The 55,669-nt window shown below is 65.0% G+C and carries 60 protein-coding genes and 1 pseudogene (2 of these 61 running past the window's edge); 18 read left to right on the plus strand and 43 right to left on the minus strand.

From position 1 onward, the window contains the following. Positions 1–606, plus strand: partial view of a hypothetical protein gene (locus NFH66_RS14330; protein ID WP_349610875.1) — the 3' portion only. The gene continues 201 nt to the left of window position 1, outside the view; 606 of the gene's 807 nt are visible here — the last part of the coding sequence; its start codon lies off the left edge, out of view; the stop codon is at positions 604–606. Positions 607–653: 47 nt separating this feature from the next. Here the strand turns inward: NFH66_RS14330 and NFH66_RS14335 are convergent, their stop codons facing one another. The 3 genes from NFH66_RS14335 to NFH66_RS14345 all read right to left on the minus strand — a co-directional run bounded on the left by NFH66_RS14335 (position 654) and on the right by NFH66_RS14345 (position 3,201). Beyond that, positions 654–1,997, minus strand: a complete 1,344-nt coding sequence (locus tag NFH66_RS14335) for a site-specific integrase (protein WP_349610876.1) — start codon at positions 1,995–1,997, stop codon at positions 654–656. A 376-nt stretch (positions 1,998–2,373) separates the two neighbouring features. Beyond that, entirely contained in the window at positions 2,374–2,826 is a 453-nt protein-coding gene (locus NFH66_RS14340; RefSeq protein WP_349610877.1) for a universal stress protein, read from the minus strand. 132 nt (positions 2,827–2,958) lie between these two features. Further along, a complete protein-coding gene (locus tag NFH66_RS14345; protein WP_349610878.1) occupies positions 2,959–3,201 on the minus strand; it encodes a hypothetical protein in 243 nt (80 codons plus the stop codon). A 174-nt stretch (positions 3,202–3,375) separates the two neighbouring features. Here NFH66_RS14345 and NFH66_RS14350 point away from each other — a divergent pair, with 174 nt between their 5' ends. Continuing rightward, complete coding sequence (locus tag NFH66_RS14350) at positions 3,376–4,188, plus strand: TlpA family protein disulfide reductase (protein WP_349610879.1); 813 nt, start codon at positions 3,376–3,378, stop codon at positions 4,186–4,188. Between the two features lie 30 nt (positions 4,189–4,218). On the opposite strand, the gene NFH66_RS14355 is transcribed toward NFH66_RS14350, so the two are convergent. Continuing rightward, on the minus strand, positions 4,219–5,673 hold the full coding sequence (locus NFH66_RS14355) for a sigma-54 interaction domain-containing protein (RefSeq protein WP_349610880.1): 1,455 nt from the start codon (positions 5,671–5,673) through the stop codon (positions 4,219–4,221). A gap of 231 nt (positions 5,674–5,904) precedes the next feature. Between NFH66_RS14355 and speB the strand changes: the two genes are divergently transcribed. The 4 genes and pseudogenes from speB (at position 5,905) to rapA (ending at position 11,607) form a co-directional block, all read left to right on the plus strand. After that, the gene (gene speB, locus NFH66_RS14360) at positions 5,905–6,855 is read left to right on the plus strand and encodes an agmatinase (RefSeq protein WP_349610881.1); all 951 of its coding nucleotides are present in this window, start codon (positions 5,905–5,907) and stop codon (positions 6,853–6,855) included. A gap of 94 nt (positions 6,856–6,949) precedes the next feature. Next, a pseudogene (locus tag NFH66_RS14365) lies at positions 6,950–8,090 on the plus strand (YjiH family protein); the annotation flags it as partial. 55 nt (positions 8,091–8,145) lie between these two features. Beyond that, positions 8,146–8,472, plus strand: coding sequence for an aldehyde dehydrogenase family protein (locus tag NFH66_RS14370; RefSeq protein WP_349610882.1), 327 nt, complete (start codon positions 8,146–8,148; stop codon positions 8,470–8,472). Between the two features lie 186 nt (positions 8,473–8,658). Next, the gene (gene rapA, locus NFH66_RS14375; RefSeq protein ID WP_349610883.1) at positions 8,659–11,607 is read left to right on the plus strand and encodes an RNA polymerase-associated protein RapA; all 2,949 of its coding nucleotides are present in this window, start codon (positions 8,659–8,661) and stop codon (positions 11,605–11,607) included. Here rapA and NFH66_RS14380 read toward each other — a convergent pair. Next, positions 11,604–12,509, minus strand: coding sequence for a TIGR01777 family oxidoreductase (locus NFH66_RS14380; protein WP_349610884.1), 906 nt, complete (start codon positions 12,507–12,509; stop codon positions 11,604–11,606). The genes rapA and NFH66_RS14380 overlap by 4 nt on opposite strands. A gap of 170 nt (positions 12,510–12,679) precedes the next feature. Between NFH66_RS14380 and NFH66_RS14385 the strand changes: the two genes are divergently transcribed. The 10 genes from NFH66_RS14385 (at position 12,680) to fabB (ending at position 22,127) form a co-directional block, all read left to right on the plus strand. Further along, on the plus strand, positions 12,680–13,600 hold the full coding sequence (locus NFH66_RS14385) for a MerR family transcriptional regulator (protein ID WP_349610885.1): 921 nt from the start codon (positions 12,680–12,682) through the stop codon (positions 13,598–13,600). A gap of 23 nt (positions 13,601–13,623) precedes the next feature. Next, positions 13,624–15,048, plus strand: a complete 1,425-nt coding sequence (gene phrB, locus NFH66_RS14390) for a deoxyribodipyrimidine photo-lyase (protein ID WP_349610886.1) — start codon at positions 13,624–13,626, stop codon at positions 15,046–15,048. Positions 15,049–15,070: 22 nt separating this feature from the next. Continuing rightward, positions 15,071–15,511, plus strand: a complete 441-nt coding sequence (locus NFH66_RS14395; RefSeq protein ID WP_349610887.1) for a nuclear transport factor 2 family protein — start codon at positions 15,071–15,073, stop codon at positions 15,509–15,511. Between the two features lie 42 nt (positions 15,512–15,553). After that, complete coding sequence (locus NFH66_RS14400) at positions 15,554–16,339, plus strand: SDR family NAD(P)-dependent oxidoreductase (RefSeq protein ID WP_349610888.1); 786 nt, start codon at positions 15,554–15,556, stop codon at positions 16,337–16,339. 62 nt (positions 16,340–16,401) lie between these two features. After that, entirely contained in the window at positions 16,402–17,724 is a 1,323-nt protein-coding gene (locus tag NFH66_RS14405; protein WP_502878680.1) for an NAD(P)/FAD-dependent oxidoreductase, read from the plus strand. Next, positions 17,721–18,485 (plus strand): DUF1365 domain-containing protein, encoded by a 765-nt coding sequence (locus tag NFH66_RS14410; protein ID WP_349610889.1) that lies wholly within the window; start codon positions 17,721–17,723, stop codon positions 18,483–18,485. The genes NFH66_RS14405 and NFH66_RS14410 overlap by 4 nt, the downstream gene beginning before the upstream one ends. An 11-nt stretch (positions 18,486–18,496) precedes the next feature. Further along, positions 18,497–19,768, plus strand: a complete 1,272-nt coding sequence (locus NFH66_RS14415; RefSeq protein WP_349610890.1) for a class I SAM-dependent methyltransferase — start codon at positions 18,497–18,499, stop codon at positions 19,766–19,768. After that, positions 19,761–20,285: a DUF2878 domain-containing protein gene (locus NFH66_RS14420; protein WP_349610891.1), complete on the plus strand. Its 525-nt coding sequence runs from the start codon at positions 19,761–19,763 to the stop codon at positions 20,283–20,285. The genes NFH66_RS14415 and NFH66_RS14420 overlap by 8 nt, the downstream gene beginning before the upstream one ends. A gap of 95 nt (positions 20,286–20,380) precedes the next feature. Next, positions 20,381–20,896: a 3-hydroxyacyl-[acyl-carrier-protein] dehydratase FabA gene (gene fabA, locus NFH66_RS14425; protein ID WP_349610892.1), complete on the plus strand. Its 516-nt coding sequence runs from the start codon at positions 20,381–20,383 to the stop codon at positions 20,894–20,896. A gap of 13 nt (positions 20,897–20,909) precedes the next feature. Next, positions 20,910–22,127: a beta-ketoacyl-ACP synthase I gene (gene fabB, locus NFH66_RS14430; protein ID WP_349610893.1), complete on the plus strand. Its 1,218-nt coding sequence runs from the start codon at positions 20,910–20,912 to the stop codon at positions 22,125–22,127. A gap of 113 nt (positions 22,128–22,240) precedes the next feature. Here fabB and NFH66_RS14435 read toward each other — a convergent pair whose 3' ends face one another. The 4 genes from NFH66_RS14435 to NFH66_RS14450 form a co-directional block, all read right to left on the minus strand. Continuing rightward, positions 22,241–22,990 carry a lysophospholipid acyltransferase family protein gene (locus NFH66_RS14435; protein WP_349610894.1) on the minus strand — a complete coding sequence of 250 codons (750 nt, stop codon included), beginning with the start codon at positions 22,988–22,990 and terminating at the stop codon, positions 22,241–22,243. Then, the gene (locus tag NFH66_RS14440) at positions 22,987–23,874 is read right to left on the minus strand and encodes a sugar nucleotide-binding protein (RefSeq protein ID WP_349610895.1); all 888 of its coding nucleotides are present in this window, start codon (positions 23,872–23,874) and stop codon (positions 22,987–22,989) included. The genes NFH66_RS14435 and NFH66_RS14440 overlap by 4 nt, the downstream gene beginning before the upstream one ends. 40 nt (positions 23,875–23,914) lie before the next feature. Continuing rightward, complete coding sequence (locus tag NFH66_RS14445; RefSeq protein WP_349610896.1) at positions 23,915–24,565, minus strand: single-stranded DNA-binding protein; 651 nt, start codon at positions 24,563–24,565, stop codon at positions 23,915–23,917. A gap of 112 nt (positions 24,566–24,677) precedes the next feature. Beyond that, complete coding sequence (locus NFH66_RS14450) at positions 24,678–26,066, minus strand: MFS transporter (RefSeq protein WP_349610897.1); 1,389 nt, start codon at positions 26,064–26,066, stop codon at positions 24,678–24,680. Positions 26,067–26,241: 175 nt separating this feature from the next. Here NFH66_RS14450 and uvrA point away from each other — a divergent pair, with 175 nt between their 5' ends. Together uvrA and NFH66_RS14460 are read left to right on the plus strand one after the other, a co-directional pair. Then, positions 26,242–29,103: an excinuclease ABC subunit UvrA gene (uvrA, locus tag NFH66_RS14455; RefSeq protein WP_349610898.1), complete on the plus strand. Its 2,862-nt coding sequence runs from the start codon at positions 26,242–26,244 to the stop codon at positions 29,101–29,103. Between the two features lie 288 nt (positions 29,104–29,391). Further along, positions 29,392–30,594 carry an ISL3 family transposase gene (locus NFH66_RS14460; RefSeq protein ID WP_349607353.1) on the plus strand — a complete coding sequence of 401 codons (1,203 nt, stop codon included), beginning with the start codon at positions 29,392–29,394 and terminating at the stop codon, positions 30,592–30,594. Positions 30,595–30,673: 79 nt separating this feature from the next. Here NFH66_RS14460 and rplQ read toward each other — a convergent pair whose 3' ends face one another. The 34 genes from rplQ to rpoB form a co-directional block, all read right to left on the minus strand. Continuing rightward, positions 30,674–31,063: a 50S ribosomal protein L17 gene (gene rplQ, locus NFH66_RS14465; RefSeq protein WP_349610899.1), complete on the minus strand. Its 390-nt coding sequence runs from the start codon at positions 31,061–31,063 to the stop codon at positions 30,674–30,676. 39 nt (positions 31,064–31,102) lie between these two features. Then, positions 31,103–32,101: a DNA-directed RNA polymerase subunit alpha gene (locus tag NFH66_RS14470; RefSeq protein ID WP_349610900.1), complete on the minus strand. Its 999-nt coding sequence runs from the start codon at positions 32,099–32,101 to the stop codon at positions 31,103–31,105. Between the two features lie 86 nt (positions 32,102–32,187). Then, entirely contained in the window at positions 32,188–32,808 is a 621-nt protein-coding gene (rpsD, locus tag NFH66_RS14475; RefSeq protein ID WP_161430191.1) for a 30S ribosomal protein S4, read from the minus strand. A 12-nt stretch (positions 32,809–32,820) separates the two neighbouring features. Next, entirely contained in the window at positions 32,821–33,207 is a 387-nt protein-coding gene (gene rpsK / locus NFH66_RS14480; protein WP_132044117.1) for a 30S ribosomal protein S11, read from the minus strand. 39 nt (positions 33,208–33,246) lie between these two features. Next, complete coding sequence (rpsM, locus tag NFH66_RS14485) at positions 33,247–33,603, minus strand: 30S ribosomal protein S13 (protein ID WP_132044115.1); 357 nt, start codon at positions 33,601–33,603, stop codon at positions 33,247–33,249. A 124-nt stretch (positions 33,604–33,727) separates the two neighbouring features. Next, positions 33,728–33,841 (minus strand): 50S ribosomal protein L36, encoded by a 114-nt coding sequence (gene rpmJ / locus NFH66_RS14490; protein ID WP_031384759.1) that lies wholly within the window; start codon positions 33,839–33,841, stop codon positions 33,728–33,730. A 72-nt stretch (positions 33,842–33,913) separates the two neighbouring features. After that, a complete protein-coding gene (secY, locus tag NFH66_RS14495) occupies positions 33,914–35,245 on the minus strand; it encodes a preprotein translocase subunit SecY (RefSeq protein ID WP_349610901.1) in 1,332 nt (443 codons plus the stop codon). Continuing rightward, complete coding sequence (gene rplO, locus NFH66_RS14500) at positions 35,246–35,680, minus strand: 50S ribosomal protein L15 (RefSeq protein WP_161430189.1); 435 nt, start codon at positions 35,678–35,680, stop codon at positions 35,246–35,248. A gap of 3 nt (positions 35,681–35,683) precedes the next feature. Continuing rightward, a complete protein-coding gene (gene rpmD / locus NFH66_RS14505; RefSeq protein WP_349610902.1) occupies positions 35,684–35,866 on the minus strand; it encodes a 50S ribosomal protein L30 in 183 nt (60 codons plus the stop codon). Positions 35,867–35,871: 5 nt separating this feature from the next. Beyond that, a complete protein-coding gene (rpsE, locus tag NFH66_RS14510) occupies positions 35,872–36,372 on the minus strand; it encodes a 30S ribosomal protein S5 (RefSeq protein WP_349610903.1) in 501 nt (166 codons plus the stop codon). Positions 36,373–36,383: 11 nt separating this feature from the next. Continuing rightward, positions 36,384–36,734 carry a 50S ribosomal protein L18 gene (gene rplR / locus NFH66_RS14515; RefSeq protein WP_023007536.1) on the minus strand — a complete coding sequence of 117 codons (351 nt, stop codon included), beginning with the start codon at positions 36,732–36,734 and terminating at the stop codon, positions 36,384–36,386. A gap of 9 nt (positions 36,735–36,743) precedes the next feature. Beyond that, entirely contained in the window at positions 36,744–37,274 is a 531-nt protein-coding gene (rplF, locus tag NFH66_RS14520) for a 50S ribosomal protein L6 (protein ID WP_349610904.1), read from the minus strand. Positions 37,275–37,283: 9 nt separating this feature from the next. Next, positions 37,284–37,676: a 30S ribosomal protein S8 gene (gene rpsH / locus NFH66_RS14525; RefSeq protein ID WP_349610905.1), complete on the minus strand. Its 393-nt coding sequence runs from the start codon at positions 37,674–37,676 to the stop codon at positions 37,284–37,286. Between the two features lie 29 nt (positions 37,677–37,705). After that, positions 37,706–38,011: a 30S ribosomal protein S14 gene (gene rpsN / locus NFH66_RS14530; RefSeq protein ID WP_349610906.1), complete on the minus strand. Its 306-nt coding sequence runs from the start codon at positions 38,009–38,011 to the stop codon at positions 37,706–37,708. A gap of 11 nt (positions 38,012–38,022) precedes the next feature. Next, positions 38,023–38,562, minus strand: a complete 540-nt coding sequence (rplE, locus tag NFH66_RS14535) for a 50S ribosomal protein L5 (RefSeq protein ID WP_349610907.1) — start codon at positions 38,560–38,562, stop codon at positions 38,023–38,025. Between the two features lie 18 nt (positions 38,563–38,580). Beyond that, positions 38,581–38,895, minus strand: a complete 315-nt coding sequence (rplX, locus tag NFH66_RS14540; RefSeq protein ID WP_349610908.1) for a 50S ribosomal protein L24 — start codon at positions 38,893–38,895, stop codon at positions 38,581–38,583. Between the two features lie 14 nt (positions 38,896–38,909). Then, positions 38,910–39,281 (minus strand): 50S ribosomal protein L14, encoded by a 372-nt coding sequence (rplN, locus tag NFH66_RS14545; RefSeq protein ID WP_349610909.1) that lies wholly within the window; start codon positions 39,279–39,281, stop codon positions 38,910–38,912. A 39-nt stretch (positions 39,282–39,320) separates the two neighbouring features. After that, positions 39,321–39,581 (minus strand): 30S ribosomal protein S17, encoded by a 261-nt coding sequence (gene rpsQ / locus NFH66_RS14550; RefSeq protein ID WP_023007543.1) that lies wholly within the window; start codon positions 39,579–39,581, stop codon positions 39,321–39,323. A 1-nt stretch (position 39,582) separates the two neighbouring features. Beyond that, positions 39,583–39,774, minus strand: coding sequence for a 50S ribosomal protein L29 (gene rpmC / locus NFH66_RS14555; protein WP_110070674.1), 192 nt, complete (start codon positions 39,772–39,774; stop codon positions 39,583–39,585). Beyond that, positions 39,774–40,187 carry a 50S ribosomal protein L16 gene (gene rplP, locus NFH66_RS14560; RefSeq protein WP_023007545.1) on the minus strand — a complete coding sequence of 138 codons (414 nt, stop codon included), beginning with the start codon at positions 40,185–40,187 and terminating at the stop codon, positions 39,774–39,776. Before rplP ends, rpmC begins: the two co-directional genes overlap by 1 nt. A gap of 15 nt (positions 40,188–40,202) precedes the next feature. Beyond that, positions 40,203–40,901 carry a 30S ribosomal protein S3 gene (gene rpsC, locus NFH66_RS14565; RefSeq protein ID WP_349610910.1) on the minus strand — a complete coding sequence of 233 codons (699 nt, stop codon included), beginning with the start codon at positions 40,899–40,901 and terminating at the stop codon, positions 40,203–40,205. An 11-nt stretch (positions 40,902–40,912) separates the two neighbouring features. Then, complete coding sequence (gene rplV, locus NFH66_RS14570) at positions 40,913–41,245, minus strand: 50S ribosomal protein L22 (protein ID WP_010626471.1); 333 nt, start codon at positions 41,243–41,245, stop codon at positions 40,913–40,915. Positions 41,246–41,263: 18 nt separating this feature from the next. Then, positions 41,264–41,539, minus strand: a complete 276-nt coding sequence (gene rpsS, locus NFH66_RS14575) for a 30S ribosomal protein S19 (protein WP_084286553.1) — start codon at positions 41,537–41,539, stop codon at positions 41,264–41,266. A gap of 22 nt (positions 41,540–41,561) precedes the next feature. Continuing rightward, positions 41,562–42,389, minus strand: coding sequence for a 50S ribosomal protein L2 (gene rplB, locus NFH66_RS14580; RefSeq protein ID WP_349610911.1), 828 nt, complete (start codon positions 42,387–42,389; stop codon positions 41,562–41,564). 17 nt (positions 42,390–42,406) lie between these two features. After that, positions 42,407–42,703: a 50S ribosomal protein L23 gene (rplW, locus tag NFH66_RS14585; protein WP_183332934.1), complete on the minus strand. Its 297-nt coding sequence runs from the start codon at positions 42,701–42,703 to the stop codon at positions 42,407–42,409. Beyond that, a complete protein-coding gene (gene rplD, locus NFH66_RS14590) occupies positions 42,700–43,305 on the minus strand; it encodes a 50S ribosomal protein L4 (protein ID WP_349610912.1) in 606 nt (201 codons plus the stop codon). Before rplD ends, rplW begins: the two co-directional genes overlap by 4 nt. Positions 43,306–43,319: 14 nt before the next feature. Beyond that, positions 43,320–43,958 carry a 50S ribosomal protein L3 gene (gene rplC, locus NFH66_RS14595; protein WP_349610913.1) on the minus strand — a complete coding sequence of 213 codons (639 nt, stop codon included), beginning with the start codon at positions 43,956–43,958 and terminating at the stop codon, positions 43,320–43,322. Positions 43,959–44,108: 150 nt separating this feature from the next. Next, on the minus strand, positions 44,109–44,420 hold the full coding sequence (rpsJ, locus tag NFH66_RS14600) for a 30S ribosomal protein S10 (RefSeq protein ID WP_010626466.1): 312 nt from the start codon (positions 44,418–44,420) through the stop codon (positions 44,109–44,111). Between the two features lie 163 nt (positions 44,421–44,583). After that, positions 44,584–45,777 (minus strand): elongation factor Tu, encoded by a 1,194-nt coding sequence (gene tuf / locus NFH66_RS14605; protein WP_349610914.1) that lies wholly within the window; start codon positions 45,775–45,777, stop codon positions 44,584–44,586. Positions 45,778–45,807: 30 nt separating this feature from the next. Further along, entirely contained in the window at positions 45,808–47,928 is a 2,121-nt protein-coding gene (fusA, locus tag NFH66_RS14610; protein ID WP_349610915.1) for an elongation factor G, read from the minus strand. A gap of 75 nt (positions 47,929–48,003) precedes the next feature. Further along, on the minus strand, positions 48,004–48,474 hold the full coding sequence (rpsG, locus tag NFH66_RS14615; RefSeq protein ID WP_161430174.1) for a 30S ribosomal protein S7: 471 nt from the start codon (positions 48,472–48,474) through the stop codon (positions 48,004–48,006). A gap of 131 nt (positions 48,475–48,605) precedes the next feature. Continuing rightward, positions 48,606–48,980, minus strand: a complete 375-nt coding sequence (gene rpsL, locus NFH66_RS14620; RefSeq protein ID WP_349610916.1) for a 30S ribosomal protein S12 — start codon at positions 48,978–48,980, stop codon at positions 48,606–48,608. Positions 48,981–49,161: 181 nt separating this feature from the next. Further along, a complete protein-coding gene (rpoC, locus tag NFH66_RS14625; RefSeq protein WP_349610917.1) occupies positions 49,162–53,379 on the minus strand; it encodes a DNA-directed RNA polymerase subunit beta' in 4,218 nt (1,405 codons plus the stop codon). An 85-nt stretch (positions 53,380–53,464) separates the two neighbouring features. Continuing rightward, on the minus strand, positions 53,465–55,669 hold the 3' portion of the coding sequence (gene rpoB, locus NFH66_RS14630) for a DNA-directed RNA polymerase subunit beta (protein WP_349610918.1). It continues 1,875 nt past the right edge of the window; 2,205 of the gene's 4,080 nt are visible here — the last part of the coding sequence; the start codon falls outside the window, past its right edge; it ends in the stop codon at positions 53,465–53,467.

Raw genomic sequence — 55,669 nt, forward strand, 5'->3', positions numbered from 1 at the left:
CCTGCCGACGTTTCAAAAAAAGAAATTAGCGACCTCATATCGCTCAACCAAGACGACGACTATTTAGCCACTCCTCTCACACGAGAAACAGCTAGCAGATTCGGAGTTGAGTTAACGCAATACACAGGTGAAAAAAATGCCATTGGACAAATATGGCATCACCTCTCTCGTGAAGGAAATGAAAAAAAGCTTCTTACCTGGCTAGCTTACAACGCCTACCTCGACCTCACTGGACCACAAAAAAGCCAAAGCCGTCACCTTGACGACCCTGTTTTTAGCGAAATTGCAAGCGAACTTGAAAAAGACACCTCAGTTATCTCATCAGCACAGCGGCAAAACGTAGAACATCGAAGAACAAAAGCCTACAAGGCTGCAGTTCAACTAATTAGGGAACGGACAGAAGCAGAATCTGCTCCTGAAAATTCACCTAGCCGAGAAAAGCCAAAATACAGTAAGCAGCCTCCACATAGAGAGCCACGATCACCCAGACCTACAAACAAAGCACATGGCCATCGCCAAGGGTGCCTGTCTGTAATTTTCGGTATGGCGATCATTCCAGCGGCAATAGCTACCGCCTATCAGTGGCTTCCAAAAATTTTACTGTAACCCTTATAATGGCGGCCCTGGTAGGCCGCCACGTCACTCACACAGGATTAATGCTCACCATCAGGGGCCATACCACTCAACGCCCGCAGCGCCTCCTGAAGATGCTCTTGTCGCAAGTGTGAGTAATGTTTAACAGTCGTGTCGATACTCGAATGCCCCATTAACGCCTTGACGGTCGCCAGATCAACTCCGGCCATCACCAGCTGCGAAGCAAAATTATGGCGGAGAGTATATAAATCAAGGCTCTGAGGGAGCCTTGCCAGTTTCTTTACCTTCAACCAAGGTTTTCGCATCGCCCCTCTCGACAACATGCGCTCCCCACGCTTGAATCGAGGAGAAGAAAAAACATACCCGATGGATGGGCAGCACTGCTCTTCCCACCAAGTTTTCAGGACTCTAGTCAGAGGCTCCGACAGCGGAAAATTTTGATGTCTCTGCCTGTGGTGCGCCGTCTTGTCGAGAACCTTTTCAAGTCGAGTGAAATCTTCATCAAGATGTTCCCACCGCAAGCTAAGGAGATCGCCTGGCCGAAAGCCTCCATGGTAAATACAGAGTATGAAAGGGACAACATGGTCGACATACTTTCTAGGCTCCAGGTCGGGAAGATATTGCTTGGCAGACCTACTCAAAGAGTGCCGACGTTGGCGCTTTCGCTCCTCGGTATATAGTTGAAGCCCACGAAAGAGAGCATCAACTTCACGCGGCTCAAGCACCCTACGACGAGACGCAATAGATGAGGAGGCAACTTCCTCAGCTTTCTTACGCCTCAGCCGAGCACCTTGCAGAGGGTTTCTCTCTAGCACCTCCAACTCTACAGCACAGTTCAGCAAGGCCCTCATCACGTTCCACGAACGCTGGATTGAAGCATGGGAAAGCCCCCTCTTCTCGCATGCGACCTGCCAGGCCAATAAGTCAGTTTTGGCCAGCTCACACAGAGGGCGATCCTTCCAGTCCCCAAAATCCCGATTTAACCGCTCCAGGTCTCCTCCACCGGTCTTGTTCCGAAGGAGCTGGTCGCGGTAGTAGCGCTCCGAAAACTCATGAAGGGTAAGTTGCGCCTCTGCTTTCTTGGTTTGGAGAAGGGCTTCCTGCTTCCGGCGCTCGCGTTCGATATGCGGCTCAGCCCCCTGCGCTATGTCGACCAACCAACCCGTCACAATCTCTCTGGCAGCATCCGCAGAGACACCCGGCCACCTCCCGACCTTAACGATGGGTCGCTTGCGCTCTACCTTCGAGCGATACCGATAGAAGAAGGAGATCACAGCCTGGTCCTTACTGAGCATGCAGCTGAACCCCATGATCAAAGTGTCTCTGATTTCAGACACCCCCTGCTTGCGCGCCTCTCGGATGGCAGCTTCGGTGATACGCCGCGAAACGACTATCTTCGTCATTGCTAACCCCCCTAGCAGTCGGAGGGCTGGGCGACACGATGCCTCGCATCGTGGCTGGACCAGCCGTCCTCTATTGGTCCAAGCACGCCTCAGAGACGCGCAAAGACCCTGGACATATGGAATGTCCAAGAGCCTATGCTAAGGATTGTTAGGCTTTCAATTTTTTCAGACTTAGCAGAAAATCGCGAATTTTAGGCCCTATTTCGACACATATCGCAATCCACATAGTCTTGTTCGCGCTGCTTCGGGAGGCAGAGGTCGTAGGTTCGAATCCTGCTACTCCGACCAAGAACTCTAGGCCTTGCGGATCACCGCAAGGCCTTTTTCGTTGTTTGACTGTGCTCTCTGCGATCTCGGTACGAGACGCGCTCGGCGCTCAGGTCACCGTGATCACGCTGCAGCCGGCGGTGTGGCTGACCTTGTGGGAGACACTGCCGAACACCATGCCGCGCACGTTGCTCAAGCCGCGGCTGCCCATCACGATGACATCGGCATTGACCTTCTCGGCCTGCTCCGTGATCAGGGCGGCCGGGCGGCCCTGGCGCACGCTCTCCTCCACCTCCAGGCCGCTCAGGTCGACCGCGTCACGCGCTTGCTCGATCACCTTGCGGGCCTCCTCCTTGATGCTCGCGGCGAGCTTCTCGCGCTCCACCTCGGAGAAGGGCTCGACGGCGCCACCGGCGAACAGCCCGATATTGTCTGGCGGAAGCTCCGCCACGGTCATCAAGTGCAGCTTCGTCGCCCCGCCACGCGCCAGGGAGGCGGCGACATTCAGCGCCTTGATGGCGTGCTCGGAACCGTCGAGGGGAACCAGGATATTAGAGTACATGGCATCGCTCCTGCAGCAGCCGAGAGGGAAGGGGCACAGCACCGCCCACTCATCTCAGCATAGCCCTTCGGCAGGGCTTCGCCTTGCTCCACATCACCCTTTCCCCGGGTCACCGCCGACCTGCCGGCAGCGTCAGTCGTCTTCCCCTTCCTCGGCCGCCTGCCGCCGCGAGTGCGCCTTGTGGGCCCGATTGCGCCGATAGAGTCGCACCAGGGCGATCGCAAGCGCCGCTATCACCATCGCCGCCAGGGTCCAGCCCTGCCAGGGGCGGGCGGCGTCACCCATGACCGTCTCCAGGGTGATGATCAGGATAAAGCCCAGCGCCTGGCTGGCGATGGCCAGGGCACGCAGGGTGTTGAAGGCGGACTTGGCCATGCTGACTCCCAGTGGCGGATGCTTCGGGTAGGATCGGATGCCGCGGATGACAGCCCCGCCAACCGCCAGTAGGCTTGGCAGGATCCGGGATCGGCGGCATCACATTGTAACCGCTAGCCTTTCGTTCGCCGACCCCGCCCTCATGGAGCCACGCCCCTAAGGAGTCACCACCCCATGGATGCCATCGCCCTGGGTCCCGTCCTGCTCTCGCTGCCGCGCCTCTACGCCTTCGTGGCGGCCCTGCTGCTGCTGGGCGCCAGCGCCTGGCTGCTGGGCCTGCCCCGGCGCACCCACTCTCGCTGGTTCAATGGCCTGTTGCTGGCCTGGCTGATCGGCGCGCGAATCGGTCATGTGGCGCTCCACCTCGACGCCTATGCCGCCGCCCCGCTGGATGCCCTCAAGCTATGGCAACCCGGCTACCACGGGCTCTGGGGCCTGATGGCCGGGCTCATCTGGACCGGCTGGTCGCTACGCGATCACCTGGGGCGGCTGGTCGGCGCCATGGCCCTGCTGGTGGTGGTCTCGTCACTCTGGCTGGCCACCGTCACCCTCGCGCCCTTCGGTGGCGGCATGGCCTTGAAGACCCTGCCCGACCTGACCCTGGAAAACCTCGAGGGCGAGACCGTCGACCTGCGCGAGCTCAAGGGCGAGCGAGTCGTGCTCAACCTGTGGGCCACCTGGTGCCCCCCCTGCCTGCGCGAGATGCCGCTGCTGGCCGAGGCCAGTGCCCGGGACGACGTTACCGTGGTGGTGGCCAACCAGGGCGAGTCGCTGCTACAGGTGGTGCGCTATCTCGACGACCAGGGGCTCGACTTTCGCTATCCGTTGCTCGACCCGCACCAGGAGCTGATGGTGCTCAGCGAGTCCCCCGGCCTGCCCACCACCCTGCTGTTCAACGCCCAGGGTCACGCCGTGGAGCAGCATGTGGGCGAGCTGACCCGCGCACAGCTGGATCGCTGGCTGGGGCGAGAGTCATCCGGGCCTTAGCCCGCTCACCGGGATATGCGGGCTTAACGCTCAGCCCGACACCTCGCCCCTGGCAATCCTCAGGCCATGCTTGTGGAGCTTGCGCACCACGCTCGGCTGGCTGATACCCAGGCGCCTGGCGATGGCATAGGTCGAGCCCAGCTCGCCGCACAGCCCCGCCAGGATGGCGCGCTCGGTGCGCGCCAGGGCCGAGGCCAGCGACTCATCCTCCCCCAGCACCGGGGCAGGCTCGGCCGCCACCGGCTCGGAGCTCGATTCGGCCAGCTCTGCAGCACTCGACTCCGTCACCGGGTGCGGGATCCCACTCAGCTCCTGATGCCGAATGACATCACCCGCTGCCGATAGCCAGGCTCGCTCCAGGACATTTTCCAGCTCGCGCACATTGCCCGGCCACTCCCAGCCCATCAATGATTGCCACACGTTGCGCGCCAGCATCTTATCGCGCCCGTAGCGCCGATTGAGACGCCCGAGCTGACGCTCGACCAGCCCGGGGATATCCTCGCGACGCTCACGCAGGGGGGGCAGGGTGACCGGGATCACGTTCAGTCGGTAGTAAAGATCGAGCCGAAACAGCCCCTCCTCCACCCGCGCCGAGAGGTCCTGGTTGGTGGCCACCACCAGGCGAAAGTCCACGCGCCGCGGCGCGCTGTCGCCGAGGCGCGTGATGGTGCCGTCCTGAATGGACTTGAGCAGCTTGGTCTGCACCGCCAGGGGCAGCTCGCCGATCTCATCGAGGAACAGGGTGCCGCCCTCGGCCTGCTCGATCAGCCCCACACGCCCACCGGGGGCTGCACCGGAGAAGGCCCCGGGGCGGTAGCCGAACATCTCCGACTCGAACAGGCTCTCGGGAATGGCAGCGCAGTTGACGTCGATGAAGGGGCCTTCGCAACGCGAGCTCCAGCAGTGAAGCTGGCGGGCGAAGGCGGTCTTGCCCACCCCGGACTCCCCCAGCATCAGCACGGAGGCATCGGTAGGGGCGACCCGGCGCAGCAGCAAGGCCACCTCACGCATCAGCGGACTCTTCACCTCGAGGCCGTCCAGCTCCGCTTCCAGCGTCTCGGCATCGACCTCCAGCGCGTGCCCTCGCCTGAGGTGCTCGCTGAAGCGGCGCTGCAGCAACGCATACTCCTGCTGCAGCAGCTGCAGGTCGGTCATGTCCATGGAGCGGCTCACCACCGCCACCAGCCGCTCGCCCTCGAACACCGGGTGGGCCTGGGCGATGACCCGACGCCCGGTGCCGGTACGCTGCTCCAGCTGCACTGGCTTGCCCGTACGCATGACCTCCAGGCTCACCGAAGGCGTCAGCACACCGTCGGCCTCCAGCTGCTGGACGCTGGTCGCACAGAGGGCTTCACAGGACATCCCATAGACCGCCGCCGCCCCGGGACTGACGTCTCGTATGCGGCCATCGGGCGCAACGATAAAGAAGTGATCATAGGCGGTGTCGATGATGGTCTTGAGGATCAGGGCATCATGCTCGGGCATCGGCGATTCATTCCTGGATCGTGATCCATTATTGTATCACGCCACTCTCGCCTATCGATCCAGAATTGAATCACCCGCCCCGCCCCCACGCCCCGACATCGCATCATCCCACCCTATTTTCAATCTTTGGTCTAACGAAATCGGCATTGGCACGCATCCTGCTTTTCCAGGGGTATCGCACCGACCTCACGTCGGCCGGGCATATCAACCAGCTTTAAACAGGAGCCCTCCATGAGCGACTTCAACCAGCCCCTCGGCGGCAACGAGATGCCGCGTTTCGGCGGCCCCGCCACCATGATGCGCCTGCCGACCCAGGAGAGTGCTGCCGGCCTCGATGCCGCCTTTATCGGCATCCCGATGGATATCGGCACCTCCAACCGGCCAGGCACCCGCCTGGGGCCACGCCAGATTCGTGATGAGTCACGCATGCTGCGCCCCTACAACATGGCCACCCGCGCGGCTCCCTTCGACAGCCTGCAGGTAGCGGACATCGGCGACGTGCCGATCAACACCTTCAACCTGCCGAAGAACCTGGACATCATCAGCCGCTTCTACGACGACGTCCTGGCCCATGACTGCGTGCCGCTGACCCTGGGCGGCGACCACACCCTGACCTGGCCGATCCTGCGCGCCATCGCCAGGAAGCATGGCCCGGTCGGCCTGATCCATATCGATGCCCACGCCGACGTCAACGAGCACATGTTCGGCGAGGAGGTCGCCCACGGCTGCCCCTTCCGTCGCGCCCAGGAAGAAGGGCTGCTGGACGCCAACCGCGTGGTGCAGATTGGCCTGCGCGGCACCGGCTACGCCGCCGAGGACTTCGACTGGTGTCGTCAGCAGGGCTTCCGCGTCGTCCAGGCCGAGCAGTGCTGGCACAAGTCGCTGGCGCCGCTGATGGCCGAGGTGCGCGAGCAGATGGGCGACGGCCCGGTGTATATCTCCTTCGACATCGATGGCCTCGACCCCTCCGTCGCCCCCGGCACCGGCACCGTGGAGATGGGCGGCCTGACCGCCGCCCAGGGCCTGGAGATCGTGCGTGGCGCCCAGGGGCTCAACATCGTCGGCGGTGACCTGGTCGAGGTGGCCCCGCCCTACGACCCCAGCGGCAATACCGCCTTGATGGGCGCCACGCTGCTCTACGAGATGCTGTGTGTCCTGCCCGGCGTCAAGCGCCGCGACTGATACACCCCGGGGCCGGGGAGAGGCCCTGTCAACAGCCGACATGGCGCCCCTGCAACGGGCGCCCACCATTACAACAGCAATGAGTAATCATCCCATGTCCTCCCACCTGCACTCCGCCGACAAGATCGCGACCGAAGGGGGCAATCTCAGCGCCCACGGCCTGATCAAGTTCCTGCTCCCGTCACTGATCGGTATCCTGCTGTTCCTGGTGCCCTTCTCAGTGGGTGACACCATCAATATCGGCATGGGCCTGGCCGCCGACTGGCTCAAGGCAGCCCTCGGTGACACCCTGCCCGCCATCGCCACCGTGGTGCTCTGCCTCTCCATCCTGCTGACTCTCCTGGTCAAGCTGACAAGGCCCGGCTGGGCACGCCAGGGTGCGATGAAGGAGCTCTTCGATATCTCGCTGCTATGGGTGGTGATGCGTGCCCTCGGCGCCCTGTTCGCGCTGATGACCTATTTCCAGGTCGGTCCGGAGATGGTCACCGCCTCCTTCACCGGCGGCGTGATGCTCAACGACCTGGCGCCGGTCCTGCTGACCTTCTTCTTCTTCGCCGCCATTCTGCTGCCCTTCCTGGTGGATTTCGGCTTCATGGAGTTCATCGGCTCCATGGTGCGCGTCCCCTTCCGCAAGATCTTCGGCCTGCCGGGGCGCAGCGCCATCGACGCGACCGCCTCCTGGATGGGCTCGGGCGTCGTCGGCGTGCTGATCACCACCCAGCAGTACGAACAGGGCTTCTATAACGCCCGCGAGGCCTCGGCCATCGCCACCAACTTCTCCATCGTCTCCATCGCCTTCGCCCTGCTGGTGACCAGCTTCATCGGCATCAACCACCTGTTTGTTCCCTTCTACCTGACCGTGGTGGTCGCCGGCCTGGTGGCGGCCGTGATCGTGCCTCGCCTGCCGCCCCTGTCACGCAAGCCCAACACCTACTACGAGCCAGTCGGCTGCCGGATCCAGGAGGAGAACACCGGCAATCAGAACCTGCTGCGCTACAGCCTGGGCATTGCCGTGGCGCGTGCCGAGAAGGCTCCGGGTCCGCTGCAGCTGGCACGCCTGGCGCTGTTCAACGTCGCCGACATCTTCTTCGGCCTGCTGCCGCTGGTCATCGCCATCGGCACCGTGGCGCTGATCCTGGCCGAGTTCACCTCGCTGTTTACCTGGCTCTCCATGCCCATGGTGCCGATACTCGAGTGGATGGGCCTGCCCGAAGCCGAGGCCGCCGCGACGGCCGCCATCGCGACCTGCCCGACCAGGGTGAATTCGTCGCCCCAACGCTCTATCGCGACGTGCCGACCAGCAGCCGCCTGTGGCGGGAGGAGATATTCGGGCCGGTGCTGTGCGCCCGCAGCGTGGCCAGCGAGGCCGAGGCGATCGAGCTGGCCAACGATTCACCCTTCGGGCTCGCCGCCACGGTCATCTCGGGCGATAACGAGCGTGCCCGCCGGGTAGGGCGCGCCCTGCGTGCCGGCAGCATCTGGTTCAACAGCGAGCAGCTGGTGATGCCCGAGGCCGGCTGGGGCGGCTTCGGGATCAGCGGCATCGGTCGAGAACTGGGTCCCTGGGGGCTGGCCGGCTATCTGGAGGTCAAGCACCTGATCGGACCGCAGGGCTGACGCCCCCTCCGGCGCCATCGACGCCCCGGCCCTGTGGTCGGGGCGCTGTCGTCGAGGGCCGGCATCAACGGCAACATCCGAGGCTTAAGCCGCGTCGAGCTTTGCTGTAAGATACCGCGCCTTTGTCCCAGGTCGCCCCTTCCCTGCGGCCATGAGCGCACCCTGTTACAGCACCCTCGAGGCATCATGAGCGACTTCACCCCCGGTCAGCGTTGGATCAGCGACGGCGAGGCCGAACTCGGCCTAGGCACCATCCTCAACTGTGACCCGCGCAGCGTGACCGTGCTGTTCGGCGCCAGCCAGGAAACCCGCACCTACAGCAGCCGCCAGGCCCCACTCACGCGCGTGGCCTTCGGCAGCGGCGATCGCATCCGCGCCGCCGAAGGCTGGACGCTGACCGTCGATGACACCAAGGAGGTCGGTGGCCTGATCGTCTATATCGGCGAAAACGAACAGGGTGAGCTCACCGAACTTTCCGAGGCGCGCCTGGCCGACAGCATGCAGTTCGACCAAGCCCGCGACCGCCTGCTCACCGGCCAGGTCAACCGCAACGACTGGTTCGACCTGCGCTTTCGCACCCTGCATCACTACCACCGCGTGGAGCAGAACCCGGCGCTGGGCCTGGCCGGCCCGCGCATCGACCTGATTCCCCACCAGCTCTATATCGCCGACGAGGTCTCCCGGCGCCACGCCCCCAGAGTGCTGCTGGCCGACGAGGTAGGACTGGGCAAGACCATCGAGGCCGGCCTGATCCTGCACCGCCTGCTGCTCACCGGCCGCGCCGAGCGCGCGCTGATCCTGGTGCCGGCGAGCCTGACTCACCAGTGGCTGGTGGAGCTGCTGCGCCGCTTCGCCCTGGAGGTGACCCTGCTCGACGAGCAGCAGAGCCAGGCCCACGGCGACACCAACCCCTTCGAGGCCGGCCAGCTGGTGCTGGCCAGCCAGGACTGGCTGTTCGCCAACCCCCATCGCCAGGCCCAGGCTCAGGCCTGTGCCTGGGACCTGCTGATCGTTGACGAGGCCCACCACCTGGACTGGAGCGAGGAACAAGTGGGGCCTGGCTATGCCTGCGTGGAGGGCCTCGCCGCCGGGAGCGAGGGGCTGCTGCTGCTCACCGCCACCCCGGAGCAGATGGGCATGGAGAGCCACTTCGCCCGCCTGCGCCTGCTCGACCCCAACCGCTACCACAGCCTGGCCGCCTTCCGCGAGGAGGAGTCCCACTATGTGGCGGTGGCCGAGGCGATCGACGCCCTGGAGCGCCTGCCCGGCCTTGCTGCGGATCGCGAGCGCATCGCCGCGGTGATCGACGAGCCCGACGGCCTGGCGCTGCTCGACACCCTGACCGACCCCGAGCGCGGCGATGACCAGCATGCCGCCGCCCGCAACCAGCTGCGCGAGGCGCTGCTCGACCGCCACGGCACCGGCAGGGTGATGTTCCGCAACAGCCGTCGCCATGTGGGCGGCTTCCCCGAGCGCCGCCTGCATGTCACCGAGCTTGCGCCCCCCGCCGCCTATCGCCGGGTGCTGCGCAAGCTGGGTCACGACGAGGACTATCTCGACGACCTGCTGATCGAGAGCGGCCTCGACCACCCCGAGGTGCTGATCTACCTGGACGCCATATACCGCGCCCTATCCGATGACCCGCTCAACGAGGAGCCCTGGTGGCAGATCGATCCGCGGGTCAGTTGGCTGCTGGAGCGCCTGGCCGACGATGATGAGGGGGGGCTGGCCGGCGACAAGGTGCTGGTGATCGCCCACGACCGCGAGACCGCCCAGGGGCTGGCCGAGGCGTTGCGCGTGCTGGGGGGCTATCACGCCCCGGTGTTCCACGAGGGGCTCTCGCTAGTGGAACGCGATCGCGCCGCGGCGGCCTTCGCCGATGAGGAGGAGGGCTGCCAGGTACTGGTGTGCTCGGAGATCGGCTCCGAGGGGCGTAACTTCCAGTTCTGCCGCCACCTGGTGATGTTCGACCTGCCGCTGCACCCGGATCAGCTGGAGCAGCGCATCGGCCGCCTCGACCGCATCGGCCAGCGCCACGCCATCGAGATCCACGTGCCGGTGTTCGCGGCCAGCCCCGGCGAGAAGCTGCTGCGCTGGTACCGCGATGGCATGGACGCCTTCAGCACCCCCCACGGCATCGGCAACGAGATCTTCGATGCCTTCGGCGACGCCCTGGCCGATGCCCTGCTCGATGATGAGGCGCTCGACGAGGTAGTGACGGAGACCCGGGCACTGTTCGAGAGCCGCCTGGCCGAGCGCGAAGCCGGCCGCAACCGCCTGCTGGAACTCAATGCCTGCCGGCACGAGCGTGCCGCGGCGGTGGCCGCGGCGATCGGCGAGCTGGATGAGGACCGCGCCCTGCCCCGCTACCTGGACCTGGCGCTGGATATCTTCGGTGTCGATAGCCAGGAGCTGGGTGGCGGCATCCAGCACCTGGTGGCGGGCCCGCAGATGCTCGACGGCCTACCGGGCCTCGCCAAAGGGGAAGAGGGCTTCTCCGCCACCTTCTCCCGGACGCGGGCGCTGGCCCGGGACGACATCCAGCGGCTCTCCTGGGAGCACCCCATGGTGCGCGAAATGATGGGGCGCATCCTCGACGGCAGCATGGGCAACACCGCCCTGGCGCTGCTCAGGCATCCGTCGCTGCCACCCGGACGCATGATGGTGGAACTGATCTACCGCACCCACTGCCCGGCACCGAAGAAGCTGCACCTCAACCGCTTCCTGCCGCCCACCGCGGTGCGCGTACTGCTCGACGAGTCCGGTGCCAACCTGACCGACAAGATCTCCTTCACCGGGCTCTCGAAGAACCTGCAGAAGGTCAAGAAGGCCATGGCCCGGGATCTGATCCGCAGCCGCCTGGAGCCGCTGCGCGAGCTGCTCGATCGCGGCGAGGGCGAGGCGGAGCGCGAGCTGCCCTCCATCGTCGAGGCCGCCCAGGTGCGGATGCGCGAAGAGCTCGACGGCGAGTTGTCGCGCCTCACCGCGCTGGCACGCCGCAACCCAGCGGTGCGCGAGGAGGAGCTGGCGGCGCTGCGCGACGAGCGCGCCGCCCTGGACGCGGCCATCGAAGGGGCGCGGCTGCGCCTGGACGCCGTCCGGGTCATCGTCACGGTGGGTGAGGAGACGCGCTAGCCCAGGATATCCGCCAGGGCGGCCTCCAGGGTCTCGTACTCGAAACGGAAGCCGGCCTCCTGGAGCCGCTTCGGGCGCATATCGGCGCCGGTCAGCAGCAGCCGGGCCATCTCGCCGAAGGCGGTCTCCAGCACGATGGCGGGCACCGGGAAGAGCGCCGGGCGCCCCAGCTGCTTGGCCAGGATGCGGGTGAACTCGGCGTTGGTGACCGGGCGGGGGGCGCTGCCGTTGAAGGGCCCTTCGAGGTCATCACGCTCGAGCAGAAAGAGGATGGCGCGCACCAGGTCCTCGCGGTGGATCCAGGGCATGAACTGCTTGCCCGTACCGAAGCGCCCGCCCAGCCCCAGCCTGAAGGGGGGCAGCATCTTCTGGAGGCTGCCGCCACCCTGGTCCAGCACCAGGCCGATGCGCAGCCGCGCGACCCGCACCCCGAAGGCCTCGGCCTCGCCGGCGGCCTCCTCCCAGCGCCGGCAGAGGCGGTGGGCGAACTCGTCGTGGGGCGGCGTCTCCTCGCTCACCTCACGGTCCCCCTGGTCCCCGTAGTAGCCCATGGCCGAGGCCGAGACCAGCACCCTGGGCATCCGTGCGCCGGTCTGCCGAAGCTGCTCGCAGAGACCGACCAGCTCCCGGGTGGCGTTGAGCCGCGAATCCAGCAGTTTCTCCTTCTGGCGGTCGCTCCAGCGCTTGGCGGCGATGGACTCCCCGGCCAGGTTGACCAGGGCATCGGAAGGCGTGTCGACGAAGTCCAGCGCCGAGCGGCGCACATCGACGCCCTCGGGCAGCCGGCGCCGTGCGGCCTCGGGATCCCGCGAGACCACCTGCACCCGGTGCCCCGCCTCGGCCAGCCGCGGGCATAGCCGTTGACCCACGAATCCGCTCCCTCCGGTGATCAGCACGCGCATCTGGGTCTCCTCGCATCCGCGATGAGTTATACAGCTGTTGTACACTTCTGCTAGTCTAGCGGAAAACCATCCTCGAGGGTGCCATGCACTCGGCTACGGAGCCATACCGCCATCGTCGGCGCTGGCCAGCCCCCGCTCGGCGATGCCCTGACAGGAGGATCACCCACCACATGAACGAGCCGACCCCGCACGGCGGCAAGAGCCCGCTCTACCCGATTCGAGAGGTGTCGCGCCTCACCGGCGTCAATTCCGTGACCCTGCGCGCCTGGGAGCGCCGCTACGGGCTGATCAAGCCACGCCGCACACCCAAGGGGCATCGCCTCTATGCTCGCGAGGATATCGAGCGGGTGGAGCAGATCCTGCAGTGGCTCAACCGCGGGGTCCCGGTGAGTCAGGTACGTGAGCTGCTCGATCGTCCCGATATCGCCGAGGCCGAATCGCCACCCCCCGACCCCGGCGACTGGCCCGCACAGCGCAGCCGCCTGGTCGGCGCCGTGGAGGCACTGGACCTGGCGAGACTCGAGACCCTCTATGCCGAGTCGCTGGCGCTCTATCCGGTGACCACCTGCGTGGTCGAGCTGTGGGCGCCGGCAATACGCGAGCTGGAGGAACGCTGGGGCGAGCGGCTGGGTGACGAGCTGCAGCGCCGCACCCTGGAGTCCTTCCTGCGCACGCGCATCGGCATGCGCCTCTATCACGGCAATGCCCTCGTCGAGGGGCCCACCCTGTTGGCCATGCCGCTGCCCGACGACCCCGGCACCCTGTGGCTGCTGCTGGCCGCGCTGGTAGCCGGCGACCGTGGCCTGAACGTGCGGCTGCTCGACGTCGCGCCACCTCTAGGCGAGCTGCCCCTGGCGGTGGAGCGCCTGAGCGCCAGCGGCGTTCTGCTGGCCGGCAGCCATGCCGGGCGCACCGACCTGATCCGCCGCCAGTTGCCGCGTCTGGCGGAACAGCTGGCGGTCCCCCTCGGGCTGTGTGGCCCGGTGGCACGCATTCGACAGGCCGACCTCGACGACAGCGGTGTGGCGGTGCTGGGAGATGACCTCGGCGAAGCGATCACCCGGCTACAGACCCTGCTTCCCATTGCCTGACAAGGACGACTGACGGAGCGACCATGACGCCGACCCTGATGTGGTTTCGCAGCGACTTGCGCCTGCATGACAACCGCGCCCTGGCAGCGGCGTCCCGGCGCGGCCCGGTAGTGGCGGTGTATCTACGCGCCCTGCCCCACTGGCAGCGCCACGGCCACGGCGCCAATCAGCTCGACTTCCGCGCCCGGGGCGTGGCCGCCCTGAAGGAGGACCTCGAGGGGCTCAATATCCCGCTGCTGCATCGCGATATCGACGACTTCGCCGAGGCCCCCGAGACGCTGTTGGCCATCGCCCGGGAGACCGGCGCCAGCGGGCTGCACTTCAACCGCGAGTACCCGGTGGACGAACTCGCCCGGGACGCCGCGGTGATCGAGGCCTTCCGGGCGGCGGGACTCGAGGCCCATGGCCACCATGACGCCGTGGCCTTTGCCCCGGGGGAGCTGCTGACCGGCAAGGGGGACTACTACGGCGTCTTCACCCCCTTCGCCCGGGCCTGGCACCGCCGCCTCGACGCCGAGCGCCTGGCGCTCAGCGACACCCCTGTCCCCCAGGCACCCACCGGTATCGAGAGCGACCCGCTGCCCGAACTGCCCGAACTCGCCGACACCCCCATCGACGGCCGCCAGTGGCCCGCCGGCGAGGCGCCGGCCGCCGACCGCCTGGAACGCTTCCTGCGCTTCCGTGGCCGCCATTACGCCAGCCAGCGCGACTTCCCGGCCATCCGCGGCACCAGCGAGCTCTCCCCCTATCTGGCGCTGGGCATGATCTCCCACCGCCAGTGCCTGCAGGCGGTGCTTGCCGAGAATGACGGCAGCCTGGGCGAGGGCAATGCGGGCCTCGTCGCCTGGGTCAACGAACTGGTGTGGCGGGAGTTCTACCGCCATGTGGCGGTGGGCTTCCCGCGGGTCTGCCGCCACCGCCCCTTCCAGCGCCATACCGAGGCGCTGGCCTGGCGCGACGACGAGGCGGGCTTCGCCGCCTGGTGCGAGGGGCGCACCGGCTATCCCATCGTCGATGCCGCCATGCGTCAGCTCGTCGCCACCGGCTGGATGCACAATCGCCTGCGCATGATCACCGCCATGTTCCTCTCGAAGCACCTGCTGGTCGACTGGCGCCACGGCGAGGCCTTCTTCCTGCGCCACCTGGTGGATGGCGAGTTCTGCGCCAACAACGGCGGCTGGCAGTGGGCCGCTTCCACCGGTACCGACGCCGCCCCCTACTTCCGCATCTTCAACCCCACCACCCAGTCGCGCCGCTTCGACCCCGACGGCCGCTTCATCGCCGAGTGGCTGCCGGAGCTCGCCACGCTGCCCGCCAAGGCGCGCCATGCCCCGTCCCGGGACCTGCTGGGAAGCAGCGGCTACCCGGCGCCCATCGTCGACCACAAGGCGGCCCGCGCCCGCGCGCTGGACGCCTTCAAGGCCCTCAAGGCCCTCAAGGCCGACTGACACCACCCCGCGGAGAGATGCCATGTCGGACGACCCCCAGCTGGAGGCCTTCTGTGCTTTCTTCAATAAGCTTGACAAAAGCTGTACAGAAAGACTCTACAAGTTCTATACTCATGACGTCGTCTTCCAGGACCCACTGCACCGGATAGAGGGCGCAGAGGCCCTAGAGAGGTACTTTTCCGCCTTGTACAGCAACGTTACATCGTGCCGCTTCGCCTTCCACGAGCGGCAGCGCAACGGTCGGGAGGCCTTTGCCAGCTGGACGATGTACCTGACCCACCCGCGGCTCGCGGGCGGCAAGGAGTACGCGGTCGAGGGGTGCTCCCACCTCACCTTCGCGGAGGACGGCAGCGGCCGGATCGCCCGCCATCGCGACTACTTCGATGCCGGCGACCTGTTATATGAAAGGCTGCCGCTCCTGGGCGGCGCCATTCGACTGATCAAGCGCCGGCTCGACGCCTGAAGGCAGCGGCCTCGGGCGCGGCAACCACCACCCGGAGGCTCCATGTCCGACCCCCAGCGCATCTGGCTCACCGGCGCCACCTCGGGCATCGGCCGCGCCCTGGCCGAACGCCTGCTGGCCCGCGGCGACCGTGTGGCGCTCAGCGGACGCGACGCGGCGGCCCTCGAGGCACTGGCCGCCGGCCACGACAACGCCCTGGCGCTGCCCCTGGACGTCACCGACCGCGTGGCGGTACGCGACGCCGGCCGGCAGCTCGAGGCGGCCTTCGGCGGACTCGACCTGGTGATCCTCAACGCCGGCACCTGCGAGTACCTCGACGCCCGGGAGTTCGACGTCGACCTGGTGGAGCGGGTCTTCGCCGCCAACTTCCACGGCGCGATCCACTGCATCGATGCCGCCCTGCCGCTGCTGCGACGCGCCCGGACCCAGGGGGGCCGGCCGCTGCTCGCCGCCACCTCAAGTGCCGCGGCCTACCTGCCGCTGCCCCGGTCCGAGGCCTACGGCGCCTCCAAGGCCGCGTTGAGCCACTTCCTGGAAGCGCTGCGCCTGGACCTGGACGCCGAGGGGATCGACGTCAGCGTGATCCATCCCGGCTTCGTCAGGACTCCGCTCACCGACCGCAACGACTTCGCCATGCCGATGCGGATCGAGGTCGACCAGGCCGCTGAAGCGATCCTCGCGGGCCTGGCCAGGCACCGCCTGGACATCCACTTCCCGCGCCGCTTCACCCTGCTGGTCAAGCTGGCGGGCATCCTGCCCGCTCCCCTGCGCTATCGACTGGGGCGGCGCCTGGCGCGGCCCGAGACCGCCACAGAGACTCGCCCATGAATGCTCGCCCTCCCCATGCCATGGCCCGCCAGCGTATCGCCATGGATAGCCGGCAGGCCACCATGTCCAAGCGGCGCGTTGCCGTGGTCGGCAGCGGCATCGCCGGCATGGCCGCCGCCTGGTACCTCTCGGGCCGCCACGAGGTGACGCTGTTCGAGGCCGATAACCGCCTGGGTGGCCACACCGCCACCGTGGATGTGGAGCTCGAGGGTCGCCACTACGCCATCGATACCGGCTTCATCGTCTTCAACGACTGGACCTATCCGCACTTCCAGCGGCTGATGCAGCGCCTCGGAGTGCTCACCCAGCCCACCGAGATGAGCTTCTCGGTACACGAGACGAGCCGAGACTTCGAGTACAACGGCCATACCCTGACCAGCCTGTTCGCCCAGCGCCGCAACCTGCTGCGCCCCAGCTTCTACGGCCTGCTGCGTGAGATCCTGCGCTTCAATCGCGAGGCGATACGAGCCATGGACGACGGCACGCTCGACCCTGCCATGACCCTGGGTGAGTGGCTCGAGAGCAACGCCTTCGGCGAGGCCTTCCAGCGCCGCTACCTGCTGCCCATGGGGGCGGCGATCTGGTCGGCGAGCCTGAGCGACCTGCGCGACTTCCCGCTGCAGTTCTTCGTGCGCTTCTTCCGCCACCACGGCCTGCTGTCGGTCAACGACAGGCCCCAGTGGCACACCCTGGTCGGCGGTTCGCGCAGCTATATCCCGCTGCTCACCGCGCCCTACGCGAGCCGCATCCGCCTGTCGACACCGGTACGCGGCATCCGCCGGCTGGCCGACGGCGTGGCGTTGCGCAGCGATCTGGGAGTCGAGCACTTCGACGAGGTGGTGCTGGCCTGCCACGCCGACCAGGCGCTGGCGCTGCTGGAGGACCCGAGCCCCGCCGAGCACGAGATCCTCGGCGCCCTGCCCTACCAGGACAACGAGGTGGTGCTGCATACCGACACCCGCCTGCTGCCGCGGCGGCCTCGCGCCTGGGCGAGCTGGAACTACCGCCTCGACGGCCGCGACGAGGCGGCCAGGGTCTCGGTGACCTACGACATGAACATCCTGCAGCGCCTGGAGGCGCCCCACACCTTCTGCGTCACGCTCAATGACAGCGACGCCATCGCGCCGGAGAAGGTGCTGGGCCGCTTCACCTACGCCCACCCCCAGTTCACCCTGGCCGGCGAGGCGGCCAAGGCGCGCCACGCCGAGATCTCCGGCGCCGCCTTTCGCACTCACTACTGCGGCGCCTACTGGCGCAACGGCTTCCACGAGGACGGCGTCTGGAGCGCCCTGCGCGTGGCCCATGCTCTGGGTGGTGACGAGGCGGGGCCCGAGGGAGTCGCGGAGTTGCTGAGCCCGGTGGCAAGGGAGGCCGAGCACGCATGATCGCCACGCCCCGCTCACGCATCTACCGCGGCGAACTGCGCCATCGACGCTTCCTGCCGCGCGAGCACGCCTTCAGCTATGGGGTGTGGATGGCCTGGCTCGACCTCGACGAGCTGCCTGAACTGTTTGACGGGGTACCCGGTTTCAGCGCCCGGCGCCCCGCGCTGGCGCGCTTCCGTCGCGAGGACTATCTGGCTCCCCACGACCGGCCATTGAAGCAGGCGGTGCGCGAGGAGCTCGTGCGGCAGCTGGGCGACACCCCCGACGGCCGCATCTGCCTGCTGACCCAGCTGCGCACCCTGGGCCTGGGCTTCAATCCCATCTCGCTCTACTACGCCTTCGACGCCGCGGGCGCGCTGCGCGCGGTGCTGGGTGAGGTGAGCAACACGCCCTGGGGGGAGCGCACCCGCTACGCCTGCACGGTGGACCCGGCCCGCCACTCCCACGGGGCCGAGTTCGCCAAGGCGATGCACGTCTCGCCCTTCAATCCCATGGACATGATCTACCGCTGGCGCTTCAACACCCCCGGCGAGCGCCTGCTGATGCATATGGAGAACTGGCGCGAGGGCGAATGCCACTTCGATGCCACCCTGACCCTGACGGCCAGTCCCGCCACCCGTCGCGTGTTGCTGGGCACCCTGGCCCGCCAGCCGTGGATGAGCGCCAAGACCCTGGCCGGTATCCACTTCGAGGCGCTGCGCCTGTGGGCCAAGCGCGTGCCGATCCATGACCACCCCGGCGCCGACGCCGACCGTTCGTAGGAGAGACCGACGTGAACACGCTGCGCTCAGCCACCGCCCCCCGTCCCCTGACGGACGATGCCGACCGCCTGACCCGCTGGTTACGCCCGCGCCTGCTGGCCGAGCTGGACCGCCTGGAGGGCGGCACGGTCACCCTGATCGAGGGGCACCGCCGGCACCGCCTGGGCCAGGGCGGGCCACTCACGGTCACCCTGGTGGTGCGCGACAGCCGGGCGTGGAAACGCCTGGCGCTGGGCGGCACCGTGGGGGCGGCGGAGTCCTACATGGACGGTGACTGGGATGCCGATGACCTGGTCGCCCTGGTGCGGCTGTTCGCCGCCAACCTGGAACGGGTCAACGGCGAGATCGAGACCGGCACCGCCCGCCTGGGTCGCTGGCTGCTGGCAGCCCTCTACCGCCTGCAACGCAACAGCCTCTCGGGGTCGCGGCGCAACATCTCGGCTCACTACGATATCGGCAACGAGCTGTTTGCCACCTTCCTGGACCGCGACCACCGCATGTACTCCAGCGCCGTCTTCCCCTACCCCGAGGCGAGCCTGGAGGAGGCTTCCACCTTCAAGCTGGACATCATGCTCGAGCGGCTCGACGTGCGCGCCGAGCACCACCTGCTGGAGATCGGCACCGGCTGGGGCGGGCTCGCCATCCACGCGGCGAAGACCCGCGGCTGCCGGGTCACTACCACCACCATCTCCGATGAGCAGTACGCCCATACCGCCCGGCGCATCGAGGAGGAGGGCCTGGGCGAGCGCATCACCCTGCTCAAGCAGGACTATCGCGAGCTGGTGGGGCGCTACGACCGACTGATCTCCGTGGAGATGATCGAGGCGGTGGGCCATCAGTATCTGGAGACCTATCTCGCCACCCTGGACCGCCTGCTCACCGATGACGGCCTGGCGATGCTGCAGGCGATCACCATCCGCGACCAGCGCTTCGAGGCCGCCAAGCGCGAGATGGACTTCATCAAGCGCCATATCTTCCCGGGCGGCTTCCTGCCCTCCCATCACGCCATCCTGCGTGGCCTGACCCGAAGCACCTCGCTCAATGTGCTGGCCCTCGACGAGATCGGCCCGCACTACGCTCGCACCCTGCGCGAGTGGCGCCAGCGTTTCGAGGCCAGCCTGGAGAGGGTGCGCAACCTGGGCTACGACGAACGCTTCATCCGCATGTGGCGCTACTATCTCTGCTACTGCGAGGGGGGCTTCCTGGAACGCACCATCGGCACCTGCCACCTGTTGCTGGCCAAGCCCGGCGCCCGCCCCGCGACGCTCACCGGCAATGCCTGAGTCGGATCGACGGCGCTCGACGCCGCGCCTGGTGGCCAACCTGCTCGCCTTCGAGGCGGGCTGGCTGGCCTGCGTGCTGGGCGGCAGCCTGGTGGGCGCCGCCGCGGCCGGCCTGATTCTTGCCGCCCACCTGCGCTGGCAGGCCTGGCCAGGCGAGTGGCGCTGGCTCGTCGGTTTTGCGCTGCTGGGCCTGGCAGTGGACGGCGGCCTGACCCTGGCCGGCGGCTTTCAATTCCACACCGACACCCTCGCCCTGGGACTGCTGCCGCCCTGGCTATGGCTGCTGTGGCCACTGTTCGCTACCCTGCTGCACCACTCCCTGGCATGGCTCTGGTCACGCCCCTGGCTCGCCGCCCTGGGTGGCGCCATCAGTGGCCCGGCCTCCTACTACGCCGGCGCGGCGCTCGCCGGCGTGACTCTCGCCCCCTGGCTGCTGCCGGCCCAGGCGCTGGTCTGGGCCGGCCTCTGCCTGTGGCTATGCCGACGCGTGAGCGGCCGCCTCCCCTACCAACGCTGAGGTCATGAAGGCCTGGACACCGCTGCTTGCGTGCATTCCCCCTGCACGGACAGTAGACTAGGCTACTAACAACATTCGACTCTCGGAATGACTCAGTGACCAAGCAACACTCCTTCAACCGCGAAGAACTGCTGGCCTGCTCGCGAGGCGAGCTGTTCGGCCCCGGCAACGCCCAACTGCCGGCCCCCAACATGCTGATGCTCGACCGCATCACCTCCATCACCGAGAAGGGTGGTGAGCACGGCAAGGGCGAGCTGCTCGCCGAGCTCGATATCACCCCCGACCTGTGGTTCTTCGACTGCCACTTCCCTGGCGACCCGGTGATGCCCGGCTGCCTGGGCCTGGACGCCATGTGGCAGCTGGTGGGCTTCTACCTGGGCTGGCTCGGTCATCCCGGTCGCGGTCGCGCCCTCGGCTGTGGCGAGGTGAAGTTCACCGGCCAGATCCTGCCCGACGCCTCGAAGGTCACCTACCGGATCAACATCAAGCGCATCATCACCCGGCGCTTGATTCTCGGCATGGCCGACGGCACCGTTTCCGTCGACGGCCGCGATATCTACCAGGCCAACGACCTGCGCGTCGGCCTGTTCACCTCCACCGCGAACTTCTGACCAGGAGGCTTCCATGCGACGAGTGGTAGTCACCGGCCTCGGCATCGTCTCCTGCCTGGGCAACGACCGACAGCAGGTCCTAGAGGCGCTCAAGGAAGGGCGTTCCGGCATTCGCTTCAAGGAGGAGTACGCCGAGCGAGGCTTCCGCAGCCAGGTGGCCGGCGTGGTCGATATCGACCTCGACGCCCTGATCGACCGCAAGCTGCGGCGCTTCATGGGCGATGCCGCCGCCTACGCCTATGTCAGCATGGCCCAGGCCATCGAGGACTCGGGCCTGACACCGGAGATGGTCTCCAATGAGCGCACCGGCCTGATCGCCGGCTCCGGCGGCGCCTCCAGCGCCAACCAGGTGGAAGCCGCCGACGTGATGCGCGAAAAGGGGCTGCGCCGTGTGGGGCCCTACCGGGTCACCCGCACCATGGGCAGCACCGTCTCGGCCTGCCTGGCGACACCGTTCAAGATCAAGGGGGTCAACTACTCGATCTCCTCGGCCTGTGCCACCTCCGCCCACTGCATCGGCAACGCCGTGGAGCAGATCCAGCTCGGTAAGCAGGACGTGGTCTTCGCCGGTGGCGGCGAGGAGGAGCACTGGACCCTCTCCTGCCTGTTCGATGCCATGGGCGCCCTCTCCACCCAGTACAACGCAACGCCGGAGAAGGCCTCGCGCCCCTACGACCAGGCCCGCGACGGCTTCGTCATCGCCGGCGGCGGCGGCATGCTGGTACTCGAGGAACTGGAGCACGCCCGCGCCCGGGGCGCCAGGATCTACGCCGAGGTGACCGGCTACGGCGCCACCTCCGACGGCCACGACATGGTCGCCCCCTCCGGCGAGGGCGCGGTGCGCTGCATGCGCCAGGCCATGGCCACCGTGGATGGCAAGATCGACTACATCAACACCCATGGCACCTCGACGCCGGTGGGCGATGTGGCCGAGCTCAAGGCGATCCGCGAAGTGTTCGGCGATACCACGCCGGCGATGAGTTCCACCAAGTCGCTGACCGGCCACTCCCTCGGCGCCACCGGCGTGCAGGAGGCGATCTACTCGCTGCTGATGATGGAGAACGACTTCATCGCCGCCTCGGCCAATATCGAGGCCCTCGACGAGCAGGCTGACGGCTTCGATATCGTGGCCCGGCGTCGCGACGGAGTGAAGGTCGAACGCGTGCTCTCCAACAGCTTTGGCTTCGGCGGCACCAACGCCTGCCTGGTGCTGGAGAAGTTCCGGGACTGATACCCCGGGTCAGTTCGAGCCGCAACGCAAGAGGCGCCCCACAGGGGCGCCTCTTGCGTTGGTGGGCCTCGGCCTGCGCCCCAAGTTCGGGTCACCGTGGCGCTCCGACGAACTCAGGCCGACTCCCGCGCCTGGTCACGCTCCGGCCTCGGCACCTCGGAGATCTCTGCCAGGGTCGCCTCGATCCACGCCTCCACCTCGAGCAGCACCTCCTCCGGCGTGCGCCCGGCGGTGGTGATGGGCTCCCCCACCACCAGCGTCAGCCGCCCCGGCGTCTTCACCCAGTGACGACCGGGCCAGCGCTCGCCGGCATTGTGGGCCACCGGCACCACCGGCACACCGGCACGACAGGCGATCACCGCCCCGCTCTTGTTGTAGCGCTTGCGGCTTCCCGGGGCGACCCGGGTGCCCTCGGGGAAGATCAGCACCGACAGCCCCTCCTCCAGGCGCTGCTTGCCCTGGGTGAGCACCTGCTTGATGGCCCGGGAGGGGCGCGAGCGATCCAGGGCGATGGGGTGCAGCAACCGCAGGCCCCAGCCGAAGATCGGCAGGCTCAACAGCTCCTTCTTGAGCACCGTGCACACCGGCGGATGCAGCAACTGCAGATAGACGGTCTCCCACTCGGACTGGTGATTGGCGAGGATCACGCAGGGTCCGGCGGGCAGATGCTCGCGCCCACGAAATTCATAGCGTACCCCGACCACCAGGCGGAACCAGCGCATGATGAAGTGGTTGTAGAGGTTGAGCAGACGATAGCGGGAACCGAGCGGCAGGAAGGGGGCTGGCGGCAGGAAGAGCACGCCACACACCAGCATGGCGGTGAAGTAGCCCAGGTAGAAGATGAGGCTGCGCAGCACGTTCATGATGCGCCCTCCTCCCTACCACACGCCGGAATATTGGCGCGACACCAGGCGTCGAGCATATTGCTCAGCTCCAGCCGCCAGGGCTTCTGATGCACGCCGAACACCTCCAGCACCCGTCGACAGTTGAGCACGCGACGCAGCGGATGGTCGTGGTGGTGGTGCATCGCGCGCAGCGAGCCCAGCTCGCGATGATCGCCGCGACCTTCCAGGCGAGTGGCCAGCTGGGTGCGCACCACCGAGACGAAGGTATAGACGCTTACCGGCTCGGTGCCGGCCAGGTGGTAACTCCCCCAGGCGCTGGCACCGCACTGCTGCTGCTGCAGCATGCCGATCAGCGCCAGGGCCACCGCATCCGCCGAGGTCGGGCAGCAGGTCACGTCGGCCTCGCCACGCACCTCACCGGCGGTGATCAGGGTATCGATCAGTTCATTGAGCCAGGCGTGGCTCCCCTCCAGGGCGAACAGTGGACCCAGCCGGACGATCAGATGATGCGGATGCTCGGCGCGGATGCGGTCGCCGGTGGCCACCAGCCGCCGCAGGCTCTCGTCCCGCGGCCGCGGAATCATGTGCTCATCGATGGGCTCGGCGAAACCGTCCTCGTAGAGCTGGTCGGAGACGCACCACACCAGCGGGATATCCGCCTGGCGGCACGCCTCCAGGCAACGCTCCACCGCCTCGGCGTGGGCCGTCACCTCGGCCGGCGCGGCGATGATCGGCCGCGACAGCGGCGGAATCACCAGGGCATCCGGCGCCACCTCCGCCAGCCAGGCGGGATCGAGCTCCAGGCCCTCCTCGATGGAGAGCTCGGTATCCGAGCGGTGGTTGGCCTCCCGGGCCAGGGCCAGGCTCAGGCAGTGGCCGGCATCCAGTACCAGCAGCTTCACGCGCGCACCTCCCTCGGCATGCCGTCAGCGAACCGACAGATCAGAACGGGATCTCGTCGTCGAAGTCGTCGAAGCTGCCCGGGTCGGGGGCCCCGAAATTGCCACCCTGCTGCTGGCCACCCTGGGCCGGGCGCTGCGGGGGCTGCTGGGGCGGACGCTGAGGGGCACCACCGCCCTGGGACTGGCCGCCGAAGCCGCCGCCTTGGGGTTGACCACCCTGGGGTTGACCACCCTGGGGTTGACCACCATAGTTGCCCTGCGCCGGCTGACCGCCCTGGGCCTGCCTCCCGTAGCCCCCCTGCTGAGGCTGGCCGCCGTAGCCCCCCCCCTGGAAATCACCACCACCGCCGCCGCCGCGGGAGTCGAGCATCTGCATGTCGTTGACCACGATCTCGGTGGTGTAGCGATCCTGCCCGTCCTGCCCCTGCCACTTGCGGGTCTGCAGGCGGCCCTCGACGTAGATCTTGCTGCCCTTCTTGAGATACTGCTGGGCGATCTCGGCGGTCTTGTTGAACAGCACCAGGCGGTGCCACTCGGTACGCTCCTGGCGCTGACCGCTCTGGCGGTCCATCCAGGTGTCGGTGGTGGCCAGGGTGAGGTTGGCGATGGCCGTCCCCGAGGGGCTGAAACGCACCTCCGGATCCTGCCCCAGGTTGCCGATGAGAATGACCTTGTTGACGCCACGGGCCATGAGGGACTCCTTGTTGTCAGAGAAGACGGTGTCATGAAGACGATGTCATGAATGCAGTATGTCGCGGGGCGCACCCGCGGCGTGGCGCTCGAGGCGCCGTGGAGGGCCGCCCTCAGGCGTGCTCCCTTCCCGTATCGATCAGTCTTGCCAGCGCCTCCTCGTCGAGGCGTTGGCGGTCCACCTTCAGGTAGGCCAGGCGCTCCTCCGGAACGACCAGTACGTCCTCGATGCCGGCCACCTCGGAGAACCTGGCCATCAGGGTCTCCAGGGCATCATCGCCGTGATCGTCGTCCAGGGCCACCACCTCGCTGACCAGATGCGGCGGCTGACGCATGCCCACCATCACCACCAGCCAGGCCGCGGTCAACGCCGCGGCGCCCAGGAACACCGCCGGCAGGCCCCACTGCTGGGAGAGCGCCCCGCCGAGCACGCCACCCAGGAAGGCACCCAGGAACTGGCTGGTGGAGTAGACTCCCATGGCCGTGCCCTTGGCACCGGCCGGGGCCAGCTTGCTGATCATCGACGGCAGCGTCGCCTCGAGCAGGTTGAAGCCGATGAAGTAGAGCAGCAGCCAGCCCAGCAGCCCCCACAGGCCGGCGCCGCCCCAGGCCATGCCCAGCAGGCTGACCAGCATCGCCGCGATGGCCAGCAGGCACATCGCCTTCATCTGCCGGCGCTTCTCGGCGATCACCACCAGCGGCACCATGCCGACGAAGGCCAGCAGCATCACGCCCAGGTAGGCCAGGCCGTGGCGCTCGCCGGGGAGCCCCGCGTCGAGCAGCCGGAAGGGAACCGCGACGAAGATCGCCATCAGCACCAGGTGCAGGGCGAAGATGGAGAGATCCAGGCGCAGCAGGTCGGGGCGCCCCAGGGTGCGCCCCAGCTGGGCGCGGTCGATTCCCACGTCGCGATGGCGCAGGCGCCGTGGCGCGGGGGGCACCAGCCGCCACAGCACCGGCAGCCCCAGGGCGGCCAGGGCGGCCGTGAACCAGAACACCCCGGAGAGGCCGAAGCTGGCCGCCACCAGCGGCCCCAGCACCATGGCCACGGCGAAGGCCACACCGATGGAGAGGCCGATGGTGGCCATGGCGGCGGTACGCACCTGTTCGCGGGTCTGGTCGGCGAGCAGTGCCATGATCGCCGCGGCCACCGCGCCGCTGCCCTGCAGGCAACGCCCAAGGATCACCCCGCCGATGGTATCGGCACTCGCCGCCACCACGCTGCCGAGCAGGAACAGCACCAGGCCGCCGGCGATCACCGGCTTGCGCCCCAAGCGGTCGGAGAGCAGCCCGAAGGGAATCTGCAGGGTGGCCTGGGTCAGGCCATAGATGCCCAGCGCCAGCCCCACCAGCAGCGGTGTGGCGCCGGCCAGGTCGTCGGCATACAGGGCCAGTACCGGCAGCACCATGAACAGACCCAGCATGCGGGTGGCGTAGAGACCGGCCAGACCAGTGATGGCACGCCGTTCGGCGGGGAGCAACAGCCCGGAGACCTTGCGCATAGGCGTAGCGAATCTTCCCTGGAGGGGCGTCGGGCGCCCAGGAGTGGACCGCCTATTCTAGCGGTTTGCCACCTACCGGGGAAAGTCGTCATCCAGCGTCGCTTTGCCGCCGCCGGACGCCGGCCCGTATAATCGACCTTTTGCCGCGCTCTTTTGCCGCGCTCATGAGGTAGGAATGGACAGGATTCTGGTCAGGGGTGCGCGCACCCACAACCTGAAGAATATCGACGTCGAGCTACCCCGCGACAAGCTGATCGTAGTCACCGGGCTCTCCGGCTCGGGCAAGTCATCGCTGGCCTTCGACACGCTCTACGCCGAGGGGCAGCGGCGCTACGTGGAATCGCTCTCCACCTATGCCCGCCAGTTTCTGTCGATGATGGAGAAGCCCGACGTCGACCATATCGAGGGGCTCTCCCCGGCGATCTCCATCGAGCAGAAGTCCACCTCCCACAACCCCCGCTCCACCGTGGGCACCATCACCGAGATCTACGACTATCTGCGTCTGCTGTTCGCCCGCGCCGGCACGCCGCGCTGCCCCGAGCACGGCGAGGATCTCGAGGCCCAGACCATCTCCCAGATGGTCGACCAGGTACTGGCGCTGCCCGAGGGCAGCAAGCTGATGCTGCTGGCCCCGGTGGTCAAGGGGCGCAAGGGGGAGCACCTGCAGCTCCTCGCCGAGCTGCGCGCCCAGGGCTTCGTGCGCGCCATGATCGACGGTCAGGTGCTGGAGCTCGACGACATCGCTCCCCTGGAGAAGACCCGCAAGCATGACATCAGCGTGGTGGTGGACCGCATCAAGGTCCGCACGGGCCTGCAGCAGCGCCTGGCGGAGTCCTTCGAGACCGCCCTGGGCCTCGCCGACGGCGTCGCCATCGCCCACTTCATGGACGGCGAGCAGGAGGACATCACCTTCTCGGCACGCTTCGCCTGCCCGGTGTGCGGCTACTCCATCGCCGAGCTCGAGCCGCGCATGTTCTCCTTCAACAACCCGGCCGGCGCCTGTTCGACCTGCGACGGCCTGGGGATACAGCAGGTGTTCGACCCGGAGAAGCTGATCAGCCACCCGGAGCTCTCCCTGGCCGAGGGCGTGATCAAGGGGTGGGACCGGCGCAGCGTCTTCTACTTCAACCAGCTCCAGGCCGTGGCCGACCACTACCGCTTCACCCTGGAAACGCCGTGGCAGGAGCTCGCCCGCCACGAGCGAGAGGTGATCCTCCACGGCAGCGGCCACGACGAGATCGCCTTCCACTACGTCAATGACCGCGGCCGCAAGGTCACCCGGGAGCACCCCTTCGAGGGCGTGCTGCCCAACCTACAGCGCCGCTACCGCGAGACCGAGTCGAGCATGGTGCGCGAGGAGCTGGCCCGCTACATCGCCGTGCAGCCCTGCCCCGCCTGCGAGGGGAGCCGGCTGCGCAAGGAGTCGCGCCATGTCTTCATCGACGAGCACAGCCTGCCCGAGATGGTGCGCCAGCCCATCGGCGATGCCTGGCGCTACTTCAAGGGGCTCGAGCTGCCCGGACGCCGCGGCGAGATCGCCGTCAAGATCGTCAACGAGATCCATGCCCGCCTGGAGTTCCTGGTCAACGTGGGCCTCGACTACCTCACCCTGGAGCGCAGCGCCGAGACGCTCTCCGGTGGCGAGGCCCAGCGCATCCGCCTCGCCAGCCAGATCGGCGCCGGCCTGGTGGGCGTGATGTATATCCTCGATGAGCCCTCCATCGGCCTGCACCAGCGCGACAACGACCGCCTGCTGCAGACCCTCGAGCGCCTGCGCGACCTGGGCAATACCGTGATCGTGGTGGAGCACGATGAGGACGCCATCCGCGCCGCCGACCACGTGCTCGACATCGGCCCCGGGGCCGGCGTGCATGGCGGGCGCATCATCGCCCAGGGCAGCCCCGAGGAGATCATCGCCACCCCCGAGTCGTTGACCGGCCAGTACCTCGCCGGCACCCGGCGCATCGAGGTGCCACCCTGGCGCATTCCCGGCAATCCGGAAAAGTTGGTGCGCCTCACCGGGGCCCGCGGCAACAACCTCCAGGAGGTCACCCTCGAACTACCGCTGGGCCTGTTCGTGTGCGTCACCGGCGTCTCCGGCTCCGGCAAGTCGACGCTGATCAACTCGACCCTGATGCCGATCGCCGCCCGCGAGCTCAACCACGCCACCAGTCTGACGCCGGCGGCCCACGATGGCATCGAGGGCCTCGATCAGCTCGACAAGGTGATCGACATCGACCAGAGCCCCATCGGGCGCACTCCGCGCTCCAACCCGGCCACCTACACCGGCATCTTCACCCCGATCCGCGAACTCTTCGCCGGCACCCAGGAGGCGCGCTCGCGAGGCTACAAGCCCGGCCGCTTCTCCTTCAACGTCAAGGGTGGGCGCTGCGAGGCATGCCAGGGCGAGGGCATGATCAAGGTGGAGATGCACTTCCTGCCCGACATCTATGTCCCCTGCGACGTCTGCAAGGGCAAGCGCTACAACCGCGAGACCCTGGAGATCGCCTACAAGGGCAAGAGCATCGACGAGGTGCTGGGAATGACCGTGGAGGAGGCGCTGGCATTCTTCTCGCCGGTGCCCGCCATCGCCCGCCGCCTGCAGACCCTGCTCGATGTGGGCCTCTCCTACATCCGCCTGGGCCAGAGTGCCACCACCCTCTCCGGCGGCGAGGCGCAGCGCGTCAAGCTGGCTCGGGAGCTGGCCAAGCGCGACACCGGCAAGACCCTCTACATCCTCGACGAGCCGACCACCGGCCTGCACTTCGAGGACATCCGCCAGCTGCTCAGCGTGCTCCACCGCCTGCGCGACCACGGCAACACCATCGTGGTGATCGAGCACAACCTGGATGTGATCAAGACCGCCGACTGGATCGTCGACCTGGGCCCCGAGGGCGGCGGCGGCGGTGGGCGCATCATCGCCGAGGGCACCCCGGAGCAGGTGGCCAACAATGCGGCCTCCCACACCGGGCGCTTCCTCAAGCCGCTGCTGGAGCGGGCCAAGGAGCACACGGCCAGGGCGAAGAGCACGGCGTAGGAGGCTGGCGCAAGGAGCAAGGAGCAAGGAGCAAGGAGCAAGGAGCAAGGAGCAAGGAGCAAGGAGCAAGGCAGCATGCTCCGGCCATCTCGGCACCCCATGGGGTTCCTTGCTTCTTGAAACTGGCCGAAGGCCAGCCTTGCCACTTGCCACTCAAAGAAAAAAGGTTCTTCGCAGACTGGCGTGAAAGCGAAGCAACCTTAGGCAGAGGCGGGATAGAGAAACGGCGGTAAATCCGAGTAAACTGATGTTCACCACAAACCCCAGCCTACGGATACCGCCGTTGCCATGGATGCTACCCCGCTCTGCCTGTTCTGGAAAGGTTTCACCGTCGCCCATCACGAATTCCTGGATGAGCAAACACTACGGCTCCAGTTGGCGCCTGATGACCTGATCCCGCCAGTCTGCAGCGGCTGTGACCATGCCTGCTTTCTCGTCCATGACGTGCATCACCGTCGCGTCCGAGAGGCGCCGTTGCTGATCTACCGGGTGGAGCTGGAGGTGCCGGTACGTCGCCTGCGCTGCCCCGTCTGCGGCCCGACACGCGAGCGCATTGACTGGTTGCCGGGTCGTTCACCGGTGACCACCACGCTGCGCCAGTGGGTGGAGCGTCTGGTCGAGTTGCTGCCGATCCGGCATGTCGCCGACTTGGTCGGCCTGCACTGGCATACCGTCAAGGCCATCGATAAGCAGCGCCTACAGCGTGACCTGCCGGCGCCGGACCCGACGCGGCTGCGTCGCCTGATGATGGACGAGTTCGCCCTCCACAAGGGGCACCGCTACGCCACGGTGATTGCGTGTGCCGACACCCAGCAGGTGGTGTGGATCGGCGAAGGTCGCTCCCGGGAGGCGATCCGCCCGTTCTTCGAATGGTTGGGTGATGCGCGACAGCAGATCGAGGCCGTCGCCATGGACATGAACGCGTCTTTCGATCTCGAAGTGAAGGACCAGTGCCCTAACGCCGAGGTGGTCTACGACCGCTTCCATGTCGTGGCCAAGTACGGGCGTGAAGTGATGGACCGGGTGCGCGTCGATCAGGCCAATCAGCTGCGCGACGACAAGGCGGCCCGCAAGGTGATCAAGGGCAGCCGCTGGCTGCTGCTGCGCAATCAAGACAACCTCAAGCCTGAGCAAGCGGTGAAGCTGGAGGAACTGCTGGCCGCCAATGCCTCACTGACCAAGGTGTATCTGCTCAAAGACCAGCTCAAGACACTGTGGTTTGCCGAGGACGAGGCGACGGCACGCAGCGGTTGGCAAGAGTGGGCCGGTATGGCGTTGAGCAGCGGTATCGACGCCTTGGTGCGCTTCACCAAGAAGCTGGAGCCCTACTTGGATGGCATCGTATCCAGTGCTCGCCACCGGCTAAACACCAGCGTGCTGGAAGGTATGAACAACCGAATCAAGGTCATCAAGCGGATGGCCTACGGGTACCGCGACACGGCGTACTTCTTCCTGAAGATCCGTGCCGCGTTTCCCGGCAAAATGCGATGAACCAGAAAAAAACCGGCCCCTTGCGGGAGCCGGTTTTTCTTTACGGCGCTTGCCGTATCGCCGGAAGACCGGCCGAGGATCACTCCTCGGCGGCTTCCTCGCCCTCGACGACCGGACGGTCGACGAGCTCGACGAAGGCCATGGGGGCGTTGTCGCCGGTGCGGAAGCCGCACTTGAGGATACGGACGTAACCGCCCGGACGCTCGACGTAACGCGGACCCAGCTCGTTGAAGAGCTTGCCGACCGCTTCCTTGGAGCGGGTGCGGCTGAAGGCCAGGCGACGGTTGGCGACGCTGTCCTGCTTGGCCAGGGTGATCAGCGGCTCGATGACGCGACGCAGCTCCTTGGCCTTGGGCAGGGTTGTCTTGATGACCTCGTGCTCGATCAGCGACACGCTCATGTTCTTGAACATGGCCTGACGGTGCGAGCTCGTACGATTGAGGTGACGACCACTCTTACGATGACGCATGGTTGTGATTCCTTACCAAACTGGGACTCGAGTCGGCGCTCACGCGGAGGCCTTGTCGTCCTTCAGGCTTGCCGGCGGCCAGTTCTCCAGCCGCATGCCCAGGGAAAGACCGCGTGCTGCCAGAACGTCCTTGATCTCGTTCAGGGACTTCTTGCCGAGGTTCGGCGTCTTCAGCAGCTCCACCTCGGTGCGCTGGATCAGATCGCCGATGTAGTAGATGTTCTCGGCCTTCAGGCAGTTCGCGCTGCGAACGGTCAACTCGAGATCGTCTACGGGGCGCAGCAGGATCGGATCGATATGATCCTCTTCCTCCTCCACTTCCTGTTCCTTGTCGGCTTCCAGATCGACGAACGCGGCCAGCTGATCCTGCAGGATGGTCGCGCTACGACGGATCGCCTCTTCGGGATCCAGGGTGCCGTCGGTTTCCAGATCGATGATCAACTTGTCGAGGTCGGTGCGCTGTTCGACACGCGCGGCCTCGACGCTGTAGGAAACACGACGCACGGGGCTGAAGGTCGCATCCAGCTGCAGGCGGCCGATGGCGCGAGATTCGTCGTCGGCACCAACACGCGCATCCGCCGGCTCATAGCCGCGGCCACGTGCCATCTTGAGCTGCATCTTCAGCTCGGCACCCTCGTTGACGTGGGCAATGACATGGTCGGGGTTGACGATCTCGACGTCATGGTCAAGAGCGATGTCGCCCGCTGTCACGACGGCCGGGCCCTGCTTGTTCAGCGAGAGCACCGCCTCGTCGCGACTATGCATCTTGATCGCCACGTCCTTGAGGTTCAGGAGGATCTCGATGACATCTTCCTGGACGCCCTCGATCGCGCTGTACTCATGCTCGACGCCGCTGATCTCGACCTCTACCACGGCACAGCCGGGCATGGACGAGAGCAGGATGCGACGCAGGGCATTGCCCAGCGTGTGGCCGAAGCCACGCTCGAAGGGCTCGAGCACGATCTTCGCGTGGTGTGCACTGATCTCTTCGACCTTGATATCGCGCGGGCGAAGAAACTCTGTCACTGAACGCTGCATATGAACACCTTTCAGGCTGCCAAACGGATACTGGGTACTCTAGACCTGCCCCCGTCAACGGGGGCAGGCACGGCGCTTGGCACCGCTTACTTGGAGTACAGCTCGACGATCAGGGCCTCGTTGATGTCGGCAGACAGGTCGCCGCGCTCGGGCAGCGCCTTGAAGGTGCCTTCCATCTTCTTGGCATCGACCTCGATCCAGGCCACGTCGCCGCGGTTGGCGGCCAGGGCCAGGGCGTTCTGGATGCGCGCCTGATTCTTCGCCTTCTCGCGAACGGAGACCACATCACCGGGCTTGACCTGGTAGGACGCCACGTTGACGCTCTTGCCATTCACGGCGATGGCCTTGTGGCTGACCAGCTGCCGGGCCTCGGAGCGGGTCGAGCCGTAGCCCATGCGATAGACGACGTTGTCCAGTCGGGATTCGAGAAGCTGCAGCAACACCTCGCCGGTCGCGCCCTTGAGACGGGCCGCTTCCTTGTAGTAGTTGCGGAACTGCTTCTCGAGTACGCCATACATGCGGCGCACTTTCTGCTTCTCGCGAAGCTGCAAGCCGTATTCGGAAATACGCTGACGACGCTGGCCGTGCACACCCGGAATCTGCTCGGATTTGCACTTCTTCTCGAAGGGGGTGACACCGCTCTTCAGAAAGAGGTCGGTCCCCTCACGACGAGACAGTTTGCACTTCGGTCCAATGTAACGAGCCATGAATCTGTCTCCTTAAACGCGGCGTTTCTTCGGCGGACGGCAGCCATTGTGGGGAATGGGCGTCGCGTCAATGATGCTCTGCACGCGGAAGCCGGCGGCATTGAGCGCGCGCACGGCGGATTCACGGCCAGGACCGGGGCCCTTGACCAGCACGTCGACGTTTTTCACACCATACTCGGCTGCAGCGGTTGCTGCACGCTCGCTTGCTACTTGAGCCGCGAACGGGGTGCTCTTGCGAGAACCACGAAAACCCGAACCACCGGCAGTTGCCCAGGAAAGAGCATTGCCCTGGCGGTCTGTGATCGTAATGATCGTGTTGTTAAAAGAGGCGTGGATATGCGCAACGGCATCCACCACCTGCTTTTTAACCTTCTTGCGATTGCTACGCGGGTTAGCCATGTTGATGATTCTTCCTGTCTTTACGCCAGAACGTGCGTGTTATTTGCGGATCGGCTTACGCGGACCCTTGCGGGTACGCGCGTTGGTCTTGGTACGCTGACCACGCAGCGGAAGACCACGACGATGACGCAGACCACGGTAGCAACCCAGGTCCATGAGACGCTTGATATTCAGCGTCACATCACGACGAAGGTCACCTTCAACGGTATACTTGCCGACTTCCGAACGCAGGGTGTCGATCTCTTCAGATGACAGATCCTGGATCTTGGTGGTCGGCGCAATGCCGGACGCGGCACAGATATCCTGTGCGCGGGTGCGGCCAATCCCGAAGATATAGGTCAGCGAGATCGCCGCATGCTTGTTGTCCGGGATATTGACGCCTGCAATACGGGCCATCAGCTTACTCCGAATATGTGAGCGGCTTGCTCGTTGGGTCTACTACAAAAGGCGCAACAGCATACCCCTTTACCCTGCAGAGGGCAAGGGGCATGCCGGCACCCGGTTCAGCGCAGTGCCAGGTTCAGCCCTGGCGCTGCTTGTGCCGCGGCTCCGTGCAGATGACGCGGACGGCGCCATTGCGACGAATGATCTTGCAGTTGCGGCACATTTTCTTCACGGAAGCTCGAACTTTCATCGTTCCATCTCCAAAGTCGGCTAGCGAGGCGACCCCTGCGGGTCGCAACGCGCCAGTTCGACGGGCGGCGCCTCAGCGCATGATGCCGCCGCCGCCGTAGCCTTTCAGGTTGGACTTCTTCATCACCGACTCGTACTGATGCGACATGAGGTGCGACTGTACCTGACCCATGAAGTCCATGATGACCACCACCACGATCAGCAGCGAAGTACCGCCAAAGAAGAACGGCACGTTCCACGCCACGATCAGGAACTGGGGCATCAGGGAAACCGCAGTGATGTACAAGGCGCCAAACAGGGTCAGACGGGTCATGACCTTGTCGACGTAGCGAGCCGTCTGCTCGCCAGGACGAATCCCCGGCAGGAAGGCTCCCGACTTCTTGAGGTTGTCGGCGACGTCCTTGGGATTGAAGACCAGCGCTGTGTAAAAGAAGCAGAAGAATACCACCGCGGCGGCAAAAAGCAAGATGTACAGCGGCTGGCCCGGCCCGAGGGCCTGGGACGCACGCTGCAGCCAGTCGAGGCCGTCACCGGCACCCACCCACTGTCCCAGCGAGGCTGGGAACAGCAGGATACTGGAGGCAAAGATCGGCGGAATGACGCCCGCCATGTTCACCTTCAGCGGCAGATAACTGCTCTGACCAGCATACATCTTGTTGCCGACCTGACGACGCGGATAGTTCACGGTGATGCGGCGCTGACCGCGCTCGATGAACACCACGAAGGCTACGGTAGCAACGCCCAGGGCAGTGAGTGCCAGCAGCGGCAGGACGTTCCACGCCCCTTCGTTGCGAGCCAGCTCGAAGGCCTGGCCGACGGCGCCGGGCAGGCCCGCCACGATACCGGCGAAGATCAGCAGCGAGATACCGTTGCCGATCCCCTTCTCGGTGATCTGCTCGCCCAGCCACATCATGAACACCGCACCGCCCACGAAGGTGACGATGGCAGTGAAATAGAAGCTGAAGTCGGCTGTGTAGGCGATGCCTTGGCCGGCCAGACCCACCGACATACCGGTGGCCTGCACCAGGGCCAGGACCACGGTACCGTAGCGGGTATACTGGCTGATCTTGCGCCGCCCGGCCTCGCCTTCCTTCTTGAGCTGCTCAAGATGGGGCGAGACCGCGGTCAGCAGCTGCATGATGATCGACGCCGAGATGTAGGGCATGATGCCCAGGGCGAAGATACTCATGCGCTCCAGGGCGCCACCCGAGAACATGTTGAACATGCCGAGGATGGTGCCCTGCTGCTCCCTGAACAAGGCAGCGAGCTGGTCAGGATTCATACCGGGCACGGGGATGTGGGCACCGATACGGTACACCACGATGGCGAGGAGCACGAAGCGCAGACGCGCCCACAGTTCACCCAGTCCGCTGCCCATCGCCGGCATTTTTCCTGACTTCGCCATTTAGTCCTCTACCTTGCCACCGGCGGCTTCGATCGCGGCACGGGCACCCTGGGTGACCTTGAGACCGCGAACCGTAACCGCCTTGTTCAGATCGCCGGAGAGGATCACCTTCGCATGCAGCGTGGCGTCCTTCAGCACGTTGGCCTGCTTGAGGGTCTCGAGGGTGACTTCGTCACCGGCCACCTTGGCCAGCTCGGCCAGGCGCACTTCCTCGGAGACCAGCGACTTCGCGGAGGTGAAGCCGAACTTCGGCAGCCGCCGCTGCAGCGGCATCTGACCGCCCTCGAAGCCGGGCTTGACGCTGCCGCCACTGCGCGACTTCTGGCCCTTGTGGCCGCGGCCACCGGTCTTGCCCAGACCGGAGCCGATGCCACGACCGACGCGCTTCTCGGCGTGCTTGGAACCCGGTGCCGGGCTCAGGCTATTGAGTTTCATGGATTACTCTCCCTCAACGCGCACAAGGTAGTTCACCTTGTGGATCATGCCGCGCACGGCGGGGGTATCTTCCAGCTCAACCGTATGACCGATACGACGCAGGCCAAGGCCCTTGATGGTGGCCTTGTGCTTGGCCAGCACGCCGATGGTGCTGCGGGTCTGGGTAACCTTGATCGTTGCTGCCATGGTGCTCACCCCGTAATCGCTTCGACAGGCAGACCGCGCTTGGCGGCGATGTCTTCCGGCGACTGCATGGAGGCCAGGCCATTGACGGTCGCCCGCACCACGTTCACCGGATTGGTGGAGCCGTAGCACTTGGCCAAGACGTCATGGACACCGGCCAGCTCCAGTACGGAGCGCATGGCGCCGCCGGCGATGACGCCGGTACCCTCGGAGGCGGGCTGCATGTACACCTTGGAGGCGCCGTGACGGGCCTTGACCGGGTACTGCAGAGTGCCGCCGGAGAGGTGCACCTTGACCATGTTGCGACGCGCCTGGTCCATCGCCTTCTGGATCGCGACCGGCACTTCACGCGCCTTGCCACGACCGAAGCCGACACGACCCTTGCCGTCACCCACGACGGTCAGGGCGGTGAAACCGAAGATACGGCCACCCTTGACCACCTTGGCAACACGGTTGACCTGTACCAGCTTCTCCTGGAGGTCGCCGCTTTGCTGTTCGTTCTTCGCCATCGTAAAACCCTTTAGAATTCCAGGCCGCCTTCACGAGCGGCGTCGGCCAGGGCCTTGACGCGGCCGTGGTACTTGAAACCGGCGCGGTCGAAGGCTACCTGGGTGATGCCCGCTTCCTTGGCGCGCTCGGCAATCAGTGCGCCAACCTTGGCGGCGGCGTCGGCGTTGCCGGTCGCACCCTCACGCAGGGCCTTGTCCAGCGTGGAAGCGCTGGCCAGGACCTTGCCACCATCCGGCGAGATGATCTGCGCGTAGATGTGGCGCGGGGTACGGTTGACGCACAGGCGATACACGCCCAGCTCGCGGATCTTGGCGCGAGCGCGGCGGGCACGACGGAGACGAGATTCTTTCTTCGCGTTCATAACCCTGCCTTACTTCTTCTTGGCTTCTTTGCGACGCACCTGCTCGTCGGCGTACCTAACACCCTTGCCCTTGTAGGGCTCAGGCGGACGGAAGGCGCGGATTTCCGCGGCGACATGGCCGAGCGCCTGCTTGTCCGCGCTCTTCAGCACGATCTGGGTGTTCTTCGGCGTTTCCGCCGTGACACCCTCAGGCAGTGTGTACTCGACCGGGTGCGAGAAGCCCAGTGACAGATTGAGCGTCTGGCCCTTGGCCTGGGCACGATAACCGACGCCAACGATTTCGAGGGAACGAGTGAAGCCTTCGCTCACGCCGGTCACCAGGTTCTGAACCAGGGCACGGGTAGTACCGGCCATGGCCCAGGTCTTGGCAGACTCGCTGGGGGCAAAGGTCAGCTGACCCTCTTCCTGACCCACCACCACATCTTGGTGGATGGTCAGTGACAGTGTGCCCTGGCCGCCCTTGGCGGTCAGCTGGTCACCGTCGAGCTTGATCTCGACGCCAGCGGGCACTTTAACTGGATATTTGGCTACGCGGGACATTCCAAACTCCTAGAATACGGTGCAGATGACTTCGCCACCGACACCGGCCTTGCGAGCCGCGCGATCGGTCATCACCCCGTTGGAGGTGGTGACGATAGCGATACCCAGGCCATCGGCGACCTTCGGCAGCGCGTCCTTACCCTTGTACTGGCGCAGAGACGGCTTGGAAACTCGCTGAATATGCTCGATGACCGGCTTGCCCTCGAAGTACTTGAGGGCCACGGTCAGCTCGGGCTTGGCGCTTACGGACACCACGAAGTCGTTGATGTAACCCTCTTCCTTCAATACGCGGGCCACCTCGACCTTGAGGCGGGAGGACGGCATGGTGACCGTCTCCTTGGTGGCCATCTGCGCATTGCGGATACGGGTGAACATATCCGCCAGAGTGTCTTGCATGCTCATTTACGTTGCGCTCCTGATTCTTGCGTGACTTACCAGCTGGACTTCTTGAGTCCGGGGACATCGCCACGCATGGCGGCTTCACGCAGCTTGTTGCGGCCGAGGCCGAACTTGTTGTAGAAGCCGTGCGGACGGCCGGTGATGCGGCAGCGGTTACGCTGGCGCACCGGGCTGGAGTCACGCGGCAGCTGCTGCAGCTTCAGCGTTGCCTCGAAGCGCTCTTCGTCGGAAGCGTTCACGTCCTGGATGATCGCCTTGAGCTGGCTGCGCTTGGCGGCGTACTTCTCCACCAGTTTGGTGCGCTTGAGCTCACGCTCCATCATGCTTTTCTTTGCCATGATCCCACCCCTTATTTCTTGAACGGGAAGTTCAGCGCGCTCAGCAGCGCACGACCTTCAGCATCGGTGTTGGCGGTGGTGGTGATGGTGACATCCAGACCACGAATCCGGTCGATCTTATCATACTCGAGTTCCGGAAAGATGATCTGCTCACGCACCCCCATCGAGTAGTTGCCACGACCGTCGAAGGACTTCGGGTTGAGACCACGGAAGTCACGAACGCGGGGGATCGCGATATTCACCAGGCGATCGAGGAAGTCCCACATGCGCTCGGAGCGCAGGGTCACCTTGATCCCGATCGGCCAGCCTTCACGCACCTTGAAGCCCGCGATGGACTTGCGTGCCTTGGTCACCATCGGCTTCTGACCGGAAAGCTTCTCCATGTCACCGATGGCATTGTCGATCAGCTTCTTGTCGCTGGTCGCTTCGCCGATGCCCATATTCAGAGTCACCTTGGTGATCCGTGGCACCTGCATAACGTTGGCGTAGCTGAACTGCTCTTTGAGTTGAGCCACCACCTCGTTCTGATAACGTTCTTTCAAGTTCGCCATTTTGCTACCCGACTCGCGTTAGGCGTCGATCTGCGTCTGCGTCGACTTGTAGATACGTACCTTGGTACCGTCTTCCTGCACCTGGAAGCCGACGCGATCTGCCTTTCCGGTCTCCTGGTTGAAGATGGCCACGTTGGACGCGTGAATCGGAGCCTCGCGCTCGACGATACCGCCCTGATTACCCGCCATGGGGTTGGGCTTAGTGTGACGCTTGATCATGTTCACACCGGACACCACGAAGCGGTTTTCGAGAACCCGCTTCACGGTGCCACGCTTGCCCTTATCCCTGCCGGCGATGACGATCACTTCATCGTCACGTTTGATCTTTTGCATATCCGCCTCGCTCCTTACAGCACTTCAGGCGCCAAGGAAATGATCTTCATGAACTTCTCGTTGCGAAGCTCACGGGTCACTGGCCCGAAGATACGGGTGCCGATCGGCTGGTCGTTGGTGTTATTCAACAGGACCGCCGCATTTCCGTCGAAGCGGATCAGCGAACCGTCGGAACGACGGACACCGCTGCGGGTACGTACCACCACCGCCTTGAGGACCTGGCCCTTCTTGACCTTGCCGCGCGGGATGGCTTCCTTCACCGTGACCTTGATGATGTCACCGATGTGGGCGTAGCGACGGTGTGAACCGCCCAGCACCTTGATGCACTGCACCCGGCGCGCCCCGCTGTTGTCGGCGACATCCAGCATTGTCTGAGTCTGAATCATCGGTTTTCTCCAAACCTAATCTGACAGCAGGCGTGGGACTTAACCCTTGGCCTGCTCAACCACCTCGACCAGCGTCCAGGACTTGGTCTTGGACAGCGGACGGCACTCCTGGATGGAGACCGTATCACCGGCCTTCGCCTGGTTAGCCTCGTCATGGGCGTGCAGCTTGGTGGAGCGCTTGACGTACTTGCCGTAGATCGGATGACGCACGCGGCGCTCGATCATCACGACGATGGACTTGTCCATCTTGTCGCTCACCACCTTGCCGGTGAGCGTACGGGTTTTCTTCTCTTCGGCCATCTCAGTCACCTGCCTTCTCGTTGAGCACAGTCTTCACCCGGGCGATGTCCCGACGAACCTGCTTGAGCAAGTGCGTCTGGCTGAGCTGGCCGGTGGCCTTCTGCATGCGCAGGTTGAACTGCTCGCGGAGGAGTTCGAGAAGCTGACCTTTCAGCTCGTCGACTGACTTTTCACGGATTTCCTGGGCTTTCATCACATCACCGTCCGTTTCACAAAGGTGGTGGAGACCGGGAACTTCTGCGCCGCCAGGCCGAAGGCCTCGCGGGCGAGCTCCTCGGACACGCCTTCGATCTCGTAGAGGATCCGGCCGGGCTGGATCTGTGCGACCCAGTACTCGACGGAGCCCTTACCCTTACCCATACGGACTTCGAGGGGCTTCTTGGAGATCGGCTTGTCCGGGAACACCCGGATCCAGATCTTGCCGCCACGCTTGACGTGACGGGTGATCGCACGACGACCGGCCTCGATCTGACGGGCGGTGATGCGGCCACGGCCTGTGGCCTTGAGGCCATATTCGCCGAAGCTGACCTTGCTTCCACGATGCGCCAGGCCACGGTTGCGGCCCTTCTGCATCTTGCGGAACTTCATACGCTTGGGTTGTAACATCGACTCGCTCTCCCCTTACCTGGAACCTTTCTTCTTGGAGGGCGCGGCCTGCGGCTGTTTAGCCTTGGCGCGAACCTCCTCGATGCCCCCGAGGATTTCACCCTTGAAGACCCACACCTTGACACCGATGATGCCGTAGGTGGTCTTGGCCTCGTAGGTGGCGTAGTCGATGTCCGCACGCAGCGTGTGCAGCGGAACACGACCTTCCCGATACCACTCGGTACGGGCGATTTCCGCACCGCCGAGACGTCCGGAGAGCATCACCTTGATGCCACCGGCGCCCAGGCGCATGGCGTTCTGCACGGAACGCTTCATGGCGCGGCGGAACATCACGCGGCGCTCGAGCTGGCCAGCGATGTTCTGGGCCACGAGCATGGCGTCCAGCTCGGGCTTGCGCACTTCCTCGATGTTGACGTGCACGGGCACGCCCATCATCGCGGTGACGTCACGACGCAGCCGGTCAACGTCCTCGCCCTTCTTGCCGATCACGATGCCCGGACGGGCGGTGTGAATGGTAATGCGGGCGTTGTTGGCCGGGCGCTCGATGGTGATCTTGCTCACGGAGGCGTTCTTCAGACGCTCTTCCAGGAAGCGACGAACCTCGAGGTCGCTGTTGAGCTTGTCGGCATAGGCGCCGCGCTCGGCATACCACACCGAGGTATGGTCCTTGACGATACCCAGGCGAATGCCTGTTGGATTGACTTTCTGACCCATCTGGTCGACTCCTACTTCTCGGCTACCTTGACGGTGATGTGGCAGGTGCGCTTCAAGATACGATCCGCGCGGCCCTTGGCACGCGGCTTGATACGCTTGAGCGTCATGCCCTCATCGACGCAGATGGTCGAGACACGCAGCTCGTCGATATCCATGCCGTTATTTTCTTCCGCATTCGCGATGGCGGACTGCAGCACCTTCTTGACCAGCTTGGCAGCCTTCTTCGGTGAGAAGGTCAGCAGGTCCAGTGCCTCGGCGACCGGCTTACCGCGCACCTGGTCAGCCACCAAACGGGCCTTCTGGGCGGATAAACGAGCGCCACGCAGCTTAGCTGTGACTTCCATCTCTCAATCCTCTCTGGCTTACCGTTTGGCTTTCTTGTCCGCCGCATGACCGCGATAAAGGCGGGTAGCAGCGAATTCGCCCAGCTTGTGGCCAACCATTTCCTCGGAGACATGCACCGGGACGTGCTGGCGACCGTTATGGACCGCAATGGTGAGCCCGACCATGTTGGGCAGGATCATGGAGCGACGCGACCAGGTCTTGATCGGTTTGCGGTCGCTCTTTTCCACTGCAGCCTCAACCTTCTTCAACAGATGAAGGTCAATAAAGGGACCTTTCTTCAGTGAACGTGGCACAGCCGTTACCTCTTAATGTGTGTTACTTGGCCTTGCGGCGACGAACGATCAGCTTGTCGGTGCGCTTGTTCTTACGGGTCTTGTGGCCCTTGGTGGGGATACCCCACGGAGACACCGGGTGACGACCACCACTGGTGCGGCCTTCACCGCCACCGTGCGGGTGATCCACCGGGTTCATGGCCACGCCGCGAACGGTCGGACGCACACCTCTCCAGCGCTTCGCACCGGCCTTGCCAAGCTGACGCAGGCTGTGCTCTGAATTGCCCACTTCCCCCAGGGTCGCGCGGCACTCGGCCAGCACCTTGCGCATCTCGCCGGAGCGCAGACGCAGGGTGGCGTAGTTGCCTTCACGGGCGACCAGCTGGGCGCTGGTGCCGGCGCTGCGAGCGATCTGTGCGCCCTTGCCGGGCTTGAGCTCGATGCAGTGCACGGTGGAACCCAGCGGAACGTTACGCAGCGGAAGCGCATTGCCCTTCTTGATCGCCGCGTTGACACCAGACTCAAGACGGTCGCCGGCGCTCACGCCCTTGGGGGCAATGATGTAGCGACGCTCGCCGTCCAGGTACTTGAGCAGCGCGATGTTGGCGCTGCGGTTCGGATCGTACTCGAGACGCTCGACGATGGCAGGAATGCCATCCTTGGTGCGCTTGAAGTCGATGATCCGGTAGTGCTGCCGGTGCCCACCACCCACGTGACGGGTAGTGATACGACCGTTGTTGTTACGTCCGCCGCTGCGAGACTGCTTCTCGAGCAGGGGCGCATAGGGCGCACCCTTGTAAAGCTCGTCGTTCACGACCTTGACAAGGTGGCGACGACCGGCGGATGTGGGTTTGGTCTTGACGATTGCCATTGTCCGTACTCCTGCCCTTATTCGGCGCCAGAGAAGTCTTCAAGGGTCTCACCGGCGGCCAGCGTAACGTAGGCCTTGCGATACCCCTTGCGGTGACCCAGACCCTGCGCGGTGCGCTTGGTCTTGCCCTTGACGTTCAGCGTCTGAACGCGGTCGACCTTCTTGCCGAACAGGGCCTCAACGGCCTTCTTGATCTCGGGCTTGGTCGCGTCGCCGGCCACCTTGAACACGTACTGGTTGCGTTCGGCTGCCATGGCGGCCTTTTCGGTCACGTGCGGACCGAGCAGCACCTTGAATACACGCTCCTGGTTCATGCCAGCTTCTCCTCGAATTTACGCAGGGCGGAGACGGTAGCCAGCACCTTGTCGAAGGCGACCAGGCTCACCGGATCGGCGGCGGCCACATCGACCACATCCACATTGGGGATGTTGCGGGCGGCCAGGTAGAGCTTCTCGTCGACTTCCTCGGTGACGATCAGCACTTTCTCCAGGCCCAGCTCGTTGAGCTTGGCAACCAGCTGCTTGGTCTTGGGAGCATCGACGGTGATCTCCTCGACGGCCACCAGGCGATCCTGGCGCACCAGCTCGGAGAGAATCGAGCGCATCGCCGCACGGTACATCTTGCGGTTGACCTTCTGGGAGTGGTCCTGCGGACGCGCCGCGAAGGTCACGCCGCCGCTGCGCCACAGCGGAGAGCGGATGGTACCGGCGCGGGCGCGACCGGTGCCCTTCTGACGCCACGGCTTCTTGCCGCCGCCACGCACGTCGGAACGGTTCTTCTGCGCACGGGTACCCTGACGACCACCGGCCAGATAGGCGGTGACGACCTGGTGCACGAGCGCTTCATTGAATTCTTTGCCAAAGGTGGCGTCGGACACATCGACGGTGCCGGCGCCGGCAGCAAGATTCAGATTCATCGGTAAGTTCCCCTTCAGCCAGCTTTCACGGCGCTGCGCACGATGACGTCACTACCAGTGGCACCGGGCACGGCGCCCTTGACCAGCAGCAGATTACGTTCGGCATCGACACGCACGACTTCGAGACTCTGGACGGTGCAACGCACGTTGCCCATCTGGCCAGCCATCTTCTTGCCCTTGAACACGCGTCCAGGGGTCTGGCACATGCCGATGGAACCCGGTGCGCGATGCGACAGGGAGTTACCGTGGCTGTTGTCCTGGGTGCGGAAGTTCCAGCGCTTGACAGCACCCTGGAAGCCCTTGCCCTTGGAGCTGCCGGTCACATCGATCATCTGACCAGCTTCGAAGAGGGATACGGTGAGTTCGCCGCCCACTTCCGGAGCCTCGTCACCTTCTGAAAGGCGGAACTCCATCAGCGAACGACCGGCCTCGACACCTGCCTTGGCGAATTGCCCAGCCTGGGCCTTCGTCAGGTGCTTGGCCTTGCGGGAGCCAGTTGTAACCTGAACCGCTGCGTAGCCGTCACTCTCGACAGACTTGACGCGAGTAACGCGGTTAGGCTCAACCTCGATCACGGTCACGGGCACAGAGGCGCCATCTTCGGTGAAGACACGGGTCATCCCGGCCTTCTTGCCGACTAAACCGATAGTCATTCTCAGTCTCCTATAGTGTACGGGGCTATCACCCGCTATGGCTGCCCTTTCCAGAGCATTCCACTAGCACGTTGTGTGGCGCCTCACGGCGCGGCGGCTGCTGCTCGAACGTGATGCCGAGCGCTGGGCCGCGTGTCTAGTGTGGATGAATCAGTCGAGCTTGATCTGCACGTCCACGCCGGCAGCGAGGTCGAGCTTCATCAGGGCATCGACGGTCTTCTCCGTCGGCTCGACGATATCGAGCACGCGCTTGTGCGTGCGAATCTCGTACTGGTCACGCGCGTCCTTATTGACGTGCGGCGAGATCAGCACGGTATAACGCTCGCGGTTGGTCGGCAGAGGAATCGGACCACGAACCTGGGCGCCGGTACGCTTGGCGGTATCTACGATCTCCGCGGCGGACTGGTCGATCAGGCGATGGTCGAAGGCCTTCAACCGAATGCGAATCTTCTGGTTCTGCATTTGCCCTAACTCCAATGGATTCTGACGGCGCGAGCCGTCAACCCACGCATTCAAAGGATGCGCATTATAGGCACACCGAAAACGAGAGTCAAACACTCACTGACGATGTACGGCAAAGGGGCTCCTCCCGGAGCCCCTTTAGATCATTCAAGCAGCGTGATGCTTACTCGATGATCTTGGCCACGACGCCAGCGCCGACGGTACGACCGCCTTCACGGATGGCGAAGCGCAGGCCGTCATCCATGGCGATCGGCGCGATCAGGCTGACCACCATCTTGACGTTGTCGCCCGGCATCACCATCTCGACGCCTTCCGGCAGCTCACAGGTACCGGTGATGTCGGTGGTGCGGAAGTAGAACTGCGGACGGTAGCCCTTGAAGAACGGCGTGTGACGACCACCCTCGTCCTTGCTCAGCACGTACACCTCGGCCTCGAACTTGGTGTGCGGGGTGATGGTGCCCGGCTTGGCCAGAACCTGACCACGCTCGACGTCGTCACGCTTGGTGCCACGCAGCAGGGCGCCGACGTTCTCACCGGCACGACCTTCGTCGAGCAGCTTGCGGAACATCTCGACACCGGTGACGGTGGTCTTGGTGGTGTCACGGATACCGACGATCTCGACTTCCTCGCCCGCCTTGACGATGCCGCGCTCGATACGACCAGTCACCACGGTACCGCGACCGGAGATGGAGAAGACGTCCTCGATCGGCATCAGGAACGGCTGATCGATGGCACGCTCCGGCTCCGGGATGTAGTCGTCCAGGGCCTTGATCAGGTTGGCAACGGCGGTGGTGCCCATGCCGTTGTCGTCCTTGCCTTCCAGGGCCATCAGGGCGGAACCGGTGATGATCGGGGTGTCGTCACCCGGGAAGTCGTACTCGTCGAGGAGCTCACGCACTTCCATCTCGACCAGCTCGAGCAGCTCTTCGTCGTCGACCATGTCGGCCTTGTTCAGGAACACGACGATGTACGGCACGCCGACCTGACGCGACAGCAGGATGTGCTCGCGAGTCTGCGGCATGGGGCCGTCGGCGGCGGAACAGACCAGGATCGCGCCGTCCATCTGGGCGGCACCGGTGATCATGTTCTTGACGTAGTCGGCGTGCCCCGGGCAGTCGACGTGAGCGTAGTGGCGCGCCTCGGACTGGTACTCGACGTGAGAGGTGGCGATGGTGATACCACGCTCACGCTCTTCCGGGGCGTTGTCGATGGTGTCGAACTCGCTCCAGGAACCACCGAACACCTCAGCGGAGACACGGGTCAGGGCCGCAGTCAGAGTGGTCTTACCGTGGTCGACGTGACCGATGGTACCGACGTTGACGTGCGGTTTGGAACGCTCAAATTTTTCCTTAGCCACTGCTATAACCCTCTTTACGTTAGCTAACGGTTAACCGTTTTGGTTGATGACGGCTTCAACGACGCTGGACGGCGCCTCTTCGTAATCCGCAAACTCCATGACGTAGCTTGCGCGTCCCTGGGTCTGAGAACGCAGATCGGTCGCGTAACCGAACATCTCAGCCAACGGAACCCTGGCGCGGATGATCTTGCCCATGGCCGAGTCATCCATACCAGATACCAGACCGCGACGGCGGTTCAGGTCGCCCATGACATCACCCATGAAGTCCTCGGGGGTCACGACCTCGACCTTCATCACCGGCTCGAGCAGCACCGCCTTGGCCTTCTTGGCGCCTTCCTTGACCGCCATAGAAGAAGCGACCTTGAACGCGGTCTCGTTGGAGTCCACGTCGTGGTAGGAACCATCGTACAGCGTAACCTTGACGTCGATCATCGGGTAGCCCGCGATGACACCGTTCTGCAGCTGCTCGTAGGCCCCTTTCTCGACGGCCGGCACGTATTCCTTGGGAACCACGCCGCCGACGATTTCTGAAGCGAACTTGAAGTGCATGTCTTCATCTTCGCCCTTGTCTTCTGCGGTGAGCGGCTCGATGCGCAGCCAGACGTGGCCGTACTGGCCGCGACCGCCGGACTGACGCACGAACTTGCCTTCCTGCTCGACCTTGCCGCGAATCGTCTCGCGGTAGGCGACCTGCGGCTTGCCGATGTTGGCCTCGACCTTGAACTCGCGACGCATGCGGTCAACGATGATGTCGAGGTGCAGCTCACCCATGCCGGAGATGATGGTCTGACCGGTCTCTTCGTCGGTGCGCACCCGGAAGGACGGGTCCTCCTGAGCCAGCTTGCCCAGGGCCACGCCCATCTTCTCCTGGTCGGCCTTGGACTTCGGCTCCACGGCCACGGAGATCACCGGCTCGGGGAACTCCATGCGCTCGAGCACGATCTTGCTATCCTGATCGCACAGGGTGTCACCGGTGGTGACATCCTTGAGACCGATGCAGGCGGCGATGTCGCCGGCACGCACTTCCTTGATCTCTTCGCGCGAGTTGGCGTGCATCTGCACGATACGACCCACGCGCTCCTTCTTCTGCTTGACAGAGTTGAAGACGCTGTCGCCGGAATTGAGCACGCCCGAGTAGACCCGAATAAAGGTCAGGTTGCCCACGAAGGGATCGGTGGCGATCTTGAACGCCAGGGCGGCGAAGGGAGCGCTGTCGTCCGCCTCGCGGGTGGCGACGGTACCCTCCTTGTCGTCCAGCTCACCCTCGATGGCCTTGACCTCGGTGGGAGACGGCAGGTATTCGATCACCGCGTCCAGCACGGCCTGAACACCCTTGTTCTTGAACGCCGAGCCGCAGGCGACCGGAACGATCTCGTTGTCCAGGGTGCGACGACGCAGCCCGGCCTTGATCTCTTCCTTGGTCAGCTCACCCTCTTCGAGGTACTTGTCCATGAGCTCTTCGGACGCCTCGGCGGCGGCCTCGACCATCTGCTCGCGATACTCTTCGGCACGCGCCTGGAGCTCGGCCGGGATGTCGACGAGATCATAGCTGGTACCGAGGTCGGCCTCGTTCCACTGGATCGCCTTCATCTCGATCAGATCGATGACGCCCTTGAAGTCTTCCTCGGTACCCCAGTTGATCTGGATCGGCACCGGGTTGGCACCCAGGCGGTCCTTGAGCTGGCTGACCACGTTGAAGAAGTCGGCGCCGGTGCGGTCCATCTTGTTGACGAACACCAGCCGCGGCACTTCGTACTTGTTGGCCTGACGCCATACGGTCTCGGTCTGCGGCTGCACGCCGGACGAACCGCACAGCACCACCACCGCACCATCGAGTACGCGCAGGGAACGCTCCACCTCGACGGTGAAGTCGACGTGTCCGGGCGTATCGATGACGTTGATCCGGTGCTCGTCGAACTGGTGGTTCATGCCCTTCCAGAAGGTGGTGACGGCAGCAGAGGTGATGGTGATACCACGCTCCTGCTCCTGCTCCATCCAGTCGGTCGTGGAGGCACCCTCGTGGGTTTCGCCGAGCTTGTGGTTGACGCCTGTATAGAACAGGATCCGCTCGGTCGTGGTGGTCTTGCCGGCATCAACGTGGGCAACGATGCCCAGGTTGCGGTAGCGGTTTAGCGGAGTCTTGCGAGGCACGGTGGAACTCCTCGTTGGTTAGCGATGCGTTTAGGAGCACTGCGCTTGGTAGCGCCGCACTGAGAACCGGAGTCCTTAGAACCGATAGTGCGAGAAGGCCTTGTTGGCTTCTGCCATACGGTGCACGTCCTCACGCTTCTTGACCGCGGAACCCTTGCCCTCGGCGGCATCGAGCATCTCGCCGGCGAGGCGCAGCACCATGGTCTTCTCACCACGGCGACGCGCCGCATCTGCCAGCCAGCGCATGGCCAGCGCCTGGCGGCGCGACGGACGCACCTCGACCGGCACCTGATAGGTCGCACCGCCAACGCGGCGAGACTTCACCTCGACCATGGGCTGGATGCTTTCCAGCGCCTTGTCGAAGATCTCCAGCGGCTCTTCGTTACTGCGCTCGGCAACCCTGTCCAGCGCACCATAGACGATGCGCTCAGCTACGGACTTCTTGCCGCCGATCATCAGGTGGTTCATGAACTTCGCCAGGCGCTCGCTTCCGAACTTGGGATCCGGCAGGATCTCGCGCTTAGCCGCAACTCTTCTTCTAGGCATGATAAGCCCTCTGCTGAAGGGTCCTTCAGGTAAACTCGGAACTCCCGCACGCTCTCTTCGAACCCGCGACGCCCGACCTTACTCTTATCAGACCGGTATCAATATAGTGGTGTATTCGCGTACCCGACCGATCAGGCCTTGGGACGCTTGGCACCATACTTGGAACGGCCCTGCTTACGGTTCTGCACACCGGAGGTGTCCAGGGCGCCGCGCACGGTGTGATAACGCACACCGGGAAGGTCCTTGACCCGACCGCCGCGGATCAGCACCACGGAGTGTTCCTGCAGGTTGTGACCCTCGCCACCGATATACGAGGAGACCTCGAAACCGTTGGTCAGGCGAACACGGCACACCTTACGCAGTGCGGAGTTCGGCTTCTTCGGGGTAGTGGTGTAGACGCGGGTGCAGACGCCGCGCTTCTGCGGGCAGGCCTGCAGCGCCGGCACGTCATTCTTGGTGACGGGGCGCTTGCGCGGCTTGCGCACCAGCTGGTTGATCGTTGCCATCTATTGCTCCAATGGGTTGCCTTGGCGGAAGCGAGGTAGCCGCTCGCTTTCCTGTACTGCGCTGCCTTACCAGCGGGTGCGGGCGCACCCGCCCCACTGTTAAAGGCTGCGCATTCTACTGGCTGACGCCCCCGACCGTCAAGCCCGGCCACCATGGCGGCCGGTCCCGGATCGGTCGGCGTCAGATCTCGTCGTCGTCCGAATCCAGCGCGGTGAGCTGGGCACCCAGTGCCTGCTCGACGTCATGGGCCGACGGCGCCGCCGGCGCCTCGACGCCATCGCGCCGCCGGCGACGCTCTGCGTGGTGGGTCAGTCCGGTGCCTGCCGGGATCAGGCGCCCCACCACCACGTTCTCCTTCAGGCCGCGCAGGTAGTCGCGCTTGCCGGTGACCGCCGCCTCGGTCAGCACCCGCGTGGTCTCCTGGAAGGAGGCCGCGGAGATGAACGATTCGGTGGCCAGGCTGGCCTTGGTGATACCGAGCAGCACGCGCTGGTATTTGGCCGGGAACTTGTCGGCCTTCTCGAGGCGTGCATTCTGCTCGAGTACGCGGACCAGTTCGGCCTGGTCACCGGGGATGAAGTCCGAATCACCGGCATCGGTGATCTCCACCTTGCGCAGCATCTGTCGCACGATCACCTCGATGTGCTTGTCGTTGATGCCCACACCCTGGAGGCGGTAGACCTCCTGGATCTCTGCGGTGATGTACTTGGCCAGCTCCTCCACGCCCAGCAGACGCAGGATATCGTGGGGGTTGCTGGGACCGTCGGAGATCACCTCGCCCTTCTCGACCGACTCGCCCTCGAACACCGCGATCTGGCGCCACTTCGGGATCAGCGCCTCGAACGGGTCGCCGTCTTCCGGGGTGATGGTCAGGCGACGCTTGCCCTTGGTCTCCTTGCCGAAGCTGATCACGCCGCTGATCTCGGCGAGGATCGACGGCTCCTTGGGCTTGCGCGCCTCGAACAGGTCGGCGACGCGTGGCAGACCCCCGGTGATGTCCTTGTTGCCGGACGCCTCCACCGGGATCCGCGCGACCACCTCACCGACACCGATCTTGGTGCCGTTGTCGGTAGTAACGATCGACTTGCCGGGCAGCAGATACTGCACCGGGGTGTCGGAGCCAGTAACGGTAACCGGCTTGCCGGCGGCATCGTTGAGCAGGATCATCGGGCGCTTGTCGCGACCGGCCATGGGCCGTGCCGCCGCCTCGATCACCTCGACGGAGGAGAGTCCCGTCATCTCGTCCACGCTGCGGTGGATGGTGACGCCCTCGTCCATATCGGCGTACTGCACGGTACCCTCGGCCTCGGCGACGATGGGGTGGGTATGCGGATCCCACTTGGCCACCGCCTGGCCGGCCTCGACGTTGTCGCCATCACGCACCGACAGCTCGGCGCCATAGGGCAGCTTGTAGTATTCGCGCTCGCGGCCGTGGTCGTCGGCGACGGCCAGGGCGCTGGAGCGGGAGACCACCACCAGCTTGCCGTCGCCGCGCTCCACGTACTTGATGTTGTGCAGGCGCACCTTGCCGCCATGCTTGACCTGGACGCTGTCCACCGCGGAGGCCCGCGATGCCGCGCCGCCGATGTGGAAGGTCCGCATGGTCAGCTGGGTACCCGGCTCACCGATCGACTGGGCGGCGATGACACCCACCGACTCGCCAATGTTGACCTCATGACCACGCGCCAGGTCGCGACCGTAGCAGGCGGAGCAGACGCCGTGGGCGGTCTGGCAGCTGATCGCACTGCGGACCACGATCTCGTCGACGCCCATGGTGTCGAGCTCGGCGCACCACTTCTCGTCCAGCAGGGTGCCGCGCGGAATCAGCACTTCGTCGCTGACCGGGTCGATGACGTCCTGGGCGACCACACGACCCAGCACGCGCTGGGCCAGGGAGACGATGATATCGCCACCCTCGATGACCGGGTGCAGGGTCAGGCCGCGCTCGGTGCCGCAGTCCTTCTCGGTGATCACCATGTCCTGGGCCACATCGACCAGGCGGCGGGTCAGGTAACCGGAGTTGGCGGTCTTGAGTGCCGTATCCGCCAGGCCCTTACGCGCGCCGTGGGTGGAGATGAAGTACTGGAGTACGTTCAGGCCCTCACGGAAGTTGGCGACGATCGGGGTCTCGATGATCGAGCCGTCCGGCTTGGCCATCAGACCACGCATACCCGCCAGCTGGCGGATCTGGGCGGCGCTACCCCGGGCACCCGAGTCGGCCATGATGAACACGCTGTTGAAGGAGTCCTGTTCGACCTCCTTGCCTTCGCGGTCGATCACGGTCTCCCTGGAGATACCCGCCATCATCGCCTTGGCCACCTTGTCGTTGGCCTTGGACCAGATGTCGATCACCTTGTTGTACTTCTCGCCGGCGGTGACGAGGCCCGAGGAGAACTGGTCCTCGATCTCCTTTACCTCCTCCTCGGCACCCTCGACGATCTCGGCCTTGGCATCCGGGATGACGAAGTCGTTGACGCCGATGGAGGCGCCGGACCAGGTGGCCAGGCGGAAGCCGGTGTACATCAGCTGGTCGGCGAAGATCACCGTCGGCTTGAGGCCGGCACGGCGATAGACCTCGTTGAGCAGGCCCGAGATCGCCTTCTTCTTCATCGGCTGGTCGACCAGGTCGAAGGGCACCCCTTCCGGCAGGATGCGGAACAGCAGCGCACGCCCCACGGTGGTGTCGCGCAGCACGCGCTGATGGGTCTTCTCGCCGCTCTCCTCGTCGATCAACACCTCGTCCAGGCGCACCTTGATGCGGGCATGCAGCGCCACATTCTGAGTGCTGAAGGCGCGCTCCACTTCGTTGAGGTCGGAGAACACCATGCCCTCGCCCTTGGCGTTGATCTTCTCGCGGGTCATGTAGTACAGACCCAGTACCACGTCCTGGGAGGGCACGATGATCGGCTCACCGTTGGCCGGCGACAGCACGTTGTTGGTCGCCATCATCAGCGTCCGCGCCTCGAGCTGGGCTTCCAGGGTCAGCGGCACGTGGACCGCCATCTGGTCACCGTCGAAGTCGGCGTTGTAGGCGGCACACACCAGCGGGTGCAGCTGGATCGCCTTGCCCTCGATCAGCAGCGGCTCGAAGGCCTGGATACCGAGGCGGTGCAGGGTCGGGGCGCGGTTGAGCAGCACCGGATGCTCGCGGATGACGTCGGCGAGGATGTCCCACACCTCCGCCGTCTCGCGCTCGACCATCTTCTTGGCGGCCTTGATGGTGGAGGCGTGCCCCAGCGACTGCAGCTTGGAATAGATGAACGGCTTGAACAGCTCCAGCGCCATCTTCTTGGGCAGGCCGCACTGGTGCAGACGCAGGGTCGGGCCGACGGTAATGACCGAGCGGCCAGAGTAGTCGACGCGCTTGCCCAGCAGGTTCTGGCGGAAGCGGCCCTGCTTGCCCTTGATCATGTCGGCCAGGGACTTCAGCGGGCGCTTGTTGGAACCGGTGATGGCACGACCGCGACGGCCGTTGTCGAGCAGCGCATCCACGGCCTCCTGCAGCATGCGCTTCTCGTTGCGCACGATGATATCCGGCGCATTGAGGTCGAGCAGTCGCTTGAGGCGGTTGTTGCGGTTGATGACCCGACGGTAGAGGTCGTTGAGATCGGAGGTCGCGAAGCGGCCGCCGTCCAGGGGCACCAGCGGACGCAGGTCAGGCGGCAGCACCGGCAGCACTTCCATGACCATCCACGCCGGATCGTTGCCGGAACCCTGGAAGGCCTCGAGCAGCTTGAGCCGCTTGGAGAGCTTCTTGATCTTGGTCTCGGAGTTGGTCTGAGGGATCTCCTCGCGCAGGCGCTCGATCTCCTCGAGCAGGTCGATGTCCTTGAGCAACGCCTGAACCGCCTCGGCGCCCATGCGGGCATCGAAGTCGTCACCGAACTCCTCGAGGGCCTCGAAGTACTGCTCATCGTTGAGCAACTGGCCTCGCTCGAGGGTGGTCATGCCGGGGTCGATGACCACGAAGCTCTCGAAATAGAGCACGCGCTCGATATCGCGCAGGGTCATGTCCAGGAACATGCCGATGCGCGACGGCAGCGACTTCAGGAACCAGATATGGGCGACCGGGCTGGCCAGCTCGATATGGCCCATGCGCTCGCGACGCACGGCGGCCTTGGTGACCTCGACGCCGCACTTCTCACAGATGATGCCACGGTGCTTCATGCGCTTGTACTTGCCGCACAGGCACTCGTAATCCTTCACCGGGCCGAAGATCTTGGCACAGAACAGGCCGTCCCGCTCCGGCTTGAAGGTACGGTAGTTGATGGTCTCGGGCTTCTTGACCTCGCCGAACGACCAGGAGCGGATCATGTCCGGGGACGCCAGGGTAATCTTGATCGCGTCAAACTCGTCGGACTGAGACTGCGACTTGAGGACTTTCACCAAATCTTTCATGGGGTCGGCTCCGCTGCGGAGTTGTCATGGGCGGGGGCACTGGTGCCGCCCCCGCGGACCGTCATAATGTGAAGCGTCGGTCGCCTCAGCTCTCGAGCTCGATGTCGATGCCCAGCGAGCGGATCTCCTTCACCAGCACGTTGAAGGATTCCGGCATGCCCGCCTGCATGGCGTGATCGCCATCCACGATGTTCTTGTACATCTTGGTGCGACCCTCCACGTCGTCGGACTTGACGGTGAGCATCTCCTGGAGGGTATAGGCGGCGCCATAGGCCTCCAGGGCCCAGACCTCCATCTCACCGAAACGCTGGCCACCGAACTGCGCCTTGCCACCCAGCGGCTGCTGGGTCACCAGGGAGTAGGAGCCGGTGGAGCGCGCATGCATCTTGTCGTCCACCAGGTGGTTGAGCTTGAGCATGTACATGTAACCAACGGTCACCGGACGGTCGAAGGCATCGCCGGTACGGCCGTCATAGAGCGTCATCTGACCGGAATCCGGCAGCTCGGCCAGGCGCAGCAGGTGCTTGATCTCATCCTCTTCGGCGCCATCGAATACCGGCGTGGACATCGGCACCCCACCCTTGAGGTTCTTCGCCAGGGCGATCACCTCGTCATCGGAAAGTGTGTCGAGATCCTCGACCCGGGTGCCCGGAGTGGTGTTGTAGACCTGCCCCAGGAAGTCGCGGATCTCGGCCACCTGCTGCTCACGCGCATCACGCAGCAGAACGTCGATCTTGCGGCCCAGGCCCCAGGCGGCGAGGCCCAGGTGGGTCTCGAGGATCTGCCCCACGTTCATGCGCGACGGCACGCCCAGCGGGTTCAGCACCACATCCACCGGCTCGCCCTGGTCGTCGAAGGGCATGTCCTCGATGGGCATGATCGCCGAGATGACACCCTTGTTGCCGTGACGGCCGGCCATCTTGTCGCCGGGCTGCAGGCGACGCTTCACCGCCATGTAGACCTTGACGATCTTGAGCACGCCGGGCGCCAGGTCGTCGCCCTGGGTCAGCTTGCGCTTCTTGTCCTCGAAGCGCTCGTCCATCTCCTTGCGGCGCGTCTCGAGCTGCTCATCGGCCTGGGCCAGCAGCTCGTTGAGGGCCTCATCCTGCAGGCGCAGCTTGAACCACTGCTGGCGCGGCAGCTCCTCGAGGTAGCTCGTGGAGAGCACGTCGCCCTTCTTGAGCTGGGGGCCGCCGTTGACGGCCTGACCGCTCAGGGTACGCTTGAGACGCTCGAAGGTGGCGTCTTCCGCGATGCGATAGGTCTCCTGGAGGTCCTTGCGCACCTCATCGAGCTGCATCTGCTCGATGGAGAGGGCGCGCGAGTCCTTCTCCACGCCATCGCGGGTGAACACCTGGACGTCGATGACGGTGCCCTTCATCCCGGTGGGGGCACGCAGCGAGGTGTCCTTCACATCGGAGGCCTTCTCGCCGAAGATCGCGCGCAGCAGCTTCTCTTCCGGCGTCAGCTGGGTCTCGCCCTTGGGCGTGACCTTGCCGACCAGGATGTCGCCCGGGCCGACTTCCGCGCCGATGTAGACCACGCCGGCCTCATCCAGCTTGGAGAGCGCCGACTCGCCGACGTTGGGGATATCGGAGGTGATCTCTTCCGGCCCCAGCTTGGTGTCGCGGGAGACGCAGGTCAGCTCCTGGATGTGGATGGTGGTGAAACGGTCCTCCTGGACCACCCGCTCGGAGAGCAGGATGGAGTCCTCGAAGTTGTAGCCGTTCCAGGGCATGAAGGCGATGCGCATGTTCTGGCCCAAGGCCAGGTCGCCCATGTCCACGGAGGGACCGTCGGCGAGGATGTCGCCGCGCGCCACGCCGTCACCCGGGCGCACGATGGGGCGCTGGTTCTGGCAGGTGTTCTGGTTGGAGCGCACGTACTTGGTGAGGTTGTAGATATCGACGCCGGCCTCGCCGCCGATGATCTCGTCCTCGTTGACACGCACCACGATGCGCTTGGCATCCACCGAGTCGATCACGCCGCCGCGACGTGCCACGGCGCAGACGCCGGAGTCACGGGCCACGAAGCGCTCCATGCCGGTACCCACCAGCGGCTTGTCGGCACGCAGGGTCGGCACCGCCTGACGCTGCATGTTGGCCCCCATCAGGGCGCGGTTGGCGTCATCGTGCTCGAGGAAGGGGATCAGGGCCGCGGCCACGGAGACCACCTGGCGCGGCGAGACGTCCATCAGGGTCACCTGCTCGGGGCGCATGAAGGTGGTCTCGCCCTTGTGGCGCACCTGCACCAGGTCATCGACCAGCTGGCCGGACTCGTCCACGGTGGC

It is taken from the genome of Halomonas sp. H10-9-1 (assembly GCF_040147005.1).
Taxonomy (GTDB): domain Bacteria; phylum Pseudomonadota; class Gammaproteobacteria; order Pseudomonadales; family Halomonadaceae; genus Halomonas.

Bases quoted from the DNA above. Each gene is read 5' to 3' on its own strand.
- rpmD (WP_349610902.1), bottom strand. From the start codon at position 35,866: ATGGCAGCAACGATCAAGGTTACCCAGACCCGCAGCACCATCGGCGTG.
- rpsM (WP_132044115.1), bottom strand. From the start codon at position 33,603: ATGGCCCGTATTGCAGGCGTCAATATCCCGGACAACAAGCATGCGGCG.
- NFH66_RS14435 (WP_349610894.1), bottom strand. From the start codon at position 22,990: ATGAACGTGCTGCGCAGCCTCATCTTCTACCTGGGCTACTTCACCGCC.
- rpsL (WP_349610916.1), bottom strand. From the start codon at position 48,980: ATGGCAACGATCAACCAGCTGGTGCGCAAGCCGCGCAAGCGCCCCGTC.
- NFH66_RS14335 (WP_349610876.1), bottom strand. From the start codon at position 1,997: ATGACGAAGATAGTCGTTTCGCGGCGTATCACCGAAGCTGCCATCCGA.
- NFH66_RS14355 (WP_349610880.1), bottom strand. From the start codon at position 5,673: ATGCCCGAGCATGATGCCCTGATCCTCAAGACCATCATCGACACCGCC.
- rplF (WP_349610904.1), bottom strand. From the start codon at position 37,274: ATGTCCCGCGTAGCCAAATATCCAGTTAAAGTGCCCGCTGGCGTCGAG.
- NFH66_RS14380 (WP_349610884.1), bottom strand. From the start codon at position 12,509: ATGCGCGTGCTGATCACCGGAGGGAGCGGATTCGTGGGTCAACGGCTA.
- NFH66_RS14470 (WP_349610900.1), bottom strand. From the start codon at position 32,101: ATGCAGCGTTCAGTGACAGAGTTTCTTCGCCCGCGCGATATCAAGGTC.
- speB (WP_349610881.1), top strand. From the start codon at position 5,905: ATGAGCGACTTCAACCAGCCCCTCGGCGGCAACGAGATGCCGCGTTTC.
- rpmJ (WP_031384759.1), bottom strand. From the start codon at position 33,841: ATGAAAGTTCGAGCTTCCGTGAAGAAAATGTGCCGCAACTGCAAGATC.
- rplE (WP_349610907.1), bottom strand. From the start codon at position 38,562: ATGGCGAACTTGAAAGAACGTTATCAGAACGAGGTGGTGGCTCAACTC.
- rpsE (WP_349610903.1), bottom strand. From the start codon at position 36,372: ATGGCGAAGAACGAACAGCAAAGCGGCGACCTCCAGGAGAAGCTGGTA.
- rplV (WP_010626471.1), bottom strand. From the start codon at position 41,245: ATGGAAGTCACAGCTAAGCTGCGTGGCGCTCGTTTATCCGCCCAGAAG.
- rplQ (WP_349610899.1), bottom strand. From the start codon at position 31,063: ATGCGTCATCGTAAGAGTGGTCGTCACCTCAATCGTACGAGCTCGCAC.
- rpsC (WP_349610910.1), bottom strand. From the start codon at position 40,901: ATGGGTCAGAAAGTCAATCCAACAGGCATTCGCCTGGGTATCGTCAAG.
- rpsK (WP_132044117.1), bottom strand. From the start codon at position 33,207: ATGGCTAACCCGCGTAGCAATCGCAAGAAGGTTAAAAAGCAGGTGGTG.
- rapA (WP_349610883.1), top strand. From the start codon at position 8,659: ATGAGCGACTTCACCCCCGGTCAGCGTTGGATCAGCGACGGCGAGGCC.
- NFH66_RS14405 (WP_502878680.1), top strand. From the start codon at position 16,402: ATGTCCAAGCGGCGCGTTGCCGTGGTCGGCAGCGGCATCGCCGGCATG.
- NFH66_RS14395 (WP_349610887.1), top strand. From the start codon at position 15,071: ATGTCGGACGACCCCCAGCTGGAGGCCTTCTGTGCTTTCTTCAATAAG.
- rplB (WP_349610911.1), bottom strand. From the start codon at position 42,389: ATGGCAATCGTCAAGACCAAACCCACATCCGCCGGTCGTCGCCACCTT.
- rpoC (WP_349610917.1), bottom strand. From the start codon at position 53,379: ATGAAAGATTTGGTGAAAGTCCTCAAGTCGCAGTCTCAGTCCGACGAG.
- rpsJ (WP_010626466.1), bottom strand. From the start codon at position 44,420: ATGCAGAACCAGAAGATTCGCATTCGGTTGAAGGCCTTCGACCATCGC.
- rpmC (WP_110070674.1), bottom strand. From the start codon at position 39,774: ATGAAAGCCCAGGAAATCCGTGAAAAGTCAGTCGACGAGCTGAAAGGT.
- NFH66_RS14450 (WP_349610897.1), bottom strand. From the start codon at position 26,066: ATGCGCAAGGTCTCCGGGCTGTTGCTCCCCGCCGAACGGCGTGCCATC.
- NFH66_RS14340 (WP_349610877.1), bottom strand. From the start codon at position 2,826: ATGTACTCTAATATCCTGGTTCCCCTCGACGGTTCCGAGCACGCCATC.
- NFH66_RS14350 (WP_349610879.1), top strand. From the start codon at position 3,376: ATGGATGCCATCGCCCTGGGTCCCGTCCTGCTCTCGCTGCCGCGCCTC.
- rplR (WP_023007536.1), bottom strand. From the start codon at position 36,734: ATGAACGCGAAGAAAGAATCTCGTCTCCGTCGTGCCCGCCGCGCTCGC.
- rplP (WP_023007545.1), bottom strand. From the start codon at position 40,187: ATGTTACAACCCAAGCGTATGAAGTTCCGCAAGATGCAGAAGGGCCGC.
- phrB (WP_349610886.1), top strand. From the start codon at position 13,624: ATGACGCCGACCCTGATGTGGTTTCGCAGCGACTTGCGCCTGCATGAC.
- rpsD (WP_161430191.1), bottom strand. From the start codon at position 32,808: ATGGCTCGTTACATTGGACCGAAGTGCAAACTGTCTCGTCGTGAGGGG.
- NFH66_RS14445 (WP_349610896.1), bottom strand. From the start codon at position 24,565: ATGGCCCGTGGCGTCAACAAGGTCATTCTCATCGGCAACCTGGGGCAG.
- rpsH (WP_349610905.1), bottom strand. From the start codon at position 37,676: ATGAGCATGCAAGACACTCTGGCGGATATGTTCACCCGTATCCGCAAT.
- rplD (WP_349610912.1), bottom strand. From the start codon at position 43,305: ATGAATCTGAATCTTGCTGCCGGCGCCGGCACCGTCGATGTGTCCGAC.
- NFH66_RS14410 (WP_349610889.1), top strand. From the start codon at position 17,721: ATGATCGCCACGCCCCGCTCACGCATCTACCGCGGCGAACTGCGCCAT.
- NFH66_RS14345 (WP_349610878.1), bottom strand. From the start codon at position 3,201: ATGGCCAAGTCCGCCTTCAACACCCTGCGTGCCCTGGCCATCGCCAGC.
- rplN (WP_349610909.1), bottom strand. From the start codon at position 39,281: ATGATTCAGACTCAGACAATGCTGGATGTCGCCGACAACAGCGGGGCG.
- rpsN (WP_349610906.1), bottom strand. From the start codon at position 38,011: ATGGCAAAGAAAAGCATGATGGAGCGTGAGCTCAAGCGCACCAAACTG.
- rplW (WP_183332934.1), bottom strand. From the start codon at position 42,703: ATGAACCAGGAGCGTGTATTCAAGGTGCTGCTCGGTCCGCACGTGACC.
- fabB (WP_349610893.1), top strand. From the start codon at position 20,910: ATGCGACGAGTGGTAGTCACCGGCCTCGGCATCGTCTCCTGCCTGGGC.
- uvrA (WP_349610898.1), top strand. From the start codon at position 26,242: ATGGACAGGATTCTGGTCAGGGGTGCGCGCACCCACAACCTGAAGAAT.
- secY (WP_349610901.1), bottom strand. From the start codon at position 35,245: ATGGCGAAGTCAGGAAAAATGCCGGCGATGGGCAGCGGACTGGGTGAA.
- NFH66_RS14385 (WP_349610885.1), top strand. From the start codon at position 12,680: ATGAACGAGCCGACCCCGCACGGCGGCAAGAGCCCGCTCTACCCGATT.
- rpsG (WP_161430174.1), bottom strand. From the start codon at position 48,474: ATGCCTAGAAGAAGAGTTGCGGCTAAGCGCGAGATCCTGCCGGATCCC.
- rpsQ (WP_023007543.1), bottom strand. From the start codon at position 39,581: ATGGCCGAAGAGAAGAAAACCCGTACGCTCACCGGCAAGGTGGTGAGC.
- rplX (WP_349610908.1), bottom strand. From the start codon at position 38,895: ATGCAAAAGATCAAACGTGACGATGAAGTGATCGTCATCGCCGGCAGG.
- rplC (WP_349610913.1), bottom strand. From the start codon at position 43,958: ATGACTATCGGTTTAGTCGGCAAGAAGGCCGGGATGACCCGTGTCTTC.
- NFH66_RS14400 (WP_349610888.1), top strand. From the start codon at position 15,554: ATGTCCGACCCCCAGCGCATCTGGCTCACCGGCGCCACCTCGGGCATC.
- rplO (WP_161430189.1), bottom strand. From the start codon at position 35,680: ATGAAACTCAATAGCCTGAGCCCGGCACCGGGTTCCAAGCACGCCGAG.
- NFH66_RS14460 (WP_349607353.1), top strand. From the start codon at position 29,392: ATGGATGCTACCCCGCTCTGCCTGTTCTGGAAAGGTTTCACCGTCGCC.
- NFH66_RS14420 (WP_349610891.1), top strand. From the start codon at position 19,761: ATGCCTGAGTCGGATCGACGGCGCTCGACGCCGCGCCTGGTGGCCAAC.